The following is a 56,203-nucleotide window of genomic DNA, read 5'->3' as shown; positions in this document are numbered from 1 at the left end:
AAGGACGCCTCGTACGCCAAGCAGTGGAAGTACACCAACGCCCCGGACGCGGACTCGCGCGCGGTGCAGGCGGCGTACTGGGCGTACACCTGGGCCACCCAGCAGGGCAAGGCGTCGCAGATCTCCACCGCCGTGGCGAACGCCGCGAAGATGGGCGACTACCTGCGCTACTCCTTCTACGACAAGTACTTCAAGAACCCCGGCTGCACCTCGACCTCGTGCCCCGCGGGCACCGGTAAGAGCAGCTCCAGCAACCTCATGTCCTGGTACTACGCCTGGGGCGGGGCCACCGACACGCAGGCCGGCTGGGCCTGGCGGATCGGCTCCAGCACCAGCCACTTCGGCTACCAGAACCCGATGGCCGCGTACGTGCTGAGCAACGTGAGCGCGCTGGCGCCGAAGTCGCCGACCGCCAAGGCGGACTGGCAGGCGAGCCTCAACCGGCAGCTGGAGTTCTACCAGTGGCTGCAGTCGTCCGAGGGCGGCATCGCCGGCGGCGCGACGAACAGCTGGGACGGCTCCTACCAGGCGCCGCCCGCGGGCACCCCGACGTTCTACGGCATGGCCTACGTCGAGGCGCCGGTGTACGCCGACCCGCCGTCCAACCGCTGGTTCGGCATGCAGACCTGGTCGCTGGAGCGGCTCGCCGAGTACTACTACCTGACCGGTGACACCAAGGCGAAGTCCGTGCTCGACAAGTGGGTCCCGTGGGCGCTGGACAACAGCACCATCGGCGCCACCAGCTTCGCGATCCCGTCGGACCTGGCGTGGACCGGCAAGCCGGCCACCTGGAACCCGTCGAGCCCGGCGGCCAACACCAGCCTGCACGTCGAGGTCACCAGCAAGGGCCAGGACCTCGGTGTCGCCGGCTCCTTCGCCAAGCTGCTCACGTACTACGCGGCCAAGTCCGGCAACACCCGGGCGAAGACGGCGGCCAAGGGGCTGCTCGACGCGATCTGGGCGTACAAGGACAGCAAGGGCGTGTCGGTGACCGAGACCCGCGCCGACTACAACCGCATGGACGACGTCTACGACCCGGCCACCGGCCAGGGCATCTACATCCCGCCGGGCTGGAGCGGCAAGATGCCCAACGGCGACGTCATCAAGCCGGGCGTGTCCTTCGTGGACATTCGCTCCTTCTACAAGAAGGACCCGGACTGGCCGAAGGTGCAGGCGTACCTGGACGGCGGCCCCGCGCCGACCTTCAACTACCACCGCTTCTGGGCCCAGGTCGACGTGGCCACCGGCTACGCGGACTACGCCCGCCTGTTCCCTAACGGCTGACCCCGCAGCCAACAGCGAAGGAGACACGATGAGAAAGGCGAGATGGGTGGCGGCCGCCGTGCTGCTGCTCACCGGGACCGGTGTCGCGGTCCTGCAGTCGGCGCCCGCCCAGGCGCACGGCGCGATGATGGCGCCCGGCAGCCGCACGTACCTGTGCTGGAAGGACGGGCTCACCAACAACGGAGCGATCCAGCCGAAGAACCCGGCCTGTGCCGCGGCAGTGGCCCAGAGCGGCACCACGCCGCTGTACAACTGGTTCGCGGTGCTGCGTTCCGACGGCGCCGGCCGTACCTCCGGGTTCATCCCCAACGGGGAGCTGTGCAGCGGCGGCACCGGCGGACCGTACAACTTCACCGGATTCAACCTTGCCCGCAACGACTGGCCGGTGACCCACCTGACGTCGGGCGCGAGCATGCGCTTCGACTACAACAACTGGGCCAAGCACCCGGGCACGTTCTCGCTCTACATCACCAAGGACAGCTGGAGCCCGACCCGGGCGCTGGCCTGGAGCGACCTCGAGTCCACGCCGTTCAGCCAGGTCGTCAACCCGACCTCGGTGGGCGGCCCGGGCACCGAGGACGGGCGCTACTCGTGGACGGCGAACCTGCCGTCCGGCAAGAGCGGCCGGCACCTGATCTACTCGGTGTGGTCGCGCTCGGACAGCACGGAGACGTTCTACGGCTGCTCCGACGTGGTCTTCGACGGCGGCAACGGCCAGGTCACCGGCGTCGGCGACGGCACCACCCAGCCGCCGCCGACCGACCCGACCACCCCGCCGCCGACCGACCCGACCACCCCGCCGCCTTCGGGCAACGGAGGCTGCACGGCGATGTACTCGACCACCGGCAGCTGGGGCGGCGGCTTCCAGGGCGAGGTCATGGTCCACGCCGGCACCTCCGCGGTGAACGGCTGGACGGTGTCCTGGACGTTCCCCGGCGGGCAGTCGGTGAGCCAGCTCTGGAGCGGCAAGTACACCGGCTCCGGTTCCAATGCGACGGTCAAGAACGAGTCGTGGAACGGGACGGTCGCCGCGAACGGCTCCACCACGTTCGGCTTCACCGGTACGGGCACCGCGCCCACCACGGTGAACAACCTCTCCTGCACCTCACCGTGACAGGCGCCGCCTCGCCGTGAGGAGCGGGGCGGCGCCGAGAGCCGGCCCGGGACGTGGTTCCATCCCCGCGTCCCGGGCCTCCTCGCGCGTCACTTGCCTCTTGCGTTCCGTGACCTTTGCCACGAATATGGCTGCGGCGCTTTGCGCGTCTTTCGCACGTCATGCTCCGCCGCCACGGAACGGAAGTGCATGTCCACAGAGGATCAGTCCCGCACCGCCGAGCTGCGCGTGGGCGGCTGGGTACCGCCGTACCGGCACAGCGCCGGCGGTTCCACCCCGCTGCCCGACGCCTTCCTCGCGGCCGCCAGCGCCGCGGTGCCGGCTCCCGGCGACCTGGCCGGGGGCCCACTGCCCGGCCGCCGCACCCACCTGGGCGTCATCGTGACCTGTGCCGCCACCGCCGTCCTGGTCGTCACCGGCCTGTCGGCCTATCGCGCCGCCCACACCCCCCAGCCCGCGCCGCCGCGTTTCGTGGCGCTGCCGGTCGTCCCCACTCTCCCCGCGCCGCCCCTGGCCCAGCCGTCGGCCTCGGCCTCGGTCTCGGCATCCGCCGGTCCCGCCGGCCGGTCCCTCGCCGCGCACCCCGCCGGGTCGGCATCCGGCTCCGCCGCGCCTCCTTCCGCCTCCGGGCGCGCTTCGGCGTCCGTGCCGGCCGCGAAGCCGACCTCGAAGCCGGCGGCGCACCCGCGGCCCACCAGGACCCCGGCGCCGGAGCGGCGCGGGCCTTTCACGATCGGTCGCGCCGTCGGCCTCGAGCCGGCCGGCCTGACCGGATACCGGGTCCGCCACCGCGACTTCCGCGCCCGCATCGACCGCATCGCCGCGACCAGTTCGTCGCTGGACCGCGCCGACGCCACCTTCACGGTGCGCGCCGGCCTGGCCGGCTCGGGGTGCGTCTCGTTCGAGTCGGTCAACTACCCCGGCTCGTTCCTGCGCCACCGCGACGGCGGGATCCGGCTGGAGCCCCGCGACGGCACGGCCCGGTACGCGGCGGACGCGACGTTCTGCCCCGAGGCGGGCCGGCGCGCGAACACGGTGCTGCTGCGCTCGCAGAGCCACCCGGACCGCTACCTGTCGCTGCGCCGGTGGCGCCTCGGCCTGGGTGGATGGCCGCTGGCCTTCACCGTACGGCCGCCGCTGTAGCGTCCCCCGCCGCTCAGCGTGGCGGCGGGGCGGTGCTGCCGCGGACGACCAGCTCCGGTGAGACCACGATGTGCGCCGGGGCCTCGGGCTCGTCGGTGTCGGTGTCGGCCATGTGCTCCAGCAGCAGCGTGAGGCTGCGCCGTCCGAGCTCGGCGAAGTCCTGGCGGACCGTGGTCAGCGGGGGCAGGAAGTAGCCCGAGTCCGGCATGTCGTCGAAGCCCACGACGCTCACGTCGTGCGGGACCGAGCGGCCCGCCTCGTGCAGGGCGCGCAGCACGCCGAGCGCGATCCGGTCGTTGGCGCAGAACACCGCGGTGACCTCGGGGTCGCGGGCGAGCTCCTGGCCGTGCCGGTAGCCCCACTCGGCGGTCCACGAGTCGAAGGCGACGGGCGGCACCACCGCGCCGGCCCGGTACAGGCTGTCGCGCCAGCCCATGACGCGTTCCTGGGCCTCGGGCCAGTCGTGCGGGCCGCCGACGTGGTGCACCGTACGGTGGCCGAGCTCGAGCAGGTGCTGCGTGGCCAGGCGCGCGCCGGCGGCGTTGTCGACGCGTACGGTCGGCACCGCGTCGGTCTCGCCGGCCCCGCCGACCGCCACGCAGTAGAGACCACCCGGCGCCTGCAGCAGCCCGTTGGTGACCGCCGGCTTCGGGGCGATCGCGATGATGCCGTCGACCGCGTGCTGGGAGAGCCGGTCGACCGCGTCGAGGACCTCGCGGCGCTCGAGGTTGCGCACCGTGGCGATGCTGACGAGGTAGCCGGCGGCGCGGGCGGCGTCCTCGATGCCGTACAGCATGGACGCCGGGCCGAACAGCGTGGTCTCGAAGCCGATCAGCCCGAGCGTGTGCGACTGCCGGGTGACCAGCGTCCGCGCCGCCAGGTTGCGGCGGTAGTTCAGCGACTGCATCGCCTCGAGCACCCGCGTGCGCGTCTCCTGCTTGACGTTCGGGTGCTCGTTGAGAACCCGCGAGACGGTCTGGTGGGAGACCCCGGCGAGTTTGGCGACGTCGCGCATGACCGTGACCCGCTTCTTCGATGGCACGCGGCCCCCCTGTCGATCTCGCTTGACCGATCACAGTGTAGATCCGCGGTTACCCCTTGACGTCGCGTTTGAGAACGGTAACACTCCTGAAACGCACCGTGTGGTGCACGCCACTGCATTGAAGCCCTTGGTTGGCGCGGAGGCGCGTCGAGTGTCGATCTTGCGCACCCCCGGGCCGGCTGCCCCCCTCTTCCGTCCACGACCGGCACTTTCCGAGATCCAAATTGTGAACGCTAACAACACTGTGTGGAGGACGTCATGCGCAGGAAATGGTTCGCCGCGCTGCTCGCCGGCGCGCTGGTCACCGCCGGGGTGACCGGCTGCGGCGGCGGCGACGCCGGCTCCGGGTCCGGCTCGGGCGGCGACAAGATCACGCTCGGGTTCTCCCAGGTCGGCGCCGAGAGCGGCTGGCGTACGGCCAACACCAAGTCCATCCAGGAGTCGGCCGCGCAGCAGGGCATCGACCTGAAGTTCTCCGACGCCCAGGGCAAGCAGGAGAACCAGATCAAGGCGATCCGCTCGTTCATCGCCCAGCGCGTCGACGTGATCGCGTTCTCGCCCGTCGTCGAGTCCGGCTGGGACACCGTGCTCAAGGAGGCCAAGGACGCGAACATCCCGGTGATCCTCACCGACCGCGCGGTCGACTCCCAGGACACCTCGCTCTACAAGACCTTCATCGGCTCCGACTTCGTGCTCGAGGGCAAGAAGGCGGGGGAGTGGCTGGTCAAGGAGTACCAGGGCAAGAACGACCCGGTGAACATCGTCGAGCTGCAGGGCACCCCCGGCGCCGCGCCGGCCAACGACCGCAAGGCCGGCTTCGCCGAGGTCATCAAGGCCGACCCGAAGTTCAAGGTGATCGCGTCGCAGACCGGGCAGTTCACGCGTACGGACGGCAAGGAGGTCATGGAGGCCTTCCTGAAGACGTACCCCGACATCGACGTGCTGTACGCGCACAACGACGACATGGGCCTGGGTGCCATCGAGGCGATCGAGGCGGCCGGCAAGAAGCCCGGCACCGACATCAAGATCATCACGGTGGACGCGGTGAAGGACGGCATGACCGCCCTGTCCGAAGGCAAGATCAACTACATCGTGGAGTGCAGCCCGCTGCTCGGCCCACAGCTGATGGACCTGGCGAAGAAGGTCAAGGCCGGCGAGCAGGTGCCCCAGCGGGTGCTCACCGAGGAGACCACCTTCACCCAGGAACAGGCCAAGGCCGCCCTGCCGGAGCGCAAGTACTGACCGCCGCGGCCCCGCCCCGGCACCTGCGGGGCGGGGCCCTGCGCAGAAGGGCACCACCCATGACCGAGCGGACCGTCCTGGAGATGACCGGGATCCGCAAGACCTTCCCCGGCGTCGTCGCGCTCGACGGCGTGGACTTCCGGATGTTCCCCGGCGAGGTGCACGCCCTCATGGGCGAGAACGGCGCCGGTAAGTCGACCCTCATCAAGGTCCTCACCGGCGTGTACGGCATCGACGGCGGCGAGGTCCGCCTCGCCGGGGAACCGGTGCACTTCGCCGGTCCGCTGCAGGCCCAGCAGGCCGGGGTCAGCACCGTCTACCAGGAGGTCAACCTCTGCACCAACCTCTCGGTGGCGGAGAACATCTTCATCGGCCGCGAACCACGGCGGCTGGGCCGCGTCCGGTGGGGCGAGATGCGCCGCCGGGCCGCCGCGCTGCTGGCCGGCCTCGACCTCGACCTCGACGTGGCGGCGCCGCTGTCCTCCTACTCTCTGGCGATTCAGCAGATGGTCGCGATCGCCCGCGCCGTCGACATCTCAGCGAAGGTCTTGATCCTGGACGAGCCCACGTCCAGCCTCGACGCGTCGGAGGTGGAGCGGCTGTTCGAGGTGATCCGGCGGCTCAAGAGCGACGGCGTCGCCATCCTGTTCGTCTCGCACTTCCTCGACCAGGTCTACGAGATCGCCGACCGGATGACCGTGCTGCGCAACGGCCGCCTCATCGGCGAGTACCGCACCGCCGAGCTGCCGCAGATGCAGCTCGTCACCAAGATGATCGGCAAGGAGCTGACCGTCCTCGACCGGCTCGACGACGAGGCGCGTACCGCCACGGCCCCCGGCGAGCCCGTGATCGCCGCGCATGGGCTCGGGCGCAAGGGCGCCGTGCAGCCCTTCGACCTCACGATCCGCGCCGGCGAGATCGTCGGGCTCGCCGGGCTGCTGGGCTCCGGGCGTACGGAGGTGGCGCGGCTGCTCTACGGCGCCGACCGCGCCGACAGCGGGCACCTGGAGGTCGGCGGGGAGCCGGTCACGCTGCGGGCTCCGCGTACGGCCATGCGCCACGGCATAGCGTTCTCGTCGGAGAACCGGCGCACCGAGGGCGTCATCGGCGACCTGAGCGTCCGGGAGAACATCGTGCTCGCCCTGCAGGCCGCGCGCGGCTGGTCCCGGCCGATCCCGCGCCGGCGCCAGGACGAGCTCGTCGCCAAGTACGTCAAGGCGCTCGACATCCGCCCGGCCGACCCCGAGACACCCGTGCGCAACCTCAGCGGCGGCAACCAGCAGAAGGTGCTGCTCGCCCGCTGGCTGATAACGGAGCCGAAGCTGCTCATCGTCGACGAGCCCACCCGCGGCATCGACGTCGGCGCGAAGGCCGAGATCCAGAAGCTCCTCGTCGAGCTGGCCGGCGGCGGCATGGCCGTGCTCTTCGTCAGCGCCGAGCTCGAGGAGGTGCTGCGGCTCAGCAACAAGATCGAGGTGCTGCGCGACCGGCGTCTCGTCGAGGAGATCGAGAACACCGCCGGCGTCGACGCCGACCGCATCATGCAGACCATCGCGAGCGGAGCCACCGCATGACCGCCCTGACCCGCCACCGCCTCTTCTGGCCCGCCGCCGTCCTCGTCGTGCTGCTGGTCAGCAACGTCTTCTTCGCACCCCGGTTCTTCTCGATCACCGTCCACGACGGCCACCTGTACGGCTCCCTGATCGACGTGCTGCGCTCCAGCACCCCGCTCGTGCTCGTCGCGCTCGGCATGACGGTGGTCATCGCCACCGGCGGCATCGACCTGTCGGTCGGCTCGGTCATGGCCATCGCCGGGGCGGTCGCCTGCCTCATGATCGGCGACCTGCCGAACCAGGACAGCGTCGGCGGCGTGCTGCTGGCCGTCGCCGCCGCCATCGGGCTGGCCGTGGTGCTCGGGCTCTGGAACGGCGTGCTGGTCTCGGTGATCGGCATCCAGCCCATCATCGCGACGCTGATCCTCATGGTCGCCGGGCGCGGCATCGCCCAGCTGCTCACCAGCGGGCAGATCATCAACGTCTCGTCGCCGCCGTTCCGGGTCATCGGCGCCGGCTACTTCCTGGGGCTGCCCGTCTCGGTGCTCATCGTCGCGGTGGTCGTGGCGATCGCGGCGCTGCTGACCCGGCGGTCCGCGCTGGGCGTGCTGGTCGAGGCCGTCGGCGCCAGCCCCACCGCGAGCCGGCTCGCCGGCATCCGGGCCCGGGGACTGACGATCATGGCGTACGTCTTCACGGCCGTGTGCGCCGCGGTGGCCGGCCTCATCTTCAGCTCCAACGTGGCCAGCGCCGACAGCAACGCGGCCGGCAACCTCATCGAGCTCGACGCCATCCTCGCCGTCGTCATCGGCGGCACCGCGCTCACCGGGGGCCGCTTCTCGCTGGCCGGCAGCGTGCTGGGGGCGGTGCTGATCTCGGCGCTCGACATCACCACGTACACGATCGGCATCCCGGCGGAGACCACCCTGCTGTTCAAGGCGGTCGTGGTCGTCGTGCTCTGCCTGAGCCAGTCCGCCGCGTTCCGCGCCGTCGTCCTCCGCCGCCGTACCGCAGGAGCCTCCGCATGATCGACGTCAGCGCCCCACCGACGACCGCCGGGACCGTCCCGGCGGCGCGCCGCCGCCGCTGGGCGGACCGGCGGCACGTGCCCGTGCTCGTCACGCTCGCCCTGCTCGTGGGCATGTACGGCACCGGCGTGGCCAACTACGACAACTTCTCCGACACCCAGGTCCTGCTCAACGTCTTCGTGGACAACGCGTTCCTGCTGGTGGTCGCGGCCGGCATGACGTTCGTCATCCTGACCGGGGGCATCGACCTGTCGGTCGGCGCGGTGGTCGCGCTGACCACGGTGGTGGCGGCGACGCTGCTCGACGCCGGATGGCCCGCCGCGGTGGTGCTGCCGCTCGTGCTGCTGATGGGTACGGTGCTCGGCCTCGGCATGGGCGCGGTCATCCACTACTTCAAGGTGGAGCCGTTCATCGCCACGCTCGCCGGCATGTTCCTCGCCCGCGGGCTGTCGCTGCTGATCAACCGCAACTCGATCCCGATCACCGACCCGTTCTGGACCGCGATGGCCCAGAAGCGGATCCGGTTCGCGCCCGGCATCTTCATCTCCACGAGCGTGGTGATCGCGCTGGTGGTGGTGCTGGTCGCGGCGTACGTGCTGGCGTACACCCGCTTCGGGCGGACGGTCTACGCGATCGGCGGCAACGCCGACTCCGCGCTGCTCATGGGCCTGCCGGTGGGGCGTACGCGGATCGCGGTCTACACGGTCAGCGGCTTCTGCTCCTCGCTGGGCGGGGTGCTGCTGAGCTTCTACATGCTCTCCGGCTACAGCCTGCACGCGCAGGGCATGGAGCTGGACGCGATCGCGGCGGTGGTGATCGGCGGCGTGCTGCTCACCGGCGGCTCCGGCTACCTGTTCGGCACGGTGCTCGGCGTGCTGCTGCTCGGCCTCATCCAGACCATCATCACGTTCCAGGGCACGCTCAGCTCCTGGTGGACGAAGATCGTCATCGGCGTCCTGCTGTTCGGCTTCATCGTCCTGCAGCGCCTCGTCACGAGACGTGCCCGCTGAGATGGTGTTCCGGCTCGTGAACGCGGGCACCGGCGCGGTCCTCGTGCTGCGCGACGTCTGCGCCCACGGCGACGCGCTGACCTGGCGATGGTCGCCGGACGACACGGTCTGCGGCCCGTGGCACCCGGACGACATGGGCGACGGCACCCAGCAGCTGCGCGAGGTCGGCACCGGCCGGCTGCTGGGCGACGCCGGTCCCCGTACGCAGGCCTGGTGGTTCGTGCCGGACGGCCGGCGCGGCATCGAGCACGCGGCGACCGGCGTACGCCTCGGCGGCCCGGACTGCCGATGGGAGGCCGACTACCGGGTCAACGGCTGCTTCCAGCTGCGCAACGCGGCGTCCGGGGCGATGTTCGGGCAGCTGTGGCGGCTGCGATACGGCACCGGCGGCGCCTTCCGCATCCAGAACGCCGAGACCGGCCGGGTGCTCAGCCTCACCCGTGCCCAACGGGTCGTGGAGACCGGCGACGGCACGGCCCCCGACCGTCTGTGGCGCTTCTCGTGAGGTTTCCGCCCCGCCGGTCCCCGCGCGGGCGGAACGGCGGGGCGGTGGGGCTCAGCGCGCCGGCCGGGTCGCGCCGTCCGGACCGCAGGTGACGGCGACGTCGATGACATCGAGGATGCCGAGCAGGCCGGCCAGCGCGACCGCCTCGGCCCGGTTGAGGGTGAGGCTGCAGCCGGCGTCGGGGTCGTCGCCGGGGCCGTGGACGAGCTCTCGCCGGCCGCCGGCGTGGTGGGTGACCACGCCGACCCGGTATCCGGCGGCGGTGGTGAAGGTCCGGCAGGTTCCGATGCCGGGCAGCGGCGTGCATTCGACGTTCATGACTACTCCAGGCGAGGTGGGCGAGGGCCGGGGCGGGTAGCCCCGGGCGGGCGGGGACGACCGGACGTGTCAGCCGGTCAGCAGCAACCGCAGACCGGTGAGGGTGGCCATCGCCGGATCGGTGGGCACGGTGACGGATCGGCCGGTCAGCGCGGCCAGCCGGGCTGCCAGGCCCGGCGCTGCCGCCCCGCCGCCGGTGAGCAGCAGGCGGCGCCGGCGGTCGGCGCGGCCGCCCAGGCGGCGCACGCTCTCGGCGATCGCCGGAATCGGGTCGACCGGGTTGTCGCCGACCCGCTCGGCCGCGGCGACACTGCCGTCGGCGATGCGGGCCACCTCCGTCCGCCCGGACCCGATGTCGACCGCGACGAGGTCACCGCCGCGCGGGCCGGGCCGGCAGGCGAGGGCGGCCGCGAGCGGCTCCTCCACCGCGGTGACGCGGCCGCCGACGGCACGGCGTACCGCGGAGACCAGCACATTGCGTTGCCGGAGGGTCGCGGTGGCGGGTACGCCGACGAGCACCGGACCGGTCGGGTCCGGCAGCGCGATGCCGGCCGTCAGCAGGCGTACGAGATGGACGCAGGCGAAGAAGTCACGCACGACGCCGTCGCGGACGGGCCACGTCAGCGGGGTGCCGGCAACGGCGTACGCGTCCAGCGCCGACTGTCCGGTGAGGTGCCGTCCGGTGCGCGGACGGGCCAGCACGGCGGGTTCGCTGACCACGGCGCCCAATGCCGGGCTCCACAGCCGTACGGTCGAGGATCCCAGGTCGAGGGCGAGGCAGGTCCGTACGCGACAGCGGGCGTACGCCCCGGCGGCGAGCATGCTCACCACCCCCGCGGAGCGGACGGCGACGGCACGGGCCGGCAGCGGACGGTGAGCGTGGCAGGGCAGCAGGAATCACAGAAGGTGGGCATGGTGCTCCCGGACCTCGGGCAGCGTCGGCTACGGACGCTGCCGGGCGGACGGCTTCAGGCGGCGGCAGCGCGCCGCGGCGGGGCCCGGTCCGCCGACCATGCCGGGACGCATCCGGGAACGGCGCGCCTCGTCAGCCGGAACACGATGCAGAGACCGATCGCGCGGCCGGTGCTCACCGCGATCATCAGCACGGTCAGCAAGGCGAGCATCGGGAGCGGAGACCGCCGACCGACGCCGCCGGTGCCGCGCCCATCCTGCATGCGGCCACCATAGCCGCCGGAATCATCCCCGGCCACGAGCGTCCGTCGGCCGGTCGGCCGAGGGATCCGGCAGCCGCTGCCCGGGGTCCGTGGCGGCGAGGGAACCGAGCAGTGACAGGGCGCGGGCGCTCTCGGAGCCCGGCTCCGCGTGGTAGATCACCAGCAGCTGGCCGCCCGAATCCCCGATCGGCAGCTTCTCGCGGCGCAGGTGCAGCATGCCGACCTGCGGGTGCAGCAGTCGCATCGGCGCGCCCGTGAGGGGTCTGACGTCGTGGCGGGCCCAGAGGCGCCGGAACGGTTCGCTGGCCAGCGACAGTTCGCCGACGAGCTGGGCGGTGCGGGGATCGTCGGCGTCCGTGCCGATCGAGGCCCGGAACGAGGCCACCATGCCGCCGATCGCCTGCTCCCAGTCGGGGATCTCGTCCCGGACGTCCTCGTCGAGGAAGACCGAGCGCAGCCGGTTGCTGCCCGGGCGGATGCTGGGGGACAGGACCGTCGCCAGCCGGTTGGCGGCGAGCACGTCGAAGATGCGGCTCTCCACGAACGCCGGGAGGTTCAGGGCGTCCAGGAGCTGGCGGATCCCCGTCGGCACCACTTCCCGGCGGGTACGCCGCGGCGCGGCCGGCCGGCTCGTGGACAGGCTCAGCAGATACTGCGTGGCGGTCGCGTCGAGGCCGAAGACCCGGGCCAGCGCCTCCAGGACCTGCGGCGACGGGTTGCGGTCCCGGCCCTGCTCCAGCCGCAGGTAGTAGTCGGCGCTGATGCCGGCCAGCGTCGCCACCTCCTCGCGGCGCAGGCCGGGCGTCCGCCGGACGCCCACCACCCGCAGGCCCGCGTCGGCCGGGTTCACCAGCTCGCGGCGGGCGCGCAGATACTCACCCAGCGCGTTCGGCCTGGCCATGATCCCATCGTACGGCGGGCAGCACCCCGCAACCTGGTCCTGCCGGCCCCAGGATGAGCGGGGCCCTGCCTGCCCGCGTGCGGCCGGGGCACCGTGGGATCAGCTCGCCGGAACACGCCGCGAGCGGAGAGGACACCATGGCATCCCACGACCTTCCCGGCGGCACCTACCGCGTCGGCGACCTCGGGCTCACCCGCGTCGGCTACGGCGCGATGCAGCTCGCCGGACCGGGCGTCTTCGGGCCGCCGAAGGACCGCGACGCCGCGATCGCCGTCCTGCGCGCCGCCGTCGGCCTCGGCATCAACCACATCGACACCGCCGACTTCTACGGCCCGTACGTCACCAACGAGATCATCCGCGAGGCGCTCGCGCCGTACCCGGACGACCTGCACATCGTCACCAAGGTCGGCGCCCGGCGCGACGAGAACGGCGGCTGGCCGCACGCCCGTACGCCCGCCGAGCTGCGCGCGCAGGTGCACGCCAACCTGCGCCGCCTCGGCTTGGACACGCTCGACGTGGTCAACCTGCGCATGGGCGCCGCCGAGGGCCCCGAGCCCGGCTCGATCGCCGCCCAGTTCGAGGCGCTCGCGGAGCTGCAGCAGCAGGGCCTGATCCGGCATCTCGGCCTCAGCACGGTCGACGCCGACCAGCTCGCCGAGGCGCAGCGCATCGCCCCCGTCGTCTGCGTGCAGAACCTCTACAACGTCGCCCGCCGAGAGGACGACGCCCTGGTCGAGCTCACCGCGCGGCAGGGCATCGCGTACGTGCCGTACTTCCCGCTCGGCGGCTTCTCGCCGCTGCAGTCGGAGACCCTGCACACGGTGGCGAAGCGCCTCGACGCCACCCCGCTGGCGGTGGCGCTCGCGTGGCTGCTGCAGCGCTCCCCGAACATCCTGCTGATCCCCGGCACGTCCTCGGTGGCCCACCTGCACGAGAACGTGGCCGGCGCCGGCCTGCACCTGCCCGCGGACGTGGTGGCCGAACTCGACGCCATCGGGAGCGTCCCGCGTTCGTAGACTCGCTGCCATGCCGGAAGGTCGTGCAGCTGCCGGCTTCGCCCGTTGAGCCGGCCCGGTCGCCGTCGAGATCGAGCCGGGCTGAGTCCGTTCTCACGGCTGGTCCTGGCCGGGGTGCGCCGGGAAGAAGCCGGCGAAGGGATCCGGCATGCCGGCCCAGGCAGCCTCGCCGTCCGCCAGCTCGGCGTCGGTGAGCAGGCAGCCGGTCAGCCGCCGGGTCAGGTCCGGGCCGTCGAGGGCGAGGCCGATGAAGGCCAGGACCGTACGCCGGTCGCCGTAGTACGGGTCCCAGTCCAGGTCGGCGGCGAGGCGGCGCAGGTCGCCGGTGCGGTCCCGGTCGGCCGGTGACATCGCGGCGAGCCAGGGGCCGAGGCTGCCCAGGCCGATGCCGCCGCCCGCGGACTCCCAGGCGACGGCCAGGTCCGGGCGGGTGGCCAGCCACAGCTGGCCGCGCCCGCGCAGGGTGTCGCCGGTCAGGCCGTCCAGCGCGGCGTGCAGGCGCTGCGGGTGGAAGGGACGACGGGCCCGGAAGACCAGCGCGGTGACGCCGTGCTCGCCGGCCGGCTCGTCGACGCCGATCGTTCGTCCCTCGAGGGCGCGGGCCAGGACGCCGGGCTTGGCGGGGTCGTGCCGTCCGGTACGCCGCAGCTGCGCGGCGAGCGCGGTGCAGTCGACCGTCGCGGTGTCGCCGACGCGGACGTGAGCGGCCCAGGGGACGAGGCGGTGCAGGACGGCTTCCTCGACGCCGGTCGGGTCGGGGCGGCCCCAGACGACGAGGGTGTCGGCGTACTCGATCTGGCGGGCGAGGACGTCGGCGACGCAGCGGTGGTCCTCGTCGGCGGCGTGCAGGTCGCGGTGGCGCAGGTCGTCGGTGGTCGTGAGGTCGGCGAGGAACGCGGACGCCTCGACCACGGTCACGTACGAGTCGAAGCGCACCGCCTCGGTGACCGGAGCGCCGTCGACCGCGCACTGGGCGCACGCCGTGGCGAGCGCCTCGGGTTCCACGGCCGGGGGCAGGGCCAGGACGATGTCGCTGTGCGGCCGGGTGCGCGCCAGCCGTACGAGGGTCGGCAGCACGTCCTCGCGCAGCGTGCAGGCGGCGCAGCCGTGCACGAGGTGGACGAGTTCGTCCTCGAGGATCGTGCTTCGGGTGCGTACGGTCCGGCGGACCACGCCCTCGCGCAGCCGGCTGATGTCGTGGCGGACGAGCAGCAGCGCGGGGTCGGTGATCAGCAGGCTGCGCGCGACCGCGTCGGTGGCGGGCGCGGAGAAGCCGGCGAGGACGGTGACGCGCGGCGTGGCGGTGACGGTACGGGCGCTCATGCCCTCATCTTGTTGGAAACGATTTTCATTGTAAAGTCGCCGGGCAGGCGAATGCCCCGGAGGATGGACCGGGGAAGCGGGTCAGGCGGCGGTGTTGCCGGCGATCATGCGGATCGTCCATCCGTCGTCGTCGCCGCAGGCCGCGACGTGGTTGCACGACTGATGGGTGATCCACAGGCCGCGGCCGCCGGCGGCGTTGTCGCGGGCCGGCAGCAGGCCCGCGTACGGGTCCTTCGGGCCGGGCCCGCGGTCGGTCACGGTCACCACGATGCGGTCGGCGCCGCTCCAGACGCGCAGGACCACCGGCGGCGCGCCGTACCGGAGGGCGTTCGTGACCGTCTCGCTCACCGCGACCACCAGGTCGTCCACGTCCGCCGCCGGCAGTTGCCCGCGGTCGGCCGTGTGCACGGCGTGCCGGGCCTGCCCGGGCGTGGGGCCGACCAGTTCCACCGTCGCCGGGCCGGCCTGGAGCGGGTCGGGGATCGGCGGGCGGTCCTCGGCCAGGTAGGTGCGGGGATCGGCGTACGCGGCGCTGTCGACGTGCGTGCCGTCGGGCAGCGCGTACCTCGGGTGGGTGCTGGCCACGTCGGCCAGCACCGCCGCGGGGGTGATGCGGGCGTCGTACGCGCACATGCTCCATAGCGGGAAGTCGTCGTACGCGTGGTTGATGGCCGACTCGTACCGCGCCCACCAGTCCCACGTGCTGCCGAACGCGCTGACCGGCATCTCGCCGATGATCCGGATCTGTCCCGCCCCGGCGGCCACCTGCTCGGCGAGCAGGTTCCGGTAGGAGCGGATCGCGGCGGTGGGGCGGGCGTACACGTCGCCGCCGGTCAGGAACTGCACGCCGGAATCCCGGGGGAGCGCGGAGCGGACCAGATCCGCCGTGCGCTCGCCGAACGACACGAACGTGGGTTCGCCGGCCGCGACGCCGCCGAGCAGGAACGGCACGGTGACGGCCAGCAGCTCCTCGTCGGACGCGTACTGCACCGCGGCGTGGAAGTAGCCGGTGTGCCCGGCGGCTGCGCCTGTTCTCATCGCACGGCCTCGACGCGCAGCGACGTGAGCTCCAGCAGGCCGGCGAGGCGGGCGGCGGCCGGCAGCGCCGTGCGCAGCACCGCCGTCGTGCCGAGCTCGCGGGCCTGGGCGTCCAGGTGCAGCAGCGAGTTGTGGTCGATGAACGCGAGCTCCTCCCCGTCGAGGACGAGCTCGTCGCGGCCGGGCCGCAGCTCGGCCCGTCGCAGCGCCTGCAGGAACGCCGGCCGGGTGGTCTCGTCGATCTCACCGGACAGCGCCGCGTCGCCGCGGCCCGGGCGCGGCGCGAACAGATGGAACGGCGCCTCGGACTCCGGGTGCAGGCACGCGAGCTGATCGACGGCCTCGTCGCCCATCCGGGTCCGGTCGAACGCGCACAGCGCCGCGAAGGGGTGGGTCCGGATGTAGCGGTCGACCTTGATCTCGTAGCGCGCGAAGGCATCCACCTGGGTGGGCGTGACCAGCAGCGTCGTCACGTCGGCCGCGACGCGCAGGCCGGTGAACCCGTCGGCGACCGCCCGCTCGGTCGCCCGCGCGTACGCCGCCAGCCCCGCGTCCGGGTCGATGACGCTGCCGGCCGGATACTGGTCGCCGAGCGCGACGACCCGCGGAGCGAAGTCCCAGCCGCGCGGAGCCTCGGGTGCCAGATACCAGACCTGCTCGCCCGCGGCGAGCCCGGCGGCGAGGAAGTCACGGGCCGCCGTCTGGAAGCGGGCCGGGTGGTCGTAGGTCAGGCAGGCGTGACCGTACGGCTGTCGCGCATCGGCGCTGGTCGTCCCGCTCGTGCCCACCACCCGACTATAGGCTGCAGTCTGTGGCGGCTGCAGCGGCCGGTGTGGCCCCCGGGGGTCAATCTCCGAGCAGCCAGCCGTCCGGCCCGGCCGGCTTGCGGGCGGCCGCCGGGCCCCAGGATCCCTCGGCGTAGCGGTGCAGCCGGGGCCGGTTCTCGAGTACGGGCGGACCACCTTCCACGCGGCCGACAACCCGTCCGAGCGGGTGAACAGCGACCGGTCGCTGAAAAAGTCGGCCGGAAATTGAACCGGGGAAATTCGCATACCCGGTGAACCGTGCCGTGGCCGGACTGCGTATCGACTCCCGACAAGACATCGAGGTCCGACGACGAGGAGTGGTGATGAGACTGCGTCAGCGACGAGGTACCGGCGTCAATCGCAAGGCGATCGGCGCCGTGGTCTTCGCCGGGGTGCTGGTGGCGGGCGGCATCACCGGCCTGCAGCTGGCCTCCGCGGGGGAGCAGGCCCCGCCCGCGGAGATCGTGGTGGTCGACGGCCAGGACTTCAACATCGCCGGGTGCGAGAAGTTGGAGATCAACGCCGGGGACGTCGTCTGCGACGGCGAGAAGTTGCAGCCGGAGCAGCAGGCCGGGGCCGCGGAGGCCGCCGCCGCGTCGGCGCAGGCGCTCGAGACGTCCTGCGACCAGTTCGCGATCGACCAGGCCGCCGCCGACGCCGAGGCCGCCGGCCAGGGCGATGCCGCGGGCGCGGGCGACGCCGCGGGCGCAGGTCAGGGCAAGGGTGCCGAGAAGGCGGCGAAGGCGAAGTCCAAGAAGGCGAAGAAGGCCATCGCCAAGAAGTACGCGAAGAAGATGGGCCAGGCACAGGCCAACGGCAAGGGCCAGGCCAACGGCAAGGGCCAGGCGAACGGCAAGGGCCAGGCGAACGGGCAGGGCCAGGCCAACGGGCAGGGCGCGGAGGACCTCGACGCCGCGGTGGTCACCGCACGCGAAGGGCTGCTGACCGCGTGCCTGACGCTCGCCGACGCGAAGGCTGCCGCTGCCGCCGGTGACGCCGGGGCGGGCGACGCCGGTGCGGGCGACCAGGCGGGCAACGGCGAGGACGCCGGCGCCGGCCAGGACGCGGGCAAGGGCCAGGACGCGGGCGCGGGTGCCGACGACGAGCAGGCCGGTGACGCCGGCGCGGCCGGCAACGCGGGCTCCCACGCGAACGACTGACGGGCCGTCGGGGAGGGTGCGGCGCGGTCCCCGGGCGGGGGCCGCGCCGTCGCGCTGTCCGGGATCACCCGCGGCCACCGGCGCGTACGCCGTCCGTCGTGGGTTTCCAGTCGGCGCTGTCGCGTGAGTCCGCACCCAGCCCGAGGGCCGGGACGAGCACGATCAGCAGGAGGAAGAGCAGCAGTCCGAGTGCCATGGTGGTCACATCCCTGTCCGGCGAAACGAGAGCCGGTGCGCACCGGGGATGACACCAGTCTCGCCCGCGGCCGGGGGCGCCGACAGTGGCAGTGATGCCATACATCTTCAAAATCCTGCCAACTCGCCGTACGCTGGCCGCATGCTGAGCAAGGTCGCCGTCATCGCGCTCCCGCCCGTGGCCGTCTTCGAGCTCGGTGTGCTGTGCGAGCTGTTCGGCTACGACCGCACCGACGAAGGGCTCCCGGCGTACGAGTTCTCCGTGTGCACCGTGGGCGGGCGTCCCGTCCGTACCCATGCCGGTTTCTCGCTGACGCCCGGCTACGACCTGGCGCCGGCCGAGGAGGCCGACCTGGTCGCCGTCGTCCCGAACGACAGCGACGAGGACCCTCCGGAGGAGGTCCTCGAGGTGCTGCGCCGCGCCCACGCCCGCGGCGCGTGGGTGATGAGCGTCTGCACCGGCGCGTTCGTTCTCGGCGCGGCCGGGCTGCTCGACGGCCGCCGGTGCACCACCCACTGGCGGCACACCGACCGGCTCGCCGAGCGGTTCCCCACCGCGAAGGTCGACCCGGACGTCCTCTACGTCGCCGACGGCACGATCCTGACCAGCGCCGGCACCTCCGCCGCCGTCGACTGCGGGCTGCACCTCATCCGCGCCGAGCAGGGCTCCGCGGTGGCCACCCAGATCGCGCGCCGCATGGTGGTGCCGCCGCACCGCGACGGCGGGCAGGCGCAGTTCATCGAGACGCCGCTGCAGCCCATCGAGTGCGAGACGCTGCAGCCGGTGCTGACGGCGGTCATGGAGACCCCTGGACCGGCCGCACACCGTCGAGACCATGGCCGCGCAGGCGCGCATGTCCCCGCGCACGTTCGCCCGGCGGTTCCGCGCCGAGACCGGCGCGACCCCGCACGACTGGCTGACCAACCAGCGGGTCCTGCTGGCCCGGCGGCTCCTCGAGGACTCCGGCCTCGGCATCGACGCGATCGCCGTCCGCGCCGGCTTTGGCAGCGCCGCGACCCTGCGCCACCACTTCGGACAGCGGCTGAGCACCACACCGCAGGCGTACCGGGCGATGTTCAGGAACCGGGTGGCGTGACCGCGTCCAGCACCCGGTTGAGCAGCACCGGGTCGGCGGCGCGCCGGCCCCACTCGCGCGGGTAACCCAGCGACACCTCGTGGAACCGTACGCCGTCCTGCCAGGTCACCCGCGGGATGTGCAGGTGGCCGTACACGGCGGCGGCCGCCCGGAAGCGCAGATGCCAGTCCGCGGTCAGCTCGGTGCCGCACCACTGCGCGAACTCGGGATACCACAGCACCTCGGTCGGGTGCCGGTGCAGCGGCCAGTGCGTCACCAGCACGGTCGGCAGTGCCGGATCCAGCGCGGCGAGACGCCGCTCGGTCGCCGCCACCCGGGCGCGGCACCACGATTCCCGATCCGGGTACGGGTCCGGATGCAGCAACTCCTCGTCGGTGCAGACCACACCCGTGCGGTACGCGTACGCCAGCGACTCCTGCGTCGTGGAGGTGCCCGGCGCGCGGAACGTGTAGTCGTACAGCAGGAACAGCGGGGCGATCACCACCGGGCCGCCCGCGCCGCGCCAGACGGCGTACTCGTCCTCCGGGGTGCGGACGCCGATCTCCCGGCACATCTCCACGAGGCGTTCGTAGCGCGCCACGCCGCGCGCCTGGACCGGATCCTTGGGGTGGGTCCACAACTCGTGATTGCCCGGCGCCCAGATCACCTCGGCGAAGCGGGACCGCAGCAGCCGCAGCGTCGCCTCGACGTGACCGAACACCTCCGCGACGTCACCCGCGACGATCAGCCAGTCCTGCGGTGACGCCGGGCGCAGGCCCTCGACCAGCCGGCGGTTCTCCGCGTACGCGACGTGCAGGTCGCTGACCGCGTACAGGGTCCCCGTCACCGGCGCCTCCTGTCGATGCGCCGGCGCCCCCTGCGGTCACCGGCCGATGGTTACTATGCCGGGGCGACGGAGGTGTGTGTATGTCGGACCCGACCCGGGCCCTGCGCTGGTACGGCGGCGTGGCAGTGCTGATCTTCGGCATCGCCCCGCCCCTGATGCTCTCCCTGCTGCTCAGCCAGGGAGCGGTGGGCAAGACGGTCATCGCCCTGCTCGCCGTGGGCATCCCGGTGAACCTCGTCGCGCTCTGGTACGGCGTCCGCGGCATGGCCGGCGCGGACCCGGACGTGGCGGGCCGCCGGGTCGGCATCGGGCTGGGCCTGGTGGCCGTGGGCGGCGTGCTCATGCTCGGGGGCAACGCGCTCCTCGGCTGATCCGGCATCGAGAAACACGGGGGAGACATGACGTTCAAGGTCGAGCCGGCGGCGCTCGAGGGCTATTCCGCGCAGGCCGCGCGGGCCCGCGACCACGCGGCGGACTGCAAGACGTACTTCGGCGGCAACGTCGGCGACATCGCGTTCAGTGAGGGCGGCGTCATCAACCCGCTGTACTACGAGCACGGCGGGGTCAAGGCCAAGGTGGACGCCATGCTCACCCACCTGCACGACCTGCTGGAGAAGAGCCGGCTGGAGCTGGGCCGGGCCGCGAAGAACTACCGCGAGACCGACCGGGAGAGCGCCGCGAAGGTCGACGAGTCGTACCCGCTCGTCGCGCGTCCCTCCGCCCGGAAGGACTGAGCGTGGCCTTCGCCGACGTCGAGGATCCCACCGGCCGGCTGACCGACCCGGCCGCGCGAACCGAGTCCATCCTCGGCGCGCCGTTCGCGAACCCGGGCTCGGTCATGGACTGGCTCAGCCCCACCCACATCGTCAACGAGTTCGTCAAACAGCTCACCGGCTACGACGCGTTCGGCGAGGCCGCCAAGGTGTTCGCCGGCGACTGGGAGGCGGTGTGGAAGGCCGCGGGCGCCTTCTCCAACCTGGCCGCGGCGCTGCAGGACATCGGCATCAACATGTCGCACGGCAACCTGGAGCTCGACCAGGCGTGGGACGGCCGGGCCGCGGAGGCCGCGTACGCGTACTTCACCGACCTCGCGAGCGCGATCAGCTCCCAGCAGCTGGTGCTCTACAAGCTCTCCGAGGCGTACCAGAAGGCTGCCGAGGGCACGTACCGGCAGGCCGAAGTCTACTCCGGGCTCATGAAGGACGCGTACGACGCCGCCCTCGTCGCGGCCCTCGCCGCCTCGGCCGGCACCGCCACCATCGAGACCGGCATCGGCGCGGTGACCGGGTACGCCATCGCCGCGTACGAGACGTACAAGCTGCTGGAAACCCTCGACAAGGCCAAGAAGATCGCCTCGACGGCGCTGACCCTGATGAACGAGGTGGTGGGCCTCATCCAGGGGTTGTCGGCCGACGCCGGTGAGTTCACCAAGTACCCGTTGCCCGGCGGCGCGTACGACCACCCGGGCGTCTGAGGAGGACACCATGTACGACGCCGACTTCCTGGACGCCGCCGGCGGCGACCGCGCCCGGGCTCGCATCCTGCACGGGCTCCTGCAGCAGGTGGCGCGGCACGGCACCGACGAGCGGCTCCGCGAGATGGCCGGCGAGGTGCTCAAGGGCACCGTCAGCCTCGCCGACGCCGCCGCCTCGTCGTACTACGGCGAGGCCATCCGGCAGCAGGCGACCGGCTTCGCCGACTGGTACCACGGGCTCAGCGAGACGGAGAGGGGCGAGCAGGAACGCGCGGCCGCCGCCGCGGTCGCCGCCGTCCGCGAGGAGATCGACCGGGAGGCCGCCGCCGCACGGCACACCCGGGAGTGAGCCGACCCTGACGTAAAGAATCTTGGCCTGCGCTGTCACGCCGACGCTCCGCTGTGGACCTACTTAGGTGGGTGTTCGACGGCGGACGGAGGCAGCGGTGGTCGAAGCGCAGGATGCGCCGGACGTGGCGGACGGAGAACCGGCCCCGCCCCGGCCGGCCATCGCGAACCCGCCCCCGGCCGCCGAGATCGAGGAGTTCTTCCGGCGCTACTGGGAGGGACTCGTCCGCAACCTGCTGCGCGAGGGCGCCGACCGCTGGGAGGCGCAGGACGCGGTCGCCGAGGCCATCCGGGAGGCGCTGCGGCGCTGGTCCGACCTGACCCACCCGGTCGCCTGGGTCCGCACCGCCGCCCGCTCGCACTGGCTCAAACAGCGCCGCGCCGGCGGGCACGGCGACGAGGTGCTGGTCGCCGACGTCGCCGAGCTGGACGAGGGGCGCACCGACGACCCGGGGCTGGTCGCGTACGAACTGCAGGAATGGTTCTCGGGTGTGCTCGCCCAGCTGCCGCCCGCGCGGCGGGAGGCGCTCGAGCTCTCCGCGCAGGGCCTCACCCCGTCCGAGATCGCCGCGCGGGTCGGCAAGACCCCCGAAGCGGTACGGACCGCCCTCAAGCTGGGCCGCCGCCAAGCCGTCGCCCTCTGGCAGGCCATCCCGAACCAGCGCCCGCCACAGTCCCAGCCTGATCTTGGAGGCGAGAGCTGATGGCCGAGCCCGGCCGGCCCGGGGACGCTCCCGACGCGAACGACCCGGTGCTCACCCACGCGATGATGATCGCCGCGCTCAACCAGATCCTGAGCGAGTGCGGCTACGACCCCGTGCCCGACGAGGAGCCCGTCCCGCCACCCGCCGGCGACAACGCCGCGGACCGGCTCATCGAGGACGCGCGGCAGCGGGCGGACGGCATCGTCGCCGCCGCGCTCGAGACCGCGCTGCGCTACACCGACGCGGCCCTGGACCAGGCGGCCCGTACGGTGCAGAGCGCCCGGCGCACCCTCGCCGGCGCCCCGGCCGCCCCCGCGCCGGTGGAGCTGGCCCCCATGCCCGCCGCGGCGGACCACGGGCGCACGGTCGGTGAGACCTGGCTGGCGGCCGCCACCGCCGCCGGTGTCTACCTGCCCGTCGCCGGGCCCGTCGCGGCGCAGACCCTCGGCGTGTACGCCGCCTGCCTGCACGACGCGGCGCACGCCACCCCGGCCGACGTCGACGCCGCGTACCGGATCGGCCTGGAGGTCGTCGCGCTCGGCATCGGCCGTCCCGAGGCGCTGCCCGCCACGATGACCGTGGTGCTCGACCACCTGGCCGACGGCGACGAGCTGCGCCGCCCGGCCCGCCAGGTCGCCGGCGCTTTCGCCGCCGGGTTCGCCGCCGCGCTGCAGGCGCGCACCCTCGCCCAGCAGGAGTCGCTGCACCGGGCCACGCAGCGGGCGGCCCGCGAGTTCCAGCTCGCCCTGCACGACAGCGAGGCGCGCTACCGCCGGCTGGCGTTCTACGACCCGGTCACCGGCCTGGCCAACAAGTCGCGGCTGGTGCAACGGCTGCGGCAGGCGGCGTACGGCGACGAACCCGGCCGGCACGCCGGTGTGTGCCTGATCGACCTGGGCGGGCACGCCGCCGTGTGCGAGCAGTTCGGCGCCGACGCGGGTGACCACGTGCTCGCCGAGGTGGCTCGCCGGCTGCAGCTGCTCACCCGGCACCCCGACTATCTGCTCGCCCGGCACGGCGGACAGAGCTTCGCCATCCTCGTCCAGGACAGCGGCGGCGTCGCGCACCTCGCCGAGCTGGCCGAGCGGATCACGGCCGCGCTGCGCGAGCCGGCGTCGCTGCCGGGCACCGGCCTGACCGCCGGGCTGGACGCCCACGTCGGCGTCGTCGACGTGCCGGCCGAAGGGCTCGACGCGGGACGGGTGCTGGTCGACGCGGAGATCGCCCTGCGCCAGGCCCGCGCCGGCAGCAGCGGCTGGGCCCTGTACGACGCGCAGCCCGCCGACACCGGCCGGGGTGGCGGCACGACCGGCGTGGCGGGGCTGGTCACCGGGCCACCCACGTACCAGCCGATCGTCAAGCTCAGCTCCGGGCGCATCGCCGGGCTGCACACCCGCATGGCCTGGCGGCACCCGCACCTCGGCACGCTCGACCTCGGCCGGATCGGGCAGCTCACCGGCGACCGGGAGACCACCATGCGGCTCGCCGGCAGCCTCGTGCAGCAGGCCTGCCGGCAGGCGATGCAGTGGGACGGCGGCAAGAAGGGCCCGTTCGTCGGCCTGGACCTGCCCGTGCACCAGATCGGCTACCCGGATGCCGTCGAGCTGGTCCGCGAGGCGCTGTCGGCCAGCGGGCTGCCGCCCAAGCGGCTGCACCTGCACCTGTCCGGGATCGACGCGGTGCCCGCGGGCGCGCACAGCCACACCGTGCTGGCCGCGCTTGCCGCGCTGGGCGTGCGCATCGTGCTGGACGACTTCGGCACCGGGCCGAGCAGCCTCGCGTACCTGCGGGATCTGCCGGTGCACGGGCTGCGGACCCCGGCAAGCCTGTTGCACGACAGCCCGGCGAACGCGGAAGCCGCCCGGGACCTGGTCGCCGGCATGGCCCGGGTCGCGCACGCGCTCGGCCTGACGCTGACCGTGCACGGCGTCGACGACGACCTGCGGGCCGCCACGCTGGTCGGCACCGGCTGCGACGGCGCCCAGGGCCTGCGCTACGGCGCGCCCACCACCCCGCACCAGATTCCCGCGCTGCTGCGGCGTCCGGGAAAGCTCGTGCCCGTCGCGGGCCGGGTGGCGTCATGACCGACCACAGTGGAGTAGGGTTCCTCGGCATGGCGAACGCCGACGTGGACCCCTCCAGCCGCCCCAGCAGCGCCCGCATCTACGACGCCCTGCTCGGCGGCAACCACAACTTCGCCGCGGACCGGGAGGCGGCCAAACGGCTGCTCACCGTGATCCCGGGCGCCGGTGACATGGCCCGGGCCAACCGCGCCTTCCTCAGCCGGGCCGTGGAGTTCCTGCTCGAACGCGGCGTACGCCAGTTCCTCGACGTCGGCAGCGGCATCCCGACGGTCGGCAACGTCCACGAGATCGCCCAGCGCCGCGAGCCCGGCGCCCGGGTGGTCTACGTGGACATCGACCCCGTGGCCGTGGCGCACAGCAACGACATCCTCAAGGACAACCCGAGGGCGGCCGCGGTCCAGGCCGACATGCGCTTCCCGGAGGCCATCCTCGACCACCCCGCCGTCCGCGACCTGCTCGACCTCGACCGGCCCATCGGGCTCCTGCTCGTGGCGATGCTGCACTTCGTACCGGACGACGACGCGTACACGGCGGTGGAGCGCCTGCGCGCGGCACTGCCGGCCGGCTCGTATGTGGTGATCTCCCACGGGGTGTCGGACACCCCGGCGGACGCGGCCTCGGAACAGGTCGAGGCCCTGTACCGCCGCACGGACGTCTCGGCGGCGCACGGCCGTACGCGCAGCGAGATCCTCCGCTTCTTCGGCAACGCGGTGCTGGTGCCGCCGGGCCTGGTCTGGGTGCACGAGTGGCCGGCCGGGGGAGACGGCGACCCGCGGGGCATGGCGGTGGTCGCGGGAGTCGCTCAGATCGACCCCTGACCGGCCCGATCACTCCGGCAGCTGCCAGTGGCCGCGGTGGACGACCTCTGTCCACATGCCTGCGGGCAGCCACCTCGGCCAGTACGACGACCTCAGGGCGGGGGACGGACGGCCAGGCGATGATGCTCGCCGCAGTGCCGTGATGTGGCCGTCGGTGAATTAAAGGGAAAGGGCCCGGCAACTGGTGAAAGTATTCGACGCCTACCGGTTGTCCGTTCCCTTCTGTAACATGCGGGAATGAGCCGCCCCAGGAATTTCTTGAAAGTGGTCGTCGGTGGAATCGCCCTGTTCCTCTTCCAGTATTTCGAGGGGAACGTGGCCAAGCAGCTCACGTTTGTTTTTTACATCATCGTCCTGTTTGTGGAAACGTGGTTCACGGACAACGCCAAGAAACTCAAGGCGAGCCCGGGGCGTGGCAGTCGTTCCACCTTCCCTGCACCCGCGCCGGCGCAACTCTCCACGGTCTCGGCGCCGGTGGAACGGCAGGCGTTCGGTGACTTCATCACGATCGCGGCGGTCTTCATTCCCTTGGCGATCATGGCCGATTCGTTCTTCTTCACGACGTGGCTCGACCTTCCGGGGACGTCGGCTGGTCCGGACCAGTTCGACGTCGGCGCCGTCGCCGTCGTCGTGAAGATCGTGGCTTCAATTCTTGCCTTGGCGATTGCTTTTCTGGGTCCGATAGTGGTCGCTGTCTTCCTGTATGTCGAGTTGACATCCTGGATGCAGGAGCGGTCTGCCGCCCGGAAGCGGGCGGCCGGAAAGCTCGACACGGAGCCCGGCGGATCCGGATGTTTCGCCTTCCTGCCGGCGGCGGCGGTATGCGTGCTCTGCTTCGGTCATTTCTTCCTGAGCTACGCATTTTATGACGCTCTCGGCGCACTCAGAGTCCAGTAGCTGAGGCTGCCGTCCTTCGAGGGGAGCCTGCTCGGACCGGTAGGTGGTCGCGCCTGCGCGCATCCCCGGGCCGGCACACGATGACGGTGCGGGCCGCGCGGGCCGGGGCTCAGTCGCCGAGGAGCTCGCGTACTCGGGGGATGACCTCGGTGCCGTAGAGGTGGATCGCCGTCATCAGTGACTCGTGCGGGAGGGTTCCCGCCGAGTACTTGAGGTCGAAGCGCTGGATGCCGAGGGCGGTGACCGTACGGGCGATTTTGGTGGCGACCGTCTCCGGGGAGCCGACGTGCCAGGCGCCCTCGGCGATGTCCGCGTCGAAGCGGTCGCGGGTCAGCGGCGGCCAGCCGCGTTCCGCGCCGATGCGGGTGAGGGCGCGCTGTGCGTGGGGCCACAGGGTCTCGGCTGCCTCCTCGTCGGTGGCCGCGATGAAGCCGGGGGCGTGGACGGCGACCGGGAGGCGTTCGCGGTCGAACTCGGCGAGCGCGCGGTGGTAGAGGTCCACGTACGGGGCGAAGCGGGCCGGGTCGCCGCCGATGATCGCCAGCACCAGGGGGAAGCCGTACTGGGCGGCGCGGACCACCGATTCCGGGCTGCCGCCCACGCCGATCCAGGTGGGGATGCGGCCGGCCTCGGTCTTCGGGTACACCTCCTGGTTCTCCAGCGGCGGGCGGACCGTGCCGCGCCAGGTCACCGGTTTCTCGGTGAGCAGCTCCGCCATGAGGTCGGCCTTCTCGGCGAAGAGCCGGTCGTAGTCGGCGAGGTCGTAGCCGAACAGCGGGAACGACTCGGTGAAGGAGCCGCGGCCCAGGGTGATCTCCGCGCGGCCGCGGGAGATCGCGGCCAGAGTGGCGAACCTCTCGTAGACGCGGACGGGGTCGTCGGAGCTGAGCACAGTCACCGCGGTGCCGAGCTTGATCCGGCGGGTACGTGCGGCGACGGCCGCCAGCACGATCTCCGGTGCTGACACGGCGTAGTCGTCGCGGTGGTGCTCGCCGAGACCGAACACGTCCACGCCGACCTCGTCGGCCAGGACTGCCTGGTCGACCACGTTGCGGATCACCTGCGCGTACGGCAGCAGCTCGCCGTCCGGTCCGACGGTGACATCACCGAACGTGTCCAAGCCGAATTCCACGGGCGCCATGGCGTGATCCTAGATCGCCGGCGGGAGCCGTGGACCTACCCGCCTCGCTGCGGCCGTACTTCGATGGTTCTGAACTTTCGGCTCACCGTGGTCTTACGGATCGATCGGAATGCTCACGGCGACCATCGATGAGGGGGAGGACATGGGCCGTCGGAGAACATGGGGTTGGGGGTTGGGCATCGCGACCGTGACCGCGGTGACCGCCTTCGGGGTGGCCTCGTGGCACGCGAACGCCGCACCGTCGCCGGGCCCGGGGACGGCCGCGGCGGAGCAGGCCCGGGTGTCGGATCCGGATCCTGGCCCGGAACCGGCCACCGGAGTGGGCCGCGACGCGCTGACCAGCGGCGAGGTGGACCGGGCGCGGGAGCTGGCGGTGACGCCGGAGCTGGCCGCCGGCGCCGAGGACGTGACCGGCGCGAAGGGACCCGAGTACCTGTCCGCGGACGTGCTCGCGGACGGCGGGGGCCGGCGCGCCGAGCTGTACTACTACGACTACAAGACCGACAAGCTCGTCAAGCAGGTCGTCGATCTCAAGGCGGGCAAGCTCGCCGAGTCCTACTCGGCCGCCGGGATGCAGCGGCCGGCGTCGGAGCGTGAGGTGGCCACCGCGCTGGACATGCTGCTGGCCGACCCGCTGGCGGCCGAGCTGAAGAACGCGTACCAGAAGGCGACCGGCAAGCAGTTCGCCGGCAAGGACGGCCTGACCGTCAAGGCGCACGTCTACAAGGCCCGGCCGGCCGACACCGGCGCTGCCGACTGTGGCAAGCACCGCTGCCTGCAGCTCGTGGTGGAGACCGCGGACGGGCTGTTCATCGACGTGAACGACATCATCATCGACCTCTCCGGGCGCACGGTCGCCCGCCTGAAGTAGACGGGGACCCCGCAGTAATGACGTACCGGAAGACAGCCGGCGCCGCCGCCCTGCTCACCGTGGCCTCGCTGGGGCTCGCCGCGAGCCCGGCCAGCCCCGCGGCGGCCGCGCCGGCGGCCGCGGCGGCGCCGTGCGCGACGTCCACGATGGTCAAGGAGACGCTGCCGAACGGCACCACCTGGCAGCTCTGCTGGCGTATGCAGGAGCAGGCCGGGCTGATCCTCGAGAAGGTGTTCGTCTCCTCCCGGCGCTACCCGGAGCCGGTGCAGGTGCTCGACTCGATCCGGCTCGCGCAGCTCAACGTGCCGTACGACTCGGGCGACACCGAGTACAACGACATCACCGACTACGGCTTCGGCGGCTGGAACCTGCAGACGCTCACCGGCGACGACTGCAAGGGCGGCTCGGCGCGGGTCGGCTCCGACGGCGCTCCCGAGCCGCAGCGGCGCAAGGTGCTGTGCGTCAGCGCCGAGGCGTCGGGGCTCGCGTACCGGCTGCACGGCTACGAGAACAACGGCCGCGAGCCGATCTACTCCAAGCAGGGCCACGACCTGGTGCTGCGGGCGATCAGCAAGGTCGGCTGGTACGAGTACGTGACCGAGTACCGCCTGCACGACGACGGGCAGATCTCCGCCCGCCTCGGGGCGACCGGCGACCTGTCCCCGGGCGACTACGTCAGCGCGGACAAGGGCTGGCCGATCGGCAAGGGCGCCCGTGACTACGCCGCGATGCACTACCACAGCGCGTTCTGGCGGGTCGACTTCAACATCGCCGGCAAGGGCAAGGAGAAGGTCGAGCAGTACGACACCAAGGTCAACGGCCGGGGCTCGATGACCGCGAAGCTCAAGACCACGAAGACGACCATCGCCAAGGAGGGCAGCTTCTCCAAGGTGAACCGCCGCTGGTGGCGCCTGGTCAGCTCGAGCAGCAAGAACAAGGATGGGCACCTGCGCTCGTACGAGCTGGTCACCGGCGCCGACGACCGGTACGAGGCGCACCCGGAGACCACGCCCGACGTGACCTTCACGCAGAGCCACGCGTGCGAGAAGTACGCCACCGGCAACGCCGACCCGCAGTGCGCGTCGAAGAAGTCGATCCTGGACTTCGCCAAGAACAAGGAGACGCTCAAGGACCCGGTGATGTGGGTGCGGGTGGGCTTCCACCACGTGCCGCGCGACGAGGACCAGAGCCCGATGCCGCTGCACTGGCAGGGTTTCGACCTGCTGCCGCGGGACTTCACCGAGATGAGCCCGCTGACCCCGGCCGCACGCGCCGGCGTCAACGGCCAGCAGGACTGAGCACCCCCGGCCGGCCCGGACACCTCGTCCGGGCCGGCCGCTCCATGAGGAAGGACCACCCGTGGCCCTGCGCCGTCTCACCGCCGCGCTCGTGCTGGCGGCCACCGCGCTCACCGTCCTGACGTTCGCCGTCCGGGGCCGGGCCGAACAGCCGCGGCAGCCGCGGCAGCCCGTCGCCGCGGCCGCGGCCGCCACCGTGGCCGCCCCCACCAGCGCGGACCTCGAGTTCGCCCAGATGATGGTGGTGCACCACGCCCAAGCCGTCCGGATGAGCCGGGCGCTGGTCGCCAAGCCCGGCGTGCCGGAACGGGTACGGCTGATCGCGGACTTCATCGCCCACGACCAGCAGCGTGAGATCGACGAGACGAACGCCTGGCTCGACGCGTGGGGCGGGGCGCACGCGTCGGCGGGGCACCACCACGCCGGCGGCGGATCGGCCGGGATGCTGACCGAGGCACAGCTCCGGCAACTCGACGCGGCCACCGGGCCGGCCGCCGGCCGCATGTTCCTGCGGCTCATGATCGAGCACCACACGGGGGCGATCACGATGGCCCGCGCGCTCCTCGACGGCGACGGCCGCAACGTCTACACCCATGGGATGGCGAAGCACGTGATCAACGAGCAGACCGCCGAGAACGACGCGATGCGCGCGCTGCTCTGACCCTGTCAAGGTGCAGACTCATGGCACAGCTGAGAGGCCCCGGGAGCCGCGCCGCAAGAACGACACCGCGGGCGCCGGGTTGCGTCATATCCGTACGCTGCGTACGGCCCGTTCTGAGGAGAGCACGATGGGACTGTCTGCTCGTGAGTGCCCTGACTGCCGCCGCAGAGTGCGGGTGACCTTCAAGAAGACGGTCACCGGGCGCGAGGTCTGCCCGGACTGTGCGAACGCTTTGTTCACGGGGTCCGCTGTGGGGGCGATCACCGGGAACGTCGGCTCGGGATACGGCGTATGGGCGATGCTCATGCGCAAGATTCGTCGTCCGACCTGATCCCGATCCGACAGGGGGTAGGTCAGTGCGACCGGCACCTGGATCCGCGAGGCACTATCACGTGGACACCGGTCACGGTCGGCGGCTCGATGATTGCAATGCGGGTTGGTGGCTGACGCCACCAACCCGCATTGCCGGCGACTACGCCCCGCGACCCCTCAGCGGACCGCGAAGCGGATGCCCCGCTGGGATGCTAGGCGGCATCCCGCTGGTCCAGCCACTTGAGAATCGCCTCGGTGGTTTCCTGCGGCTTCTCCTGCTGGATCCAGTGACCGCAGTCCAGACCGACCACTTCCACATTCGGCACGAATTCCGTCAGCCTTTCCGCCCTCGCGACTGTGTCGTGGTCGCCGTAGATCATGAGGGTGGGCTGTCGGATGATCGGGTCCACCTCCGCCAGTAGGTGCCAGTTGCGGTCCAGGTTTCGGTACCAGTTGATTCCGCCCGTGAACCCTGTTGACTCGAAGGCGCGCACGAAGACAGCCAGGTCGCTGTCACTCATGATGGGGTCGCCGAGTGGGGCTTCCGCTCTGGCAAGGTTGATCAGCGCATTGCCGGGCTGAGGCTGCGCGGCAGGCACGTTCTTCCGGTACAGGTTTCGGAGGAACTGAAATGTGTTCTCCTCGAACACGGCGTCCGCGACGCCCGGCTGCCGGTTGAAGTGGACGAAGTAGAAGCCGCCGCCGAGCACGGCCTCCATGAGCTCGATCCAGGGCATCTCTCCGCGCTCCTGGTAGGGCAGGCTCAGCGCTACCACGCCGTTGACCCGGTTCGGGTGCAGCAGGGTCAGGCCCCAGACGACGAACGCGCCCCAGTCGTGGCCGACGAAGGTGGCGTCCTCGTAGCCGTAGTGGTCGAGGAGGGCGACGAGGTCACCCGCCAGGTGCTCGATGTCGTAGTCCGTCACTTCGGCGGGACGGGACGAGTTACCGTAACCCCGCTGGTTCGGGACGATGACGTGGTAGCCCGCGGCGGCCAGGGCCGGCAGCTGGTAGCGCCAGGAGAAGGCGTGCTCCGGCCAGCCGTGACAGAGCACGATGGGGTTCCCCGCGTTCTGCCGGCCGGCTTCGAAGACTTCGAGTTCCACACCGTTGACCGAAATGCGGGTGGGCTCGGGAAAATCGGTTGTCATGCCGGTATCTTGCGGACCGATACCGGTCATCTCCTGACCGGTTTTGGTGGGAGTGTTTCCGGGTGCGAGCCGACCGGTTGATGGCCATCATCCTTCTCCTGCAACATCGCGAGCAGGTGACCGCGGCGGAGGTCGCCCGGGAGCTGGAGATCTCCGAGCGCACCGCCCGCCGCGATCTCGACGCCCTGGGCATGGCAGGCGTGCCGGTGTACTCCGTGCAGGGCCGAGGCGGCGGCTGGCGCCTCGTCGGCGGCGCCCGCACCGACCTGTCCGGGTTGACGGCGGGTGAGGCCCGCGCCCTGTTCCTGGTTGCCGGCCCGGCCTCGTCTGCCACGCCGGCCGTGAAAGCAGCGCTGCGCAAGCTCGTCCATGCCCTGCCCGAACCGTTCCGGGCACAGGCCGAGGCGGCGGCGTCGTCGCTCGTCACGGACCCGCAACGATGGGGGTCGAGCCGGGTCGAGCCCCGACCGCCTCGCTTCCTCGACGAGCTCCAGGACGCGGTGATCCGCGGCGTCCAGGTCCGGCTCGGCTACGTCGACCGCGAACGCGTCGAAACCGAGCGAACCGTCCACCCGCTGGGCATCGTCGCCAAAGGCCCGTCGTGGTACCTCGTCTCCCACACCGAGTCCGGCCGGCGGACCTTCCGGATCGACCGCGTGTCGTCCGTCGACCCGACCGCCGATCCCGTGCACCGGCCCGACGACTTCGACCTCGCCGAGAGCTGGCGCGCGATCGCCGACGAGGTCGAACGCAAGCGAACGCCCCTCGAAGCGCGGGCGATGTGCGCGCCCGACGGGATCGACGTGCTGCGCATGGGGTTCGGCGCTCGCCTCGAAGTGGGAGGTTCCACGGCCGACGGCCGCATCGAGATCGTGATCCGCGGCAATGACGAACACATACTCGCCGGGGAGCTTGCCGGGCTGGTCGAATACCTCGAGGTGACCGGCCCTCCGCAGGTGCTGGACCACCTGGCCTCGATCGGCAGCACCCTCGCCGAGCGATACGGCTCCGACCGGTACGCAGGTCGTACGCAGCTTCATCTCGGCCGAGTGCGGCCGGTCGGAGAGGCAATGGTTGACGCTGGTGCTGCCGTAGCAATCCTTAAGCGTCCGGCCGCCACCAGCTGTCGTGGGGCGTGACCGGGACGGTGCGCTTGTGCCGGGTGGCCAGGAAGGCCGCCTCGATCCTCGCCGCCGCCTCGGGCGCGACCTCGATCCCCTCCAGGTAGTCGTCGATCTGCTCGTAGCTGACTCCGAGTGCCACCTCGTCCGGCAGGGCCGGGCGGTCGTCCTCGAGGTCGGCGGTCGGGACCTTCTGCCAGGTGCTCGCCGGGGCTCCCAGCTCTTGCAGCAGGGCCGCGCCCTGGCGCTTGGTGAGGCCGGACAGCGGGGTGACGTCCACGCCGCCGTCGCCGTGTTTGGTGAAGAAGCCCGTTACCGCCTCCGCGGCGTGGTCGGTGCCCGCGACGAGCAGGTTGAGCTGGCCGGCGACCGCGTACTGGATCACCATGCGTTCGCGGGCCTTGATGTTGCCGCGGACGAAGTCCCGCAGCCGGGGCTCCTCGCCGAGCAGGTCGCGCAGACCCTGCGCGGCCTCGGCCCCGACGGCGTCCGCGCTGGGCCGGACGTTCACGACGACCGAGCGGTCGGGCCGGAGGAACTCGAGGGCGATCTGCGCGTCGTGCTCGTCGGCCTGCACCCCGTACGGCAGCCGCACGGCGACGAAGATCGCCTCCCGGCCCTCGGCCCGCAGCTCCTCCGCGGCGAGCTGGCAGAGCCGGCCGGTCAGCGTGCTGTCCTGGCCGCCGCTGATCCCCAGCACGTACCCCAGGGCGGGGGTCGACCGCAGGTAGTCCTTGAGGAAGCCGACCCGCCGGCGGATCTCCGCCTTCGGCTCGACGGCCGCTTCGACCCGGAGCTGGGCGATGATCTCCTGCTGTAGCGTGGCCATGCCCCGCACTGTACTGGCTCGAAGATCAATTGGTGCCCGGCGCAGAATTCAGCGTCCGAGCACGGTCACTCGGTCCAGGCTGATCGTGCCGGGGTCCAACCGCAATCCGACGGCCGGCGCCCAGGTCGCGGCCGTCGCCGGGGGAACCGCCGCGCTCACCGGGGCGTCGTGCAGCAGCGTCCAGGCGTCGTCGTGTTCCCGCCACGTCGTCAGGTGCCCGGAGCGCACCACGACGGCGAAGCGGTCGCCCGGCTCCCAGCGGACGTCGGCGCAGCAGCCGCCGGTCGCCTCCGGGCGCGAGCCGCCCGCCACCTCGACGTCCGCGCCCGTCGTGCCGAAGTGGTTGTTGTACCAGGCGAGCGCGTAGTCGTCGCCGCTCGCGGCCAGGCCGAGGAACAGGCTGTCCTCCGGTGAGGCCCCGGAGAACGAGCGCGGCTCCACGACGATCGCGGTGCCGCTGTCGCCGGCCGCGACGGGAGCGGCGAGGACGCCGAACGCGCGCCCGGCCGAGCTCGCCGTCAGGGTGCCGCCGGTGACCGCGAAGGTGGGCGCCGCCTCGCCCGGGACGGGCCGGTCGAGCCGGTACGCCGCGGTGCGGTCGGTGCCGAAGTCGTCGTCCCACAGCGTGCGCGGGAAGTCGGCCGGGTCGAAGACGTACCGGGTCGGCGCGAGCGCGCTGCTGACGCCGGCGGGGGTGGTGGCCAGGGCCCGGATCGGCAGGCCCGCCGCGACGTCGGCGTCCGGGGGCACGGTGACCCGCCAGGTGCCGGGGCCGGTCCGGCGCGCCGCCCACCCCCGCGGCACCTGCAGGGACAGGTCCGCCCGGCCGGTGAGGCGAGTCTTCACCGTGACGGTCTTGCCGGCGTCGACCGCGAGCGCGCCGCCGGTGAGCCCTTCGAACCGTACGGAGACGCGCGGGTCGGGCTGGCGCCACAGCTGCAGCGCGGTGATGCCGACCGCTCCGCCGTCGTCCCGGCTCGTCAGCACACGCAACCGGTCCGTGGTCAGGGGAGGGTCGATCAGCACCCGGTTGACCGCCCGCCCGACCGGTGTGGCAGGAGTGCGTTGCTGGCCGGGGACGTCGAGCCAGTCGCCGGCGGCGGTCTGGTACTGCAGGGCGTACGACTGGGGGGTGCGCACGCCGCCACCGTCGTCGTAGAACACGATGCGCACGTCGGAGATCACCGTCGCGGCGCCGAGGTCCACCTGCAGCCAGTCGCGGGGGTTCGGGGAGCCGTAGGAGGTCCAGCGCGTGGCCGGCACGTCGAGGTGGAAGTCCTGCCCGTCGATCGCGTCGACCGCCTTGTCCCCCTGCCACGTCCAGGAGGCGCTCGCTGTGGGGTAGCCGCTCTCGGTGACGTTGGCGGCGTCGTCGACGAGTTCGGGCAGTGCCACCGCGGACGGCTTCCCGGTGAGCGTCACGGTCACCGGGGACAGCGAGTCCTGGGTGTGCCGCAGCGTCCCGTCGATCCACACCCGCAGGCCGCGGCCCTGGCCGTACGCGGTGCCGTCGCGGTCCCACACCACGGTCACGTTGCGGCCGTGGTACGGCAGGTTCTCCACCGCGAAATGGTCCCACCCGGCGGGCGTGAGCGGGGCGAGCCGCAGCGTCTCCCCGGCCTGCGGGCGGATGCCGAGCAGCCCGGAGAGCACGTTGTCGGTGAACGTGGAGTGGTTGTAGTCCTCGCTGTGGTTGCGGCCGTCGTAGATCCAGCGGTCCTCGTCGGGGTGGTGCGCCTCGGCCACGTACGGCCGGCCGTCCTTGCGCTGGGTGAGGGCGTACCCGCGCAGCAGCGCGTAGAAGTCGTCACGGTCCACGTAGGACTGGGCCGGGTAGTCGACGAGCTGGTTCGCGAGCGCGGTGAGCGTCTGACTCGTGGCGAACGGCCAGCTCGGGCCGTCCCAGCGGCAGCACCCGCTGAGCGCGTCGTGCATGAACCAGGGGCTGCGGCGCTCAGTGGTGGTGGGCCCGTACGGCGCCGCGAACCCCTGCGGATCGGTGAGCTGGGCCCAGGCGGCGGCGTTGGCGGCCGGCGCCATGTGGAAGTACCAGGGGATGAAACCGATCTGCTCGCGGTCGGCGATCGGCGTGCGCTGCGGGTTGCCCTCGCGCATGACGTGCTTGTAGAACGACGTACGCGGGTCCCACAGGTACTTCTCGGTGGCGCTGCGCAGGTTCGTGGCCTCGCGCTCGTAGCGTGCCGCCTTGGCCGTGTCGCCGGCCATCCGGGCGAGCAGGGCCAGCGCGCGGGCGTCGCCGTACTGGTAGGCGTTGATGGTGGGGCGGTAGCCGTCGCCGCCGTGGTACGGGTCGTCGCTCTGGTACGAGCTCGCCGTGTACTCCATCGCGTCCCACACCGGCGTCTGCCAGTAGAGGCCGGTGGCAGGGTCGAAGTTGGTGTCCTTCCAGCGGGCGTACTGCCGTTCCAGCTGCGGCATCCGGTCGAGCACGAAGCGCCAGTCGCCGGTCACCTCGGCACGGGCCACGGCCGCGTCCACCGCCCAGAACGAGTACTGGTGTGCCCAGTCGGTGGCGTTGTCGTTGAGCTGGTCGGTGGCGGGCTTGGGGCCGGAGCCGGAGCCGCTGAGCCAGTAGTCGAGGTAGTCGTCGCCGTAGCGCCGGTCGCGCAGCCAGCGTCCCTCGTAGACGTGGTGGCCGGCGGCGGCGTCGATGCCGCCGTACGGGGCGGAGTAGCCGACCGGGCCGAGGAACTCCGAGACGATCCAGCCGTCCTTCGGGCCGGTGTACTTCAGGGCTTCCTTGTACGTGCGCCACCGGTAGTAGTACGTCTGCTGAATGTCGCGGTCGGGCAGGTCCACGAACGGGATGTTCGCCTCGTACCAGTCGGGTTCGGCGACGTCGCCGAGCAGCGCGGCATGGTCCAGGACGTGCGTGGTCGGCCCCACGGCGGGATAGACCGGTACGGCACCGGCGGCGTGCGCGCGGGCGGAAGTCGCGGGAACGGTCAGGCCGGCCAGCAGGAGGAGCGCCACGGTCCACTTCGGCATGAACGCATTTCAACAACATGGCACAGAGAAGTCAACAAGTCGCACAGGGCGGCACGGCACCGAGGAATGTCGTAGAGTGCCCGGGTCGTCACTATAGGTGCTGTAGGAGGTTCGGTGCTTCGTCGCCGGCACACCATCGCGCTCGCCGTACTCAGCGCTCTCGCCCTCGCGTGCGACGGCGCCGCCGCCGACCCGGCTGCCACCGGGCGGCCGGAGCCGGTCTCGGGCCTGCCGTCCACGATGGCCGCGCTCGGCGACTCGATCACCGCGGGCTTCGGCAGCTGCGCCGTCTTCGTCGCGTGCAGCCGCAACTCCTGGTCGACCGGTGGATCCGACGACGTGGACAGCCATTATCGGCGGCTGCGCACGGCCAACCCGAAGATCAAGGGTCAGGCCCGCAACTTCGCCGTGCCCGGGGCGCTGGCCGCGGACCTGCCCGCGCAGGCGTACGCGGCGGTCGACGCACGGGCGCAGTACGTGACCGTCCTGATCGGGGCGAACGACGCGTGCGCGGACGACGTGGCCGGCATGACGTCCGTCCGCGCCTTCCGCGGCCACGTCGACAAGGCGCTGTCCATTCTGCGCAAGGGGCTGCCGAAGGCGCGCGTGCTCGTGGTCAGCGTCCCGGACATCCGCCGCCTGTGGCGGCTCGGTCACGACGAGCCCGCCGCGGTGCGGGCGTGGCGGCACGGCGTGTGCCCTTCGCTGCTGGCGAACCCGACCTCCACGGCCGCCGCCGACGAACAGCGCCGCGACCGGGTCGCCGGCCGCATCGACGCTTACAACGACGAGCTGGCCCGGGCCTGCGAGGCGTACGGCGGGCACTGCCGCTGGGACGGTGGTGCGGTGCACCGCGTCCGGTTCTCCCTCGACCTCGTGAACAAGGGCGACTACTTCCACCCCAACGTCGCCGGGCAGAACCGGCTGGCGGACGCCACGTACCCGGTCCGCTTCTCGTGGTGAGGTTTCGAAACTTAGATCGATAAATATGGACGGCCTTGAATGTGGTTAACCGTGTCCGTAGCTTGGGGGTGCCCCCTTCCACGATCGAGACAGGGGAGTCCGCATGCGTGCGCGTCCCTCGACCGGCCGCGTGGCCGGTGCCCTGACCGTCCTCCTCGCCCTCGCCGCCTGCAGCGCTCCCGACTCCGGCGGCTCCACCGCGCCGCAGGGGGACGCGCCGTCCCGGCCGAGCCGGGCCGTCACCCTCAACATCCTCGACGTCGCCGGGAACCTGCAGCTCACCCAGGGCATGATCGAGGACTTCGTGGCCCGCCACACCGACCTGGTCTCGCGGGTCACGTACTCGAAGGCGACCGCTCCCGAGCTGGTCGGCAAGATCAAGGCGCAGCAGGACGCCGGCCGGGTCGACATCGACCTCGTGCTCACCGGCGTGGACGGCCTCTCCGCCGGCCTGCAGCAGGGACTGTGGACGCCGCTGCTGCCCAAGTACGCCGACCGGCTGCCCGGCATGCGCGACTATCTCCCCGGCGCCGCCGCGATGCAGAAGCTCGCGGGGGACGCCGGCGTCACCGTCACCTACTACCCGTCCGGGCCGCTGCTGGAGTATCTCCCCGCCAAGGTGCCGAACCCGCCGCGGACCGCCCAGGAGCTGCTCGCGTACGCGAAGGCGAACCCCGGTGCCGTGCAGTACGCGCGGCCCTCCAACTCCGGCCCCGGCCGTACGCTGCTCATGGGTCTGCCGTACCTGCTCGGCGACCGCGACCCGAAGGACCCGGTCAACGGCTGGGACAAGACCTGGGCGTACCTCAAGGAGCTGGACAAGAGCATCACGCTCTACCCCTCGGGCACCAGCGAGACCATGAAGAACCTCGCGAACGGGTCGGCGAAGATCGTCGCGACCACGACCGGCTGGGACATCAACCCGCGGGTGCTGGGCACGGTGCCCAAGGAGGCGAAGGTCGCGGCGCTGCAGGACTTCCACTGGGTGACCGACGCGCACTACGCCGTCATCCCGCGCGGGGTGCCCGCCGACGACCAGGCCGCCGTGCTGATGCTGCTGGCCCACATGCTCACCAAGGAGCAGCAGGCCAAGGCGTACGACCAGGGCTACTTCTACCCGGGGCCCGCGGTCAAGGGGGTCGAGCTGGCCACCGCGCCGCAGGAGAGCCGCGAGGCCATCCAGGAGTACGGCCGCCCCGAGTACGCCGGCCTCATCGCCTCGCACCCGCTCGAGGTGCCGCTCGGCGCCAAGGAGCTGGTCGCCGCGTTCGACCGCTGGGACCGGGAGATCGGCGGCTCCAAGGTGCGCAAGTGAGCGAGCGCGGCTTCCGCGAGCTGCGGCTGGACGGGGTCGGCCGCAGCTTCGGCGGGCGCGACGCCCTGTCCGGGCTGACCCTGACGATCCGCACGGGTGAGTTCATCGCGCTGCTCGGGCCGTCGGGCTGCGGCAAGTCCACCGCGCTCAACTGCCTCGCCGGCCTGCTCCCGCTCAGCCGGGGCAGCATCTGGCGCGACGACGTACGCCTCGACACCGTGCCGCCCGAACGCCGCGGCTTCGGCATGGTGTTCCAGAACTACGCGCTCTTCCCGCATCTGACCGTGCGCCGCAACGTCGCCTTCGGGCTTCAGATGCGCCGGGTGCCGCGCGCCGAGACCCGCCGCCGCGTCGACGAGGCGCTGCGGCTGGTGCACCTGGGCGAGCACGCGGGAAAACTGCCCGGACAGCTTTCCGGAGGCCAGCAGCAGCGGGTGGCCATCGCGCGAGCCGTCGTCCTCGAACCGTCGCTCGTGCTGATGGACGAGCCGCTGTCCAACCTGGACGCCAAGCTGCGGCTCGAGATGCGTACGGAGATCCGCCGCCTGCACCAGACCCTCGGGCTGACCACCGTGTACGTCACACACGACCAGGAGGAGGCGCTGTCGCTGGCCGACCGTCTCGTCGTGCTGCGCGAGGGCCGGGTGGAGCAGATCGGCACCCCGGAGGAGGTGCACGCCAACCCGGTCAGCCGGCACGTCGCCGACTTCATGGGCTATCGCAATCTGCTGCCGCTCAAGGCCGAGCAGGTTCTCGGCGACCGCGTAGCCGTCGGCGGCGAGGGCATCACGCTGACGGGCACGCCCGTCGGCGCGCTCGTCGCGGGCGATCTCGTGGTGGCCGCCGCCCGCCCGGAGGATCTGAGCATCGCCGCCGCCGGAGTGCCGGCCACCGTGGAGGTCGTCGAGTACCAGGGGCGTGAGGTCGCGGTCGAGGCCCGTACGGACACGGGAACGGCCCTGTTCCTGCGCGGGCCCACCCGGCCCGCGGCCGGCGAGTGCATCCACATCTCGGTGGATCCCGCACGGCTGCTGGTCTTCCCGCGGGACGAGACGTGACCGCGCTGCGGCACCGGCTGGCCGACCGGGGCATCGACCGGCAGCTGCTCCTGCTCGTCCCGGGCGCGGTGTTCGTCGTGCTGCTGTTCATCTACCCGTTCTTCTACGGCATCGGCCTGTCGCTGCAACCCGCCGAGGGCGGCCCGCTGGGGGCGTACCGCCGGTTCTTCACCGACGCGTACCTGCGCGACACGATCACCACCACGCTGGGGCTCGCGCTGCCGGCCGCGCTGCTGAACGTGCTGGCGTCCGTGCCGATCGCGTACCGGATGCGCGGCCGGTACCGTGGCAAGCGCGTGCTGACCACCCTGCTCGTGCTGCCGATCACGCTGGGGACCGTGCTCACCGCGCAGGGCCTGCTGAACTTCCTCGGCCCTACCGGCTGGTTCAACCGCGTCCTGCAGAGCACCGGCCTCACCGACGCCCCGGTACGCCTCACGAACAACTACTGGGGTGTCTTCTTCTCGCTCGTGATCACCGGGTTCCCGTTCGCGTTCCTGCTCGTCAGCTCGTACCTGTCGGGGATCGACCCGGCGCTGGAACGCGCCGCCGCGACGCTGGGGGCGAACGGGTTCCAGCGGTTCCGCCGCGTCACGCTCCCGCTGCTCGCCCCCGGGCTGGCCACCACGTTCTGCCTGAGCTTCGTGCTGGCGTTCAGCGTGTTCCCGTCGGCCGTGCTGGTCGGCGACCCGGCCGGCGAGACCCGGGTCATCTCGATCGCCGCGTACGAGGCGGCCTACGTCCAGTACGACTACGTCCTCGCCTCCGCCGTCGCGGTCATCATGGGCGTGGCCGAGCTGGTCGTCCTCGGCTTCGTCCTCGGCTGGCGGGCGCTGCTCTACACCGGCTCGACCGCGGGAGGCAAAGGATGACGGAGCTCCGGCAGCGCCGCCTCACCGGCTCCCCGCTCGGCTGGGTCATCTGGGGCGTGGTGGTCTTCTTCTTCGTCAACCTGGCCGGCGTCATCGCGGCGGTCGTCGTCAGCTCGTTCGGCAGCCGGTGGTTCGACACCTGGCTGCCGCAGGGCTGGACGGCGAGCTGGTACGGCCGGGCCTGGCAGGACTTCACCCTCGGCCCGGTCCTCGTCGTCACCCTCGAGGTGGCGGTGCTCGTGGTCGGCATCTCGCTGCTCATCGGGGTGCCCGCGGCGTACGCGCTGGCCCGCGCCTCGTTCCCCGGCCGGCGCCTGCTGCTCCTGCTGTTCCTGCTGCCGATCCTCATGCCGCCGATCACGTACGGCATCCCGCTCGCCACGGTGCTCTACAAGTACGGCTTCGCCGGCCACCTGTCCGGCGTCGTGCTGGCCAACCTCGTGCCCTCCGTACCGTTCGTCATCCTCACCATGACGCCGTTCATCGAGCAGATCGACCCGGCGATCGAACGCGCCGCGCGGATGTGCGGCGCCCGCACGTGGCAGGTGTTCCTGCGGGTGCTGGCGCCGCTGTCGATCCCGGGCATCCTCGCCGCGGCGATCCTCGTGCTGGTCCGGACGGTCGGCATGTTCGAGCTGACCTTCCTCACCGCCGGCCCCGACTCGCAGACGCTCGTCGTCGCGCTCTACTACTCGATGTCGTCCGCCGGGATCCGCGCCCAGCAGTCCGTCGATGCGATGGCGGTCATCTACACGTCGATGATGCTGGTGCTGCTGGTCGTGGCGCTGCGGTTCGTCAACCCGACGCAGCTGGTCGCCCGCGTCGGGGACGAGGAGACATGAGGATCACCGAGGCGCGGGTGGTCGTCACCTGCCCCGGGCGCAACTTCGTGACGCTCAAGATCGTCACCGACGCCGGCGTCACCGGGGTCGGCGACGCCACCCTCAACGGCCGGGAGCTGGCCGTGGCGGCGTACCTGCGCGAGCACGTCGTCCCCACGCTCATCGGCCGCGACCCGGCCCGCATCGAGGACACCTGGCAGTACCTCTACAAGGGCGCGTACTGGCGGCGGGGGCCGGTCACGATGACCGCGATCGCCGCGGTCGACACCGCGCTGTGGGACATCAAGGGCAAGGTGGCCGGCCTGCCGGTCTACCAACTGCTGGGCGGGCGGTCCCGCGACGGCGTCACCGTGTACGGCCACGCGAACGCGGAAACGGCCGACGAGGTGCTGGCCGAAGTGGCCCGGCTCGCCGACGCCGGCTACCGGGCCGTGCGCGTGCAGACCGGCGTGCCCGGCCTGGCCACCACGTACGGCGTCAGCGCGGCCGGGAGGCCGTACGAGCCCGCCGACGCCGCCGTGCCCTCCGAGGCGACGTGGTCGACCCGCCGCTACCTGAGCCACGTGCCGTCGGTGTTCCGCCGCGTCCGCGACGAGTTCGGGCCGGACCTCATGCTGCTGCACGACGTGCACCACCGGCTCACCCCCGTCGAGGCGGCCCGGCTCGGCGCGGCGCTGGAGCCGTACGACCTGACCTGGATGGAGGATCCCGTCCCGGCCGAGCTGCAGGAGGGCTTCCGGCTCATCCGCCGGCACACCACGACCCCCATCGCGGTCGGCGAGGTGTTCAACAGCGTCTGGGACTGCCGGCAGCTGATCACCGAGCAGCTCATCGACTACATCCGCGCGACCGTCGTGCACGCCGGCGGCATCAGCCACCTGCGCCGCATCCTCGACCTCGCGAACCTCTACCACGTCCGCAGCGGCTCGCACGGCGCCACGGACCTGTCCCCGGTCTGCATGGCCGCCGCGCTGCACCTCGACATCAGCATCCCCAACTTCGGGCTGCAGGAGCACATGCCGCACACCGCCGAGACCGACGCGGTGTTCCCCCACGGCTACCGCTTCGCCGACGGTCACCTGCACCCCTCCGAGGCGCCCGGCCTGGGTGTCGACCTCGACGAGGAGCTGGCCGCGCGGTATCCGTACCGGCCGGCGTCGCTGCCGGTGAACCGCCTCGAGGACGGCACGGTGCACAGCTGGTGACACGGGCCCGCTACGGTTCCTGGTCCGGCTCGTCCCGCTCCCGGCCCCGCCGTTCGGTGAACGTCGCCGCGATGGCCGCGGTCACCACGGACAGCAGGGCGAACCCGGTGACCATCAACGCCACCGCGACGACGCGGCCGCCGAGGGTGACCGGGTAGTGGTCGCCGTACCCGACGGTGAACAGGGTGACGCACGCCCACCAGACCGCGGTCCCCACGTCCCGGATGTTCGCATCGGGGGCGTCGCGCTCGAAGCCGACCACGAGGATCGAGGCGCCCACGACGACGAGCAGGGCCAGCCACCCCACCGACAGCACGACGCGGTTCGCCAGCCGGCTGCGGGCACGCCGGCTGAGCACCCGCATGATCCGGCCCAGCAGGAACACCCGCAGGACCGGCAGGAGGACGGCCAGCAGGTCGATCCACTCCCGCCGCAGGAACGCGCGGCGGTCTCCGGCCATGGCGAGCCGGGCGAGATAGTCGACGGCGAGCACCGTCCACGCCAGCGCGAGCGCCGCCGTCGTCCACTGCGGCGGCGAGGGGTCCTGGACGCGGACCACCAGGCAGACGAGGGCGAGCAGCGACACGAGCGCGAGGGGCAGCTCGGTGACGCGTTCCCAGCGACGCAGCCGGTCGGCGCCCGCCATGTCGTACCCCCTTCCGCCCGCCGGTACGGCCGGCCGTCGCCGGCGGGTCAGACGTCGTCGGTCGAGACCGACGCGACGCCCGACGAGCAGGTGACGGTCATCCTGACCCGTTCGTTGCCGTGCCGGAACGTCACGTACGGCGCGGCCCCCGGCCCGGACTCCACCGCGTCGACCTTCCACGGGCGCGTCGCCGCCCACGACAGCAGCTGCGCCCGGCCGGGGTCCGGACAGGTGGCGCGTACCGAACCGCCCTGCGAGGAGAACGACCACTCGCGGGCCGGCTCCTCGGGCTCGGTGGTCGTCGTCGGCCGCGGAGTCGTCGTCGTGGCGGTGGCCCGCCCCGTGGTGGCCGTCGCGCGCGGAGGCTTCGCCGGGGTGGGAGCGGCCGGGTCACCGGCCGCGGCCGTCGCTGTGGGTGCCGTCGCCGCGGTCGTCTCGGAGACGGGCTTGCGCGCCGTGCTGTCGCCGGGGCGCGGCGCGGCGGGTAAGGCGGACGACGGGGGAGCGGCCGGCAGGGCGTCCGCGGACCGGTTGTCTCCGTGCCCGTCGGGCAGGAGCAGCCACAGCACGGCCGCCAGCAGCACGACCGCGGCGGTGATCATGGCTAGGCGGGCCCGCCGGCCCGGTGATCTACGGCTGCCGCCCGTGGCCGGGGTGTCCGCGGCCGGGTCTCCCGCGGCCGGGCTTCGATCGGCCGGGTTCTCGGCGGCTGGGTTCTCCGTCGCCGGGCGCAAAGGTGCGGACGGCGCTTGCGCCGCCGGGATCGCGGCCGCTGCCAGGCCGGTCGCCGCCGTCGTCGCGTCCCGGCGGATCAGCACGGACGGGGTGGGGTCGACGGCCGGGCCGCCCGCCGCACGGACCGGCTCGTCGGCCACCACCCGCAGGCCCGCGCCCTGGGCCAGCAGTGCGGCCACCTCCCGCGCGCTCGGACGCATCGTGACGTCCTTGCTGAGGCAGCGGTTGCACAGGTCGACCACGTACTCGGGCACCCCGGGCAGCTGCGGCAGCGGCTCCGGCGCCACGTAGATGTGCGCGGACAGCATCTGCGTCGTGGTGTCCGCGGACCAGGGGGAGTGGCCGGAGAGCAGGCGGTAGAGCAGGACTCCGAGGGCGTACACGTCGGATGCCGGGTCGACCGCGTCGTCGGTCAGCCGCTCCGGCGCCAGGTACGCCGGGGTGCCGTACACCTCCTCGTCGAGGTCGCCGGCGCCGGACCGGGTGATCGCCGCGGCGATGCCGAAGTCGACGACCTTCGCGCCGGTCTCGGCGAGCAGCACGTTGGCCGGTTTGATGTCGCGGTGCACCAGGCCGTCGGCGTGCGCGGCGGCGAGCGCGGCGGCCACCTCCGCGCACACCCGCATCGCGTAACGGGACGACACGGGGGCGTGCATCCGGTCGTGCAGCGGCACGCCGCGGACCAGCTCCATCACCACGTACGGGGCCGGGGAGCCGGGCTCCGTGGACTCGCCGTAGTCGTACACCTGGGCGATGTTGGGGTGCGACAGCGCCGCCGCGGCGCGGGCCTCTTGGCGGATCCGCCGCCGCGATTCGGGGTCGCCCGCGTACCGGGCGGCGAGGACCTTGACGGCGACCGTGCGGCCGAGGACCTCGTCGTGGGCCCGCCACACCACGGACATGCCGCCGTGACCGAGCGGGGCGAGCAGAACGTAGCGGCCGCCGAGTCGCTGGTGCACCTCCATGCCGAGGCAGTCTGCCGGTATCGACGCCGGTCTGCATCCCCGGCCCCCCTTCCGTGGGCCGGGGACGCGCGCCGGTCCTGCTCAGCGAGGGCCTGGGCGGCCGGGACCGTTGCCGGGGCCGTTGCCGGGCCCGCCCTGGCCGGGCGGGGTGCCGGTGGTCTGTGCCGGCCCGCCGCTGACCTGGATGCTGACGAAACCGCCCTTGACCGTCGTACCGGACGGGTCGGTACCGGCCGCCGTGCCCTTCGGGCAGGAGGAGGCGACCTCGGCGCCGGTGGCCGCGATGAACCCGGCGTTCTTGAGCAGCCCCGTGGCCTCCGCGATGCTGCGGCACGTCACGTCGGGCACCGACCGCTGCTCACCCTTGGCGATCTTCGTGCCGGACGGCTTCTTGAACTCCTCGTCCGGCTCGCCCTTCATGATGTCCCGGACCGTCTTCTGCACCGCCGGGTTCACCACGCCGTGCGACATCCGGTACGGGTGGTTCTGGTAGTCCGGATTGACCAGATAGCCCGCCACGACGATCTTCGTGGTGCCCACGATCAGCGAGGCGGTCTTGTCGTTGTCGGTCGTGCCGGTCTTGCCGAAGACCGGATGCCCGACGATGTCGTCGGTGTCACCGGCGGTCGCGCCCCCGCAGCTGCCCAGCCGCGCGGAGTCGCCCAGCGGGCAGCGCGCCGCGTCGATGGCGGCGCGGGCCACGTCCGCCGGGGTGGCCCGCTTGCAGTGCGGCTTGCCGACGTCGAGCTTCTCCCCGGACGCGGTGGTGATCTGCTGGACCGGGGTCGGCGTGCAGTACATGCCGTCGCCGGCCAGGGTCGCGTACGCGTTCGCCATGTCCAGCGGTGTGGAGTCGGCCACGCCGAGGGTGAACGAGCCCCAGTCGTGCGCGTAGTGGGTCGCGAGGTCCTTGTCGTGCGGGTTGCGGAACTGCACGCCGAAGCGTTGCGCCACGTCGACGACCTTCTCGGCGCCGACGCTCTCCTCCAGCGGCACGAAGTACGTGTTGACGGAGCTGCCGAAGCCCGTCCACATGTTGTACGGGCCCTTCTCCGACTTCGACGCGTTGGTCGGGCAGTAGTGCCCGCCGCACTCGGCCGGCGCGCCGGAGTCGAGGTAGGTCGGCGACTTGTACCGCCACGTGGTGTTGATCGGGTACGCCAGCGGATAGCCGTTCTCGAGCGCCGCCACCATCGTGAACATCTTGAACACCGAGCCGGCCTGGTAGCCGGTGATGTCGCCGCCGCCGGTCAGCAGCGGGTTGGTGGTGTTCGGGTACGTGCCGCGCTTGCCCTTGGCCTTGAGGGCCGGGTCCGAGGAGAGCTTGTTCTCGGGATCGGCCGGATCGTCGATCTTGAAGCGCCGGTTGGCGGCGAGCGCGCGTACCCGGCCCGTGCCCGGCTCGACGCCGGCGAGCAGCAGCGCGTCGCGGTCCTTCACGCCGATCTGCTTGGCGATGTTCTTGCGGGCCGCGTTCTGCGCCTTGACGTCGAGCGAGGTGCGGATGGTGTAGCCGCCGCTCTTGAGCCGCCGCTCCCGCTCGTACGGGTTGGCGCCGAACTCGGGCCGGCTCAGCCACCAGCGGTAGAAGTAGTCGCAGAAGAAGCCCCAGCTGTTGGTGGTCACCGAGGTGCAGCCGTTGCCGCTGCGCTTGACCGTGCGCTTCAGCGGCGCCTTCGTGGCGTCCGCGGCCTGCTGCGGGGTGATGAAGCCCAGGTCGCGCATGTTGGCGATGACCCAGTTGCGCCGGTCGAGGGCCAGCGGGTAGCCCTTCGCGGTGGTGGGGTTGAAGCCGGTCGGCGCCTTCACCATGCCGGCCAGCAGCGCCGCCTCGGCGACCGTGAGGTCCTTGGCCTTCTTCTGGAAGTACACCTGGCTGGCGGCGGAGATGCCGTACGCGCCGTTGCCGAACGGGGCCGCGTTGAGATAGCGCTCGAGGATCTGCTCCTTGGTGAGCTCCTTCTCGACCTGCATCGCGTACTTCATCTCGCTGAGCTTGCGCCGTGCCGTGCCCTCGGTGGCGTCCACCACCTCCTGCGGCGTGGTCGCCGTGTACGCGAGCGACATCTTGACGTACTGCATCGTCAGCGTCGAGGCGCCCTGCCGGTCGTTCTTGCCGCTGTTGTTGACGAACGCCCGGGCGATGCCCTTCACGTCCACGCCGTTGTGGTGGAAGAACTGGTGGTCCTCGGCGGCGACGATCGCGTTCTGCATCGTCTTGGAGATGTCCTTGAGCGGCACGTCGCGCCGGAACTCCTCCCAGAACACGGCGACCTTGGTCTTGCCGTCGGCCGCGTACAGGGTGCTGACCTGGGGGGCGGTGGCGTGTTTGAGCTCGCTGGGCAGGCTGGCGAAGGACTCGCCGCCGGCCTTGGCCGCCAGGCCGGACATGGCCACCGCGGGGAACGCCGCCGCGGCGACGACCACGCCGGAGGCCAGGCCGCAGATCAGCAGGGCGGCCGCGTTGGTCAAGGGCTTGTGCTCGCGTCGGCGCATCGGGATGCCAGGTCCAAACTTCGATAGTCGTCAACGTGCGGGCGGTCGGGGGACTCGCCCGGGCGGAGGGTAACGATCACGCGCAAGCGCCGCGGCTCAGGCCGCCGTGAGCTCCGTGAACAGCCGTTCCCAGGATTCGGCCACGGCGGGCATCTCGTACCGCGCGCTGGTCCGTCTCGCCGCGCGGCCGAACGACTCGCGCAGCGCGGCGTCCTCGATCAGTCGGCACAGGCCCTCGGCGAGCGCGGCCGTGTCCTCGCGGGGGATCAGCAGGCCGTTGACGCCGTCCTCGACCACCTCCGCGGGACCGGTCGGGCAGTCGAACGCCACGACCGGCAGGCCCGAGTCCATCGCCTCCAGCAGCACCATCGGCAGCCCCTCGAAGCGGGAGCTCAGCGCGAAGACCGACGCCCGGGCCAGCTCCCGGTCGAGGTGCCGGGTCATCCCGCGCAGATGGACGTGACCGCCGAGGCCGAGCTCCTTGATCTGCTCGGTGAGCCCGCCCCGCAGGCGGCCCTCACCGAAGATGGCCAGCTCCCAGTCCGGGTGCCGCTCGCGGACCAGCCCGAAGGCCTCCACCAGCAGGTCGAACCCCTTCTGCGGGGTCAGCCGGCCGGCTGCCAGCACGGTCCGCCCGCGCCCGCCGGCCGGTGCAGCGGGCCGGTCCGGTATGCCGTTCGGTATCCGTTCCACGCGCAGGCCCGTGTGGCCGAGCGCCGCCCGGTACGCGGCCAGGTCCGCCTCGGTCAGCACGGTCACCGCGTCGAGCCGCGGGTACGCCCGCAGCATCGCCTCCCGCAGCGCGGGCTTGTACGTGCCGAGGTTCATGTGGTCCTGGCCGACCCGGACGAGCCGGCTCGGGGCGAACCAGGCCGACATGAGGTTGAGGCCGGGCCGCGTGGTGACGAGCACACCGTCGCGCTGGGCCCGGAAGTAGCGCACGAGGATCGTGTCGACCACCGGATCCCAGCGCTTGTAGCGGAAGTCGTACCGGTGCGGCAGCGGGTTGCGGAAGCGCCGCGTCTTGCGGACGAACCGGGAGTTGGTGCCCTGTGGGTCCGTCCACCGTGAACCGTCGTCGCGCAGGTCGGTGAGGGACACCAGGCGGACCCGCTCGTCGAGCGGGAAGACCGGTTTGTCCCGGGTGCGGTAGACGCTGGCGATCTCGACGTCGTGCGTACGGCACATCGCGTTGGCTTGATTGACGACGGTACGGATGGTTCCGCCCGTGCCGTACGCGTTGTGCAGGACGTACCGGATCTTCACGCGGACACCGTAGAGGCATCCGTCAATGCACCGTTGTCCCGTGCCGGGAATGTGCACCATGTGCCCTGAGAAATGCGCGCAAGCTCGCCCGGCTTCCCCGGGTGGCCCCGGCGCGCACCGCCGATCTGGTGGCGCTGCGCGTCCGGGCCGCGGTCGGCGCCCTCCTGCGCGCCGACGACGCCGTGCTCGCGGCCGGACGCGGTCGAGCTGGGTGGCGACCCGGCGGAGTTCTGGGCCGCGATCGCCCGGCACGGGCTGCTGCTGCCGGCGTCCTGGCTCGGTGCCGGATGGCCGGCGCTGTGGGCGCGCTCGTTCGCCCGCCCGGCGCCGCGAACCGTCACCCCGTCCTGACGAAGAGGCGGAGCGGGACTGCCTGCGCCAAGGCCCGGTATCCGGCCGGGGTGAGGTGCAGGTGATCGCCGGTGTCGTACGCGGCCAGCAGCCGGCGCTGGTCGCCGGGGTCACGGACGGCGGCGTCGAAGTCCGCCACGACGTCGAACCGGCCGCTGCCGCGGATCCAGGCGTTGACCGTACGGCGGCTCTGCTCGCGTAGCCCTCCGGCGTCGTCGTAGCCCTCGTTCCCGCCGAAGGGCAGCAGGGTCGCCCCGCACACCACGAGGTCGCGGGCCTGGCAGCGCAGCACGATCTGGTCGTACGCGAAGATCAGCTCCTCGGTGATCCGCTGCTGGTCCGCCGGGGTGGCGGCGGCCGTGCCGATGTCGTTCACGCCCTCGAAGAGGATCACCCACGCGGCGCGGGTCTGGGCCAGCACGTCGCGGTCCAGCCGGGCCAGGGCGTTGGGCCCGAGGCCGTCGCGCAGCACCCGGTTGCCGCCCGCCGCCTCGTTGACGACCGCGACGTCGCGGAGCCGCGGGACGGCCTGGAGCCGGTCGAACAGCTGGTCGGGCCAGCGGTTGTTGCCGTTCGTCGTGGAGCCGCGGCCGTCGGTCAGCGAGTCGCCGAGCAGCACGAGCGCACGCGACGGCGCATCCGGCTGCACCTCCAGCCCGCTCAGGAAGTACCAGTGGTCGACCGGGGTGGCGCCGGGCAGGTCGAGGTCGTCGGCGTGCTCGCCCGGGAGCAGGTACGACGTCGTCCGGGAGCCCGGGTGCGACGTGATGGCGGTGGACGCCTGGCCGGAGTCGAGGTGGACGGTCACCGTCACGTTCGATCCCGGGGCCACCTCCATGGCGACCGGGTCGGAGACCACCTGGGCGCCCATCGGGACCACCGTTGAGGCCCTCCCGCCGAACGTCACCGGCCGCGAGGTGCCCTCCTGGATCGCGGCCACGCCGGCCCGCCCGCCGGCCGGGAGCGCGATGCGCACGGTGTGCAGGGGCAGGTCCGCCCCGCCGAAGGCGTTGGAGAAGCGCAGCCGTACGGGCCCGCCGCCGACGGTCACGCGCAGCGTCTGCCGCAGGGTGGTGTCCGGCAGCACCACCCCGTCGCGGATGAACGCGGCGGGCGGCATGTTGCCGGGCTCGGTCAGCTGGGGCATCGCACCCCACGTGGCGACCCAGCGGTCCCGGTGGCCCGCCGCGCCGCCGGGTGGGGCGGCCGTCGCGGGGCCGGGTATCGCGGCGGCGAGTGCCGAGCCGCCGGCCGCGGCCAGGAGCTCACGCCGGGTGGGGCGGGCGGCGCTTCGGTCGGGCATGGGAACTCCTTCGTCGTGATCGCGGCGGCCTCGGCGAACGTGCCACAGCCATCCGTCCGGCTCAATGGAAGCGCTCCCACAATCCGCGAATGGTGCACAGAGACCGGAAGTTGCAGAGCCATGGCTGATCGGTAAGGCGTGATTTAGTCGCGCCAAAGCCGCGAAAAGGACCGGCGGGGGTCCTCGGCGGCGTAAGCCGGGCCGTTGAAGTTACGGGATTGTTTCGTTAACGTCCGGCCACCGCCGATCGACCCCTGTGAATCGCTCGGCGCTGTCCCCCTGCGAGAAAGGTTCCCCGATGCACAAGCCACGGACCCCGCTGCGGGCGCTCGGCGTGGCCGCCGCCGCGGCCGTCGTCGCCGCCGGCGGCGTGGTCGCCCTCACCTCGACGGCCGAGGCCGCGACCACGCTGGGCGCCTCCGCCGCGGCCACCGGTCGCTACTTCGGGACGGCGGTGGCGGCGAACAAGCTGTCCGACAGCACCTACGTCGGCATCCTCGACCGCGAGTTCAACGCGGTGACGCCCGAGAACGAGATGAAGTGGGACGCCACCGAGCCCAACCAGAACCAGTTCAGCTACAGCTCGGCCGACCGCATCGTCAGCCACGCCCAGGCCCAGAACATGCGGATCCGGGGCCACGCGCTGGCCTGGCACTCGCAGCAGCCCGGCTGGGCGCAGAACATGAGCGGCACCGCGCTGCGCAACGCCATGCTCAACCACGTCACCCAGGTCGCCACCCACTACAAGGGACAGATCTACGCCTGGGACGTGGTGAACGAGGCCTTCGCCGACGGCAACACCGGCGCCCGGCGCGACTCCAACCTGCAGCGCACCGGCAACGACTGGATCGAAGCCGCGTTCCGCGCCGCGCGCGCCGCGGACCCCGGCGCGAAGCTCTGCTACAACGACTACAACACCGACGGCCAGAACGCGAAGAGCAACGCCGTGTACGCAATGGTGCAGGACTTCAAGTCCCGCGGCGTACCGATCGACTGCGTCGGCTTCCAGTCGCACTTCAACGCGCAGTCCCCGGTGCCCAGCGACTACCAGGCCAACCTGCAACGCTTCGCCAACCTCGGCGTGGACGTGCAGATCACCGAGCTCGACATCGAGGGCTCCGGACAGACCCAGGCCGACAACTTCTCCCGGGTCACGAAGGCCTGCCTCGCCGTGAGCCGCTGCACCGGCATCACGGTCTGGGGCATCCGCGACAGCGACTCCTGGCGGGCCGGCGGCACCCCGCTGCTCTTCGACTCCAGCGGCAACAAGAAGGCGGCGTACACCTCGACGCTGAACGCGCTCAACGGCGGCGGCACGACTCCGCCCAGCGACCCGCCGACCTCGCCCAGCACCCCGCCTAGCACCCCGCCGAGCACCCCCACGGACCCCGGCACGGGCGCTTGCACCGCGACGGTCTCGCTCAACCAGTGGACCGGCGGCTTCGTGGCGACCGTACGCGTCACCGCGGGCAGCTCCGCCCTGCGCGGCTGGTCGGTGAGCACGACGCTGCCGTCCGGGGCGGCCGTCACGAACTCGTGGAACAGCCAGAGCAGCGGCTCGACCGGCACCGTACGGTTCGCCAACGTCTCGTACAACGGTTCCGTGCCCGCCGGTGGCAGCACCGAGTTCGGCTTCCAGGGCACCGGCACCGGTCCCGCCTCGGCCACCTGCTCGGCGAGCTAGGGCGGACGTGATGCGACGAATGAAAGCGCTGCTCGCGGCGGCCGCCTCGGCCGCCGCGCTCGGGGCGGCGATCCTCATGCCGGCCACCGCGGCCCAGGCGGCCTCGCTGCAGGAGGTCACGAACTTCGGCACCAACCCGAGCAACCTGCGGATGCACCTGTACGTGCCCGACCGGCTGGCGGCCCGCCCGGCGCTGCTCGTCGCCGTGCACTACTGCACGGGCTCGGGTCCGGCGTTCTACTCGGGTACGGAGTTCGCCTCGCTGGCCGACCGGTACGGGTTCATCGTCGTCTACCCGTCGGCGACCCGCTCCGGCAACTGCTTCGACGTGTCCTCGCCGGCCGCTCTGCGCCACGACGGCGGCAGCGACCCGGTCGGCATCGTCTCGATGGTGCGTTACGTGCAGCAGCGGTACGCCACCGACCCGGCCCGTACGTTCGTGACCGGGGCGTCCTCCGGCGCGATGATGACCAACGTCCTGCTCGGTGACTACCCGGACGTCTTCGCCGCCGGGTCGGCGTTCTCGGGCGTGCCGTTCGGCTGCTTCGCGACCACGGACGGTTCCGGCTGGAACAGCGCCTGCGCCAACGGCCAGATCACGAAGACCGCCCAGGCGTGGGGCGACCTGGTCCGGGGCGCCTATCCCGGGTACTCCGGGCCGCGTCCGCGCATGCAGGTGTTCCACGGCACGACCGACGACACGCTGCGATACCCGAACTTCCAGGAGGAGATCAAGCAGTGGACGAACGTGCTGGGTGTCAGCCAGACCCCGGTGCAGACGGACACACCGCAGCAGGGCTGGACCCGGACCCGGTACGGCAACGCGTCCGTGCAGGCGCCGGTCGAGGGGATCAGCATCGCCGGGGTCGGCCACTCGCTGCCGATGAGCGGGATGGCGGCCATGGCCATCGCCTTCTTCGGCCTCGACCGGACCGGCACGGACCCGTCCACGCCGCCGTCGACCCCTCCGTCCACGCCGCCGTCCACGCCGCCGTCCGCCGGGGCCTGCCGGGTCAGCGTCACGACCAACGCCTGGAACACCGGGCTGACCGCGTCGCTGTCCATCACCAACACGGGCAGCACCGCGATCAACGGATGGACGCTGGGCTTCACGCTGCCCTCCGGGCAGAGCATCACCTCGGGCTGGAACGCCACCTACTCGCCGGCCTCAGGCCAGGTGAGCGCCCGTAACGTCAGCTACAACGCGGCCCTGGCCCCCGGAGCCTCCGTGGGCATCGGATACCAGGCGACGCACACCGGCGACAGCCGGGCGCCGAGCGGATTCACCCTCAACGGCGCCACTTGCGCCACCGCCTGAACACAGCAGCGGGGCGGCCGGTCACCCCGGCCGCCCCGCGTCGTGCGCGCGTCAGTCCTGCGTCACTTGATGCCGTTCTCCCGGCACAGCGCGGCGAACCGGCCCGCACAGACCGCCTTCTTCGTCGCGAAGCCGTCCTTGATGACGTCGACGACGTTCTCCTTGTAGATCGGGATCGGGTCCAGCAGCACGGCCGGGACGTACGCGCCCGACTCGGGGTCCTTCACCCGGTCGACGACCTTGGCCTGCTCGCCCTTGAAGAGGCTGATCGCGAGCTTCGCGGCCGCGTCCGCCTCCTTCTTGATCGGCTTGTACACCGTCATGCACTGGTCGCCGGCGAGGATGTTCTGCAGGCCCTGCGTCTCCGCGTCCTGCCCGGTCACCGGGACCGTGCCGTTCATCGCCTTGCCGTTGCGCTTGCGCTCGCGCAGCACGGTGATCGCCGCGTTGCCCAGGCCGTCGTTGGCGGCCAGCACGCCGTCGATCTGGTTGTTGTACTGGTTCATCATCTCGACGAAGATCGACCGGCCCTCCTTGTTGTCCCACTTGTCCACGGACTGGTCCGGGCCCTTGAAGAAGGAGCCGTCGTCGAACTTCGGCTGCAGCACCGAGTCGTAGCCGTTCTTGAACAGCAGGGCGTTGTTGTCGGAAGGTGCGCCGTTGAGGTAGACGACCCGCGGCTTGGCGACCTTCTTCTCCTGCAGGCAGCGGATGAGGCCCTCGCCCTGGTACTTGCCGACCTGCTCGCCGTCGAAACTGACGTAGTAGTCGGCGCCGCCGTTGAGCGTCAGCCGGTCGTAGTCGATGGTCTTGACCTTGGCGGCCTTGGCCTTGTCCAGCACGTACTTGCCGCTGACCGGGTCGAGGTTGGCGATGATCAGCACCGTGACGCCCTCGGCGATCATCCGGTCGCCGATGCGCTGGAAGTTCGCCGCGTCACCCTGCGCGTTCTCGATCTCCACCGGGACGTCGGCCGCGTCCAGCGCGGCCTTGAGCAGTTTCGGGTCGTCGCTGCCCCAGCGCTGCGACGTCGTGGTGTCGGGCAGGATCACGCCGACCTTGCCCGTCCCGTCGGCGCGGCGCGTCTCGGCGGCGGAGCCGCTGTCGTCATCGTCGGTGCAGGCGGTGAGACCGCCGACGGTGAGCAGACCGACCGCCGCAAGGGCCACCAGATTCCGGCGCACGTGATTACCTCCATGGGCGAAAAGCGCGGCAAGGGTACCAGTGCGACGTGAAGAACCTTTCGGCGGCGACCGCAGTCGTGACTGAAGTGTTGCGCCGGCTCAGGCGGTGGCGACCCGTGCGGCCGGCGTACGGGCCGGTCGGGACACGCGGACCGGCGTCGTCCGGGTGGCTCCGCTGACCGGGCGCGCGGAGCGGGTGACCGCCGCGGCAGGCCGGACGACGCGCGCCGAGCCGGGCCGGACGAGCGTCGCGGTGACCGCGGACGAGGCCTTGACGGCGGAGGAGGCGGTGACGGCCGATGAGAAGGTGACGGCGGCGGTGCCGGCGACCGCGGCGGGGGCGGTGGCCGGGCGGACCACCCGGGCGGTGCCGCGGGCGGGCCGGACCACGGTCGCCACCCCACGGGCCACCGGCGCCGGCAGCGGCACCGAGGCCGGGGCCGGCGCGGTACGGCCGGCGGCGACCAGGACCACGCAGACGATCACGGCGCTGGTCAGGCCCACGAGGGCGGACAGCCACACCGCCGTCTGGCCGGTGGTGAGGCCGTACGTCAGCCAGGAGCCGCTGGCCGCCGCGCCCAGGCGCCAGCGCAGCGGGGACAGGCCGCTCAGGTCCTGGGTACGGTCGCGCAGCAGCGACAGCGGCTGGGGGACGGACGAGGCGAACGACGTCCCGGCGAGGATCAGGCCCAGCACGACCGCCACATGGGCGGCGGTGGCATCGGTGAGGGCGGCCACCGCGACGCTGACCGCGACGGCGGTGAGGACGGCCCCGGCGCCACTCGCCGTGACCAGCAGCTTCCGGCCGGTACGCAGGTCGCTGCGGCGCCACAGCACGACGGTCAGCACGCCCAGCCCGGCCGCGCCGTTGACGGTGTTGGTCACCACCTGCACCGTCTCGCCGGCCAGCAGCCCGTACGTGATCCACCCGATCGGCATCGCCAGGCCCAGCCAGCACGCTGTGGGGGACAGCCCGCCCGTACGTCCCTGAATGCACGAGCGGTACACCTGCGGCCAGGGGAGGGACATGGACAGTGCGGCGCCGAGCCAGCCGAGCAGAGCAGTGGAGAACATGGTCCGTTCCGGTATCGAAAGTCAGGGAGGCCGGCAGCGTCGCGGCCATCTGACCCATCGCCCGGCTCCCGGGCGGCCTGACAAGATCGACTCGTGAGAGGCGACACGGACCGTTATCACCGTTTCGCACCCGAATCCCGCGGAGGACGGGCGATCCTGCCGCTGACCACCGATCCCGTTGCTGCCCGCCCGCCGGGCGGGGCCCCGATCGCGGCGCTGGTGGCGCGCTGTGCGGGGCGCCGATCGCGGCGTTGCTCGCGCGCCGTGCGGGGCGCCGATCACGGCGCTGCTCGCGCGCCGGGCGGGCCCGCTCGCGCCCGCCCGCGTCCGGCTGATGCGGGCGACTTGAGGGTTCCGGTGGGCTGAACCGAACGGCAACCGGGGCGCGCCCGTTCTGCGCTCCCGCGGTTCGCGGGGTGGGCGAATGGATGG

General features: G+C 72.1%; 53 protein-coding genes and 1 pseudogene (1 of these 54 cut by a window edge). 33 read left to right on the top strand and 21 right to left on the bottom strand.

All coding sequences use genetic code 11. The features are described 5' to 3' along the window. The 3 genes from AB0K03_RS36595 to AB0K03_RS36585 all read left to right on the top strand — a co-directional run. A protein-coding gene (locus AB0K03_RS36595; RefSeq protein ID WP_364695179.1) for a glycoside hydrolase family 48 protein crosses the window boundary here: on the top strand, positions 1–1,284 show its 3' portion. 1,629 nt of this gene lie to the left of the window's left edge; 1,284 of the gene's 2,913 nt are visible here — the last part of the coding sequence; its start codon lies beyond the left edge, outside the window; its stop codon occupies positions 1,282–1,284. Positions 1,285–1,312: 28 nt separating this feature from the next. Further along, the gene (locus AB0K03_RS36590) at positions 1,313–2,398 is read left to right on the top strand and encodes a lytic polysaccharide monooxygenase (protein WP_364695176.1); all 1,086 of its coding nucleotides are present in this window, start codon (positions 1,313–1,315) and stop codon (positions 2,396–2,398) included. A 189-nt stretch (positions 2,399–2,587) separates the two neighbouring features. Beyond that, positions 2,588–3,541: an AbfB domain-containing protein gene (locus AB0K03_RS36585; RefSeq protein WP_364695173.1), complete on the top strand. Its 954-nt coding sequence runs from the start codon at positions 2,588–2,590 to the stop codon at positions 3,539–3,541. 13 nt (positions 3,542–3,554) lie between these two features. On the opposite strand, the gene AB0K03_RS36580 is transcribed toward AB0K03_RS36585, so the two are convergent. Next, entirely contained in the window at positions 3,555–4,556 is a 1,002-nt protein-coding gene (locus tag AB0K03_RS36580) for a LacI family DNA-binding transcriptional regulator (protein WP_364695256.1), read from the bottom strand. A 285-nt stretch (positions 4,557–4,841) separates the two neighbouring features. On the opposite strand from AB0K03_RS36580, the gene AB0K03_RS36575 reads away from it, so the two are divergent. Genes AB0K03_RS36575 through AB0K03_RS36555 form a run of 5 tightly spaced genes read left to right on the top strand, consistent with a single transcriptional unit; the run spans position 4,842 to position 9,921 of the window. Next, entirely contained in the window at positions 4,842–5,825 is a 984-nt protein-coding gene (locus AB0K03_RS36575) for an ABC transporter substrate-binding protein (protein WP_364695170.1), read from the top strand. 59 nt (positions 5,826–5,884) lie between these two features. Then, positions 5,885–7,399 (top strand): sugar ABC transporter ATP-binding protein, encoded by a 1,515-nt coding sequence (locus AB0K03_RS36570; RefSeq protein WP_364695167.1) that lies wholly within the window; start codon positions 5,885–5,887, stop codon positions 7,397–7,399. Continuing rightward, positions 7,396–8,406, top strand: coding sequence for an ABC transporter permease (locus tag AB0K03_RS36565; protein ID WP_364695164.1), 1,011 nt, complete (start codon positions 7,396–7,398; stop codon positions 8,404–8,406). Before AB0K03_RS36570 ends, AB0K03_RS36565 begins: the two co-directional genes overlap by 4 nt. After that, positions 8,403–9,416 carry a galactofuranose ABC transporter, permease protein YjfF gene (gene yjfF, locus AB0K03_RS36560; RefSeq protein ID WP_364695161.1) on the top strand — a complete coding sequence of 338 codons (1,014 nt, stop codon included), beginning with the start codon at positions 8,403–8,405 and terminating at the stop codon, positions 9,414–9,416. The genes AB0K03_RS36565 and yjfF overlap by 4 nt, the downstream gene beginning before the upstream one ends. Further along, complete coding sequence (locus AB0K03_RS36555) at positions 9,406–9,921, top strand: hypothetical protein (RefSeq protein ID WP_364695158.1); 516 nt, start codon at positions 9,406–9,408, stop codon at positions 9,919–9,921. The genes yjfF and AB0K03_RS36555 overlap by 11 nt, the downstream gene beginning before the upstream one ends. A 51-nt stretch (positions 9,922–9,972) precedes the next feature. Here AB0K03_RS36555 and AB0K03_RS36550 read toward each other — a convergent pair whose 3' ends face one another. The 4 genes from AB0K03_RS36550 to AB0K03_RS36535 form a co-directional block, all read right to left on the bottom strand. Then, a complete protein-coding gene (locus tag AB0K03_RS36550; protein ID WP_364695155.1) occupies positions 9,973–10,239 on the bottom strand; it encodes a potassium transporter TrkA in 267 nt (88 codons plus the stop codon). 69 nt (positions 10,240–10,308) lie between these two features. Continuing rightward, positions 10,309–11,061 (bottom strand): rod shape-determining protein, encoded by a 753-nt coding sequence (locus AB0K03_RS36545; RefSeq protein ID WP_364695152.1) that lies wholly within the window; start codon positions 11,059–11,061, stop codon positions 10,309–10,311. A 146-nt stretch (positions 11,062–11,207) separates the two neighbouring features. Beyond that, a complete protein-coding gene (locus AB0K03_RS36540) occupies positions 11,208–11,414 on the bottom strand; it encodes a hypothetical protein (RefSeq protein ID WP_364695149.1) in 207 nt (68 codons plus the stop codon). Positions 11,415–11,436: 22 nt separating this feature from the next. Beyond that, positions 11,437–12,315 (bottom strand): helix-turn-helix transcriptional regulator, encoded by an 879-nt coding sequence (locus AB0K03_RS36535; protein ID WP_364695146.1) that lies wholly within the window; start codon positions 12,313–12,315, stop codon positions 11,437–11,439. A 137-nt stretch (positions 12,316–12,452) separates the two neighbouring features. On the opposite strand from AB0K03_RS36535, the gene AB0K03_RS36530 reads away from it, so the two are divergent. Continuing rightward, positions 12,453–13,331 (top strand): aldo/keto reductase family oxidoreductase, encoded by an 879-nt coding sequence (locus AB0K03_RS36530; RefSeq protein WP_364695143.1) that lies wholly within the window; start codon positions 12,453–12,455, stop codon positions 13,329–13,331. A 93-nt stretch (positions 13,332–13,424) separates the two neighbouring features. Here the strand turns inward: AB0K03_RS36530 and AB0K03_RS36525 are convergent, their stop codons facing one another. From AB0K03_RS36525 to AB0K03_RS36515, 3 genes are all read right to left on the bottom strand, one after another. Continuing rightward, positions 13,425–14,654, bottom strand: a complete 1,230-nt coding sequence (locus tag AB0K03_RS36525; RefSeq protein ID WP_364695140.1) for a GTP-binding protein — start codon at positions 14,652–14,654, stop codon at positions 13,425–13,427. An 81-nt stretch (positions 14,655–14,735) separates the two neighbouring features. Beyond that, the gene (locus tag AB0K03_RS36520) at positions 14,736–15,692 is read right to left on the bottom strand and encodes a sensor histidine kinase (RefSeq protein WP_364695137.1); all 957 of its coding nucleotides are present in this window, start codon (positions 15,690–15,692) and stop codon (positions 14,736–14,738) included. After that, the gene (locus AB0K03_RS36515) at positions 15,689–16,480 is read right to left on the bottom strand and encodes an MEDS domain-containing protein (RefSeq protein WP_364695134.1); all 792 of its coding nucleotides are present in this window, start codon (positions 16,478–16,480) and stop codon (positions 15,689–15,691) included. The genes AB0K03_RS36520 and AB0K03_RS36515 overlap by 4 nt, the downstream gene beginning before the upstream one ends. A gap of 341 nt (positions 16,481–16,821) precedes the next feature. Here AB0K03_RS36515 and AB0K03_RS36510 point away from each other — a divergent pair, with 341 nt between their 5' ends. Beyond that, the gene (locus AB0K03_RS36510; RefSeq protein WP_364695131.1) at positions 16,822–17,658 is read left to right on the top strand and encodes a hypothetical protein; all 837 of its coding nucleotides are present in this window, start codon (positions 16,822–16,824) and stop codon (positions 17,656–17,658) included. A gap of 64 nt (positions 17,659–17,722) precedes the next feature. Here AB0K03_RS36510 and AB0K03_RS36505 read toward each other — a convergent pair whose 3' ends face one another. Beyond that, entirely contained in the window at positions 17,723–17,854 is a 132-nt protein-coding gene (locus AB0K03_RS36505; protein WP_364695128.1) for a hypothetical protein, read from the bottom strand. A gap of 141 nt (positions 17,855–17,995) precedes the next feature. Between AB0K03_RS36505 and AB0K03_RS36500 the strand changes: the two are divergent. Further along, positions 17,996–18,950, top strand: a pseudogene (locus AB0K03_RS36500) (helix-turn-helix domain-containing protein). On the opposite strand, the gene AB0K03_RS36495 reads toward AB0K03_RS36500, so the two are convergent. Next, positions 18,931–19,776: a metallophosphoesterase gene (locus tag AB0K03_RS36495; protein WP_364695125.1), complete on the bottom strand. Its 846-nt coding sequence runs from the start codon at positions 19,774–19,776 to the stop codon at positions 18,931–18,933. The pseudogene AB0K03_RS36500 and the gene AB0K03_RS36495 sit on opposite strands and share 20 nt — an antisense overlap. 80 nt (positions 19,777–19,856) lie before the next feature. Here AB0K03_RS36495 and AB0K03_RS36490 point away from each other — a divergent pair, with 80 nt between their 5' ends. The 8 genes from AB0K03_RS36490 to AB0K03_RS36455 all read left to right on the top strand — a co-directional run bounded on the left by AB0K03_RS36490 (position 19,857) and on the right by AB0K03_RS36455 (position 26,101). Further along, positions 19,857–20,147 (top strand): hypothetical protein, encoded by a 291-nt coding sequence (locus AB0K03_RS36490; RefSeq protein ID WP_364695122.1) that lies wholly within the window; start codon positions 19,857–19,859, stop codon positions 20,145–20,147. A 27-nt stretch (positions 20,148–20,174) separates the two neighbouring features. Next, complete coding sequence (locus tag AB0K03_RS36485; protein ID WP_364695119.1) at positions 20,175–20,510, top strand: hypothetical protein; 336 nt, start codon at positions 20,175–20,177, stop codon at positions 20,508–20,510. Positions 20,511–20,512: 2 nt separating this feature from the next. Then, positions 20,513–21,250: a WXG100 family type VII secretion target gene (locus AB0K03_RS36480; RefSeq protein WP_364695117.1), complete on the top strand. Its 738-nt coding sequence runs from the start codon at positions 20,513–20,515 to the stop codon at positions 21,248–21,250. 10 nt (positions 21,251–21,260) lie between these two features. Beyond that, positions 21,261–21,599: a hypothetical protein gene (locus AB0K03_RS36475; protein WP_364695114.1), complete on the top strand. Its 339-nt coding sequence runs from the start codon at positions 21,261–21,263 to the stop codon at positions 21,597–21,599. A gap of 97 nt (positions 21,600–21,696) precedes the next feature. After that, a complete protein-coding gene (locus tag AB0K03_RS36470; RefSeq protein WP_364695111.1) occupies positions 21,697–22,302 on the top strand; it encodes a sigma-70 family RNA polymerase sigma factor in 606 nt (201 codons plus the stop codon). Further along, positions 22,302–24,386: an EAL domain-containing protein gene (locus tag AB0K03_RS36465; RefSeq protein WP_364695108.1), complete on the top strand. Its 2,085-nt coding sequence runs from the start codon at positions 22,302–22,304 to the stop codon at positions 24,384–24,386. Before AB0K03_RS36470 ends, AB0K03_RS36465 begins: the two co-directional genes overlap by 1 nt. Continuing rightward, complete coding sequence (locus AB0K03_RS36460) at positions 24,383–25,204, top strand: SAM-dependent methyltransferase (RefSeq protein WP_364695105.1); 822 nt, start codon at positions 24,383–24,385, stop codon at positions 25,202–25,204. Before AB0K03_RS36465 ends, AB0K03_RS36460 begins: the two co-directional genes overlap by 4 nt. A gap of 237 nt (positions 25,205–25,441) precedes the next feature. Then, on the top strand, positions 25,442–26,101 hold the full coding sequence (locus AB0K03_RS36455) for a hypothetical protein (RefSeq protein WP_364695102.1): 660 nt from the start codon (positions 25,442–25,444) through the stop codon (positions 26,099–26,101). Between the two features lie 109 nt (positions 26,102–26,210). Here the strand turns inward: AB0K03_RS36455 and AB0K03_RS36450 are convergent, their stop codons facing one another. Then, complete coding sequence (locus AB0K03_RS36450) at positions 26,211–27,242, bottom strand: LLM class flavin-dependent oxidoreductase (protein ID WP_364695100.1); 1,032 nt, start codon at positions 27,240–27,242, stop codon at positions 26,211–26,213. A 172-nt stretch (positions 27,243–27,414) separates the two neighbouring features. On the opposite strand from AB0K03_RS36450, the gene AB0K03_RS36445 reads away from it, so the two are divergent. The 4 genes from AB0K03_RS36445 to AB0K03_RS36430 all read left to right on the top strand — a co-directional run bounded on the left by AB0K03_RS36445 (position 27,415) and on the right by AB0K03_RS36430 (position 30,403). Beyond that, on the top strand, positions 27,415–28,113 hold the full coding sequence (locus AB0K03_RS36445) for a hypothetical protein (protein ID WP_364695097.1): 699 nt from the start codon (positions 27,415–27,417) through the stop codon (positions 28,111–28,113). 17 nt (positions 28,114–28,130) lie between these two features. Further along, positions 28,131–29,411, top strand: a complete 1,281-nt coding sequence (locus tag AB0K03_RS36440; RefSeq protein WP_364695095.1) for a primary-amine oxidase — start codon at positions 28,131–28,133, stop codon at positions 29,409–29,411. Positions 29,412–29,472: 61 nt separating this feature from the next. Then, on the top strand, positions 29,473–30,072 hold the full coding sequence (locus AB0K03_RS36435) for a DUF305 domain-containing protein (protein WP_364695092.1): 600 nt from the start codon (positions 29,473–29,475) through the stop codon (positions 30,070–30,072). 175 nt (positions 30,073–30,247) lie between these two features. Then, on the top strand, positions 30,248–30,403 hold the full coding sequence (locus AB0K03_RS36430) for a hypothetical protein (protein WP_364695089.1): 156 nt from the start codon (positions 30,248–30,250) through the stop codon (positions 30,401–30,403). A 193-nt stretch (positions 30,404–30,596) separates the two neighbouring features. Here the strand turns inward: AB0K03_RS36430 and AB0K03_RS36425 are convergent, their stop codons facing one another. Further along, entirely contained in the window at positions 30,597–31,535 is a 939-nt protein-coding gene (locus AB0K03_RS36425) for an alpha/beta hydrolase (protein ID WP_364695086.1), read from the bottom strand. A 62-nt stretch (positions 31,536–31,597) separates the two neighbouring features. On the opposite strand from AB0K03_RS36425, the gene AB0K03_RS36420 reads away from it, so the two are divergent. Further along, positions 31,598–32,674 carry a WYL domain-containing protein gene (locus AB0K03_RS36420; protein ID WP_364695084.1) on the top strand — a complete coding sequence of 359 codons (1,077 nt, stop codon included), beginning with the start codon at positions 31,598–31,600 and terminating at the stop codon, positions 32,672–32,674. On the opposite strand, the gene nadE is transcribed toward AB0K03_RS36420, so the two are convergent. Together nadE and AB0K03_RS36410 are read right to left on the bottom strand one after the other, a co-directional pair. After that, entirely contained in the window at positions 32,637–33,485 is an 849-nt protein-coding gene (nadE, locus tag AB0K03_RS36415) for an ammonia-dependent NAD(+) synthetase (protein WP_364695082.1), read from the bottom strand. The two genes, AB0K03_RS36420 and nadE, sit on opposite strands and share 38 nt — an antisense overlap. A gap of 48 nt (positions 33,486–33,533) precedes the next feature. Continuing rightward, the gene (locus AB0K03_RS36410; RefSeq protein WP_364695079.1) at positions 33,534–36,494 is read right to left on the bottom strand and encodes an MGH1-like glycoside hydrolase domain-containing protein; all 2,961 of its coding nucleotides are present in this window, start codon (positions 36,492–36,494) and stop codon (positions 33,534–33,536) included. A gap of 114 nt (positions 36,495–36,608) precedes the next feature. Between AB0K03_RS36410 and AB0K03_RS36405 the strand changes: the two genes are divergently transcribed. From AB0K03_RS36405 to manD, 6 genes are all read left to right on the top strand, one after another. Beyond that, positions 36,609–37,457, top strand: a complete 849-nt coding sequence (locus AB0K03_RS36405) for a GDSL-type esterase/lipase family protein (protein ID WP_364695076.1) — start codon at positions 36,609–36,611, stop codon at positions 37,455–37,457. Between the two features lie 103 nt (positions 37,458–37,560). Beyond that, positions 37,561–38,772, top strand: coding sequence for an extracellular solute-binding protein (locus tag AB0K03_RS36400; protein WP_364695073.1), 1,212 nt, complete (start codon positions 37,561–37,563; stop codon positions 38,770–38,772). Further along, the gene (locus AB0K03_RS36395; RefSeq protein WP_364695070.1) at positions 38,769–39,830 is read left to right on the top strand and encodes an ABC transporter ATP-binding protein; all 1,062 of its coding nucleotides are present in this window, start codon (positions 38,769–38,771) and stop codon (positions 39,828–39,830) included. Before AB0K03_RS36400 ends, AB0K03_RS36395 begins: the two co-directional genes overlap by 4 nt. Next, complete coding sequence (locus AB0K03_RS36390) at positions 39,827–40,702, top strand: sugar ABC transporter permease (RefSeq protein ID WP_364695067.1); 876 nt, start codon at positions 39,827–39,829, stop codon at positions 40,700–40,702. Before AB0K03_RS36395 ends, AB0K03_RS36390 begins: the two co-directional genes overlap by 4 nt. Continuing rightward, positions 40,699–41,544 (top strand): ABC transporter permease subunit, encoded by an 846-nt coding sequence (locus AB0K03_RS36385; RefSeq protein WP_364695064.1) that lies wholly within the window; start codon positions 40,699–40,701, stop codon positions 41,542–41,544. Before AB0K03_RS36390 ends, AB0K03_RS36385 begins: the two co-directional genes overlap by 4 nt. Further along, positions 41,541–42,749 carry a D-mannonate dehydratase ManD gene (manD, locus tag AB0K03_RS36380; RefSeq protein WP_364695061.1) on the top strand — a complete coding sequence of 403 codons (1,209 nt, stop codon included), beginning with the start codon at positions 41,541–41,543 and terminating at the stop codon, positions 42,747–42,749. The genes AB0K03_RS36385 and manD overlap by 4 nt, the downstream gene beginning before the upstream one ends. A gap of 10 nt (positions 42,750–42,759) precedes the next feature. Here the strand turns inward: manD and AB0K03_RS36375 are convergent, their stop codons facing one another. The 4 genes from AB0K03_RS36375 to AB0K03_RS36360 all read right to left on the bottom strand — a co-directional run bounded on the left by AB0K03_RS36375 (position 42,760) and on the right by AB0K03_RS36360 (position 48,857). After that, positions 42,760–43,395 (bottom strand): potassium channel family protein, encoded by a 636-nt coding sequence (locus AB0K03_RS36375; RefSeq protein ID WP_364695059.1) that lies wholly within the window; start codon positions 43,393–43,395, stop codon positions 42,760–42,762. Between the two features lie 47 nt (positions 43,396–43,442). Further along, positions 43,443–45,095, bottom strand: a complete 1,653-nt coding sequence (locus AB0K03_RS36370; protein WP_364695056.1) for a serine/threonine-protein kinase — start codon at positions 45,093–45,095, stop codon at positions 43,443–43,445. 81 nt (positions 45,096–45,176) lie between these two features. Beyond that, positions 45,177–47,591 (bottom strand): transglycosylase domain-containing protein, encoded by a 2,415-nt coding sequence (locus tag AB0K03_RS36365; RefSeq protein ID WP_364695053.1) that lies wholly within the window; start codon positions 47,589–47,591, stop codon positions 45,177–45,179. Between the two features lie 96 nt (positions 47,592–47,687). Continuing rightward, positions 47,688–48,857, bottom strand: a complete 1,170-nt coding sequence (locus AB0K03_RS36360) for a glycosyltransferase family 4 protein (protein ID WP_364695050.1) — start codon at positions 48,855–48,857, stop codon at positions 47,688–47,690. A gap of 72 nt (positions 48,858–48,929) precedes the next feature. Between AB0K03_RS36360 and AB0K03_RS36355 the strand changes: the two genes are divergently transcribed. Beyond that, positions 48,930–49,208 carry a hypothetical protein gene (locus tag AB0K03_RS36355; RefSeq protein ID WP_364695047.1) on the top strand — a complete coding sequence of 93 codons (279 nt, stop codon included), beginning with the start codon at positions 48,930–48,932 and terminating at the stop codon, positions 49,206–49,208. Here the strand turns inward: AB0K03_RS36355 and AB0K03_RS36350 are convergent. Next, complete coding sequence (locus AB0K03_RS36350) at positions 49,195–50,511, bottom strand: SGNH/GDSL hydrolase family protein (RefSeq protein WP_364695044.1); 1,317 nt, start codon at positions 50,509–50,511, stop codon at positions 49,195–49,197. The genes AB0K03_RS36355 and AB0K03_RS36350 overlap by 14 nt on opposite strands. 298 nt (positions 50,512–50,809) lie before the next feature. Here AB0K03_RS36350 and AB0K03_RS36345 point away from each other — a divergent pair, with 298 nt between their 5' ends. Next, the gene (locus AB0K03_RS36345) at positions 50,810–52,195 is read left to right on the top strand and encodes an endo-1,4-beta-xylanase (protein ID WP_364695041.1); all 1,386 of its coding nucleotides are present in this window, start codon (positions 50,810–50,812) and stop codon (positions 52,193–52,195) included. A gap of 10 nt (positions 52,196–52,205) precedes the next feature. Next, positions 52,206–53,513, top strand: a complete 1,308-nt coding sequence (locus AB0K03_RS36340) for a PHB depolymerase family esterase (RefSeq protein WP_364695038.1) — start codon at positions 52,206–52,208, stop codon at positions 53,511–53,513. Positions 53,514–53,575: 62 nt separating this feature from the next. Here AB0K03_RS36340 and AB0K03_RS36335 read toward each other — a convergent pair whose 3' ends face one another. Both AB0K03_RS36335 and AB0K03_RS36330 read right to left on the bottom strand, forming a co-directional pair. Then, a complete protein-coding gene (locus AB0K03_RS36335) occupies positions 53,576–54,697 on the bottom strand; it encodes a substrate-binding domain-containing protein (protein ID WP_364695035.1) in 1,122 nt (373 codons plus the stop codon). Between the two features lie 99 nt (positions 54,698–54,796). After that, a complete protein-coding gene (locus tag AB0K03_RS36330) occupies positions 54,797–55,771 on the bottom strand; it encodes a SemiSWEET transporter (protein WP_364695032.1) in 975 nt (324 codons plus the stop codon). Positions 55,772–56,203 lie beyond the last annotated feature (432 nt).

This window comes from Actinoplanes sp. NPDC049316, assembly GCF_040677315.1.
In the GTDB taxonomy this organism is placed as follows: Bacteria; Actinomycetota; Actinomycetes; order Mycobacteriales; family Micromonosporaceae; genus Actinoplanes.
This window is presented reverse-complemented; position numbering and strand designations above follow the sequence as displayed.

Coding starts and splice junctions, on each gene's coding strand:
- AB0K03_RS36590 (WP_364695176.1), top strand. CDS start 1,313: ATGAGAAAGGCGAGATGGGTGGCGGCCGCCGTGCTGCTGCTCACCGGG.
- AB0K03_RS36585 (WP_364695173.1), top strand. CDS start 2,588: ATGTCCACAGAGGATCAGTCCCGCACCGCCGAGCTGCGCGTGGGCGGC.
- AB0K03_RS36580 (WP_364695256.1), bottom strand. CDS start 4,556: ATGCGCGACGTCGCCAAACTCGCCGGGGTCTCCCACCAGACCGTCTCG.
- AB0K03_RS36575 (WP_364695170.1), top strand. CDS start 4,842: ATGCGCAGGAAATGGTTCGCCGCGCTGCTCGCCGGCGCGCTGGTCACC.
- AB0K03_RS36570 (WP_364695167.1), top strand. CDS start 5,885: ATGACCGAGCGGACCGTCCTGGAGATGACCGGGATCCGCAAGACCTTC.
- AB0K03_RS36565 (WP_364695164.1), top strand. CDS start 7,396: ATGACCGCCCTGACCCGCCACCGCCTCTTCTGGCCCGCCGCCGTCCTC.
- yjfF (WP_364695161.1), top strand. CDS start 8,403: ATGATCGACGTCAGCGCCCCACCGACGACCGCCGGGACCGTCCCGGCG.
- AB0K03_RS36550 (WP_364695155.1), bottom strand. CDS start 10,239: ATGAACGTCGAATGCACGCCGCTGCCCGGCATCGGAACCTGCCGGACC.
- AB0K03_RS36545 (WP_364695152.1), bottom strand. CDS start 11,061: ATGCTCGCCGCCGGGGCGTACGCCCGCTGTCGCGTACGGACCTGCCTC.
- AB0K03_RS36540 (WP_364695149.1), bottom strand. CDS start 11,414: ATGCAGGATGGGCGCGGCACCGGCGGCGTCGGTCGGCGGTCTCCGCTC.
- AB0K03_RS36535 (WP_364695146.1), bottom strand. CDS start 12,315: ATGGCCAGGCCGAACGCGCTGGGTGAGTATCTGCGCGCCCGCCGCGAG.
- AB0K03_RS36530 (WP_364695143.1), top strand. CDS start 12,453: ATGGCATCCCACGACCTTCCCGGCGGCACCTACCGCGTCGGCGACCTC.
- AB0K03_RS36525 (WP_364695140.1), bottom strand. CDS start 14,654: ATGAGCGCCCGTACCGTCACCGCCACGCCGCGCGTCACCGTCCTCGCC.
- AB0K03_RS36520 (WP_364695137.1), bottom strand. CDS start 15,692: ATGAGAACAGGCGCAGCCGCCGGGCACACCGGCTACTTCCACGCCGCG.
- AB0K03_RS36510 (WP_364695131.1), top strand. CDS start 16,822: ATGAGACTGCGTCAGCGACGAGGTACCGGCGTCAATCGCAAGGCGATC.
- AB0K03_RS36505 (WP_364695128.1), bottom strand. CDS start 17,854: ATGGCACTCGGACTGCTGCTCTTCCTCCTGCTGATCGTGCTCGTCCCG.
- AB0K03_RS36490 (WP_364695122.1), top strand. CDS start 19,857: ATGTCGGACCCGACCCGGGCCCTGCGCTGGTACGGCGGCGTGGCAGTG.
- AB0K03_RS36485 (WP_364695119.1), top strand. CDS start 20,175: ATGACGTTCAAGGTCGAGCCGGCGGCGCTCGAGGGCTATTCCGCGCAG.
- AB0K03_RS36475 (WP_364695114.1), top strand. CDS start 21,261: ATGTACGACGCCGACTTCCTGGACGCCGCCGGCGGCGACCGCGCCCGG.
- AB0K03_RS36465 (WP_364695108.1), top strand. CDS start 22,302: ATGGCCGAGCCCGGCCGGCCCGGGGACGCTCCCGACGCGAACGACCCG.
- AB0K03_RS36460 (WP_364695105.1), top strand. CDS start 24,383: ATGACCGACCACAGTGGAGTAGGGTTCCTCGGCATGGCGAACGCCGAC.
- AB0K03_RS36455 (WP_364695102.1), top strand. CDS start 25,442: ATGAGCCGCCCCAGGAATTTCTTGAAAGTGGTCGTCGGTGGAATCGCC.
- AB0K03_RS36450 (WP_364695100.1), bottom strand. CDS start 27,242: ATGGCGCCCGTGGAATTCGGCTTGGACACGTTCGGTGATGTCACCGTC.
- AB0K03_RS36440 (WP_364695095.1), top strand. CDS start 28,131: ATGACGTACCGGAAGACAGCCGGCGCCGCCGCCCTGCTCACCGTGGCC.
- AB0K03_RS36425 (WP_364695086.1), bottom strand. CDS start 31,535: ATGACAACCGATTTTCCCGAGCCCACCCGCATTTCGGTCAACGGTGTG.
- nadE (WP_364695082.1), bottom strand. CDS start 33,485: ATGGCCACGCTACAGCAGGAGATCATCGCCCAGCTCCGGGTCGAAGCG.
- AB0K03_RS36410 (WP_364695079.1), bottom strand. CDS start 36,494: ATGCCGAAGTGGACCGTGGCGCTCCTCCTGCTGGCCGGCCTGACCGTT.
- AB0K03_RS36400 (WP_364695073.1), top strand. CDS start 37,561: ATGCGTGCGCGTCCCTCGACCGGCCGCGTGGCCGGTGCCCTGACCGTC.
- AB0K03_RS36385 (WP_364695064.1), top strand. CDS start 40,699: ATGACGGAGCTCCGGCAGCGCCGCCTCACCGGCTCCCCGCTCGGCTGG.
- manD (WP_364695061.1), top strand. CDS start 41,541: ATGAGGATCACCGAGGCGCGGGTGGTCGTCACCTGCCCCGGGCGCAAC.
- AB0K03_RS36375 (WP_364695059.1), bottom strand. CDS start 43,395: ATGGCGGGCGCCGACCGGCTGCGTCGCTGGGAACGCGTCACCGAGCTG.
- AB0K03_RS36370 (WP_364695056.1), bottom strand. CDS start 45,095: ATGGAGGTGCACCAGCGACTCGGCGGCCGCTACGTTCTGCTCGCCCCG.
- AB0K03_RS36365 (WP_364695053.1), bottom strand. CDS start 47,591: ATGCGCCGACGCGAGCACAAGCCCTTGACCAACGCGGCCGCCCTGCTG.
- AB0K03_RS36355 (WP_364695047.1), top strand. CDS start 48,930: ATGCGCGCAAGCTCGCCCGGCTTCCCCGGGTGGCCCCGGCGCGCACCG.
- AB0K03_RS36350 (WP_364695044.1), bottom strand. CDS start 50,511: ATGCCCGACCGAAGCGCCGCCCGCCCCACCCGGCGTGAGCTCCTGGCC.
- AB0K03_RS36345 (WP_364695041.1), top strand. CDS start 50,810: ATGCACAAGCCACGGACCCCGCTGCGGGCGCTCGGCGTGGCCGCCGCC.
- AB0K03_RS36340 (WP_364695038.1), top strand. CDS start 52,206: ATGCGACGAATGAAAGCGCTGCTCGCGGCGGCCGCCTCGGCCGCCGCG.
- AB0K03_RS36330 (WP_364695032.1), bottom strand. CDS start 55,771: ATGTTCTCCACTGCTCTGCTCGGCTGGCTCGGCGCCGCACTGTCCATG.